The sequence below is a fragment of the Methanoregula sp. PtaB.Bin085 genome (genome assembly GCF_002067035.1).
Taxonomy (GTDB): domain Archaea; phylum Halobacteriota; class Methanomicrobia; order Methanomicrobiales; family Methanospirillaceae; genus Methanoregula.
In genome coordinates this window covers 1-55,838 of the sequence record NZ_MVQB01000057.1, presented here as the reverse complement: position 1 = coordinate 55,838, position 55,838 = coordinate 1, and the positions used below count along the sequence as shown (strand labels likewise).

Below are 55,838 nucleotides of genomic sequence, written 5' to 3'. Positions count from 1 at the left end.
AATCCGTTCACCTTGATGTCAAAGCCGAACTCTGCGCCGGCTGCGGTGTCTGCGTCAAGGCCTGCCCGTACGATGTGATCCGGCTTTCCGGCAAAGGGGCCGAAGTCATGACCGAGGCCTGAAGTGAGGGCGACTATGGCACAACCAATTACTGTTAACCTTATCTCAGGCAGGACCATCCAGCAGGGTGTTGCAATCGAGAGCGGTAAGGAAAAGCCGTCGTACCGTACCGCTTGCGGCATTATCGAGATGGACCCGTCCGACTTAAAGAGACTCGGCGCCTGGAAGAACACCAATGTGAAGGTCACCAGCGACTACGGCAGCGTCGTCGTCAAAGCTGTCGAAGCAACGCAGGGACCCCACCCGGGGGTTGCTTTCATCCCGATGGGCCCGTGGGCGAACTCCGTTGTCAGTGACAACACCTACTCTACCGGCATGCCGACCTTCAAGGGCACGCCCGTGAAGATTGAGATCGCTATCAACGAACCGGTCCTCCTTGGGGTGGAACTGGTCCAGAGACAGTGCGGGGTGAAAGTAGGATGACCAAGACCATTACCGACGTAATATGCCCGTTCTGCGGGACCCTCTGCGATGATATTGAAGTTACCGTCTCTGACGACGGAAAAAAACTCCTCGAGGTCGCGAATGCCTGTGTGATCGGGACCGAGAAGTTCCTCCACTCCCAGTCAACCGACCGGGTCACGAAACCCCGGATCCGCCAGGAAGACGGCAGCTGGAAGACCATCAGTTACGAGGAAGCAGCGGACTACACTGCCAAAGCCCTCGCCAAGGCAAAGAAGCCCCTGATGTACGGATGGTCCTCCACCAACTGCGAGGCCCAGAGCGTTGGAAACGAGATCGCCGAGATCGCGAAGGCCTGCTGCGACAATACCGCTGCGGTCTGCCACGGCACGACCCTTATTGCCGTGCAGGATATCGGTCTCCCGACCTGTACTCTTGGTGAGATCAAGAACCGTGCCGACCGGATCATCTTCTGGGGCTGCAACCCGGCCCACGCCCACCCCCGGCACATGTCACGGTACTCGATCTTCCCCCGCGGGTTCTTCACCGGCAAGGGACAGATGAGCCGCAAGATGATCGTTGTCGACCCCCGTTGCACAGACACCGCCAGGATGGCCGACGTCCACCTGCAGGTCGAGCAGGGCAGGGACTACGAGCTCCTGAACGCGCTTCGGGTTGCGTTCAAGGGAGAATGGCTTCCGGATGTTGTCGCCGGCATCCCGGCAGAGAAGATTCGCGAGGCAGCGGACCTGATGAAAAGCGGCCGTTTCGGGATCATCTTTTTCGGAATGGGTGTAACCCAGTCCCTCTCCAAGAACCACAACATTGACATAGCAATCGCCGTTACCAAAGACCTCAACGAGTACACGAAATTCTCGATCATGCCGATGCGGGGCCACTACAACGTCACCGGCTCCGGCGAAGTCTTTGCCTGGCAGTTCGGGTTCCCGTACTCCGTTGACCTTACCCGCGGCTTTGCCCGCTACAATCCCGGTGATTCGAGCTCGATCGACCTCCTCAAGCGGGGCGAGGTGGACATGATGTTCACCATCGGCAGCGATCCCGGCGCACACTTCCCGATCAGTGCCGTCAGGGCCATCGCGAAGGTCGACTCGGTCTGTATCGACCCGCATATAACCCCGACCTCCGGCGTATCCAAACTCCATGTCCCGGTTGCCTTCAACGGCGTCGAATGCGGCGGCAACTGCTACCGCATGGACAATGTCCCGATTGACTGCCGGAAGGTTGTCGAACCGCCCGAGGGAATGATGACGGACCTGGACTTCCTGACCATGGTCTGTACCAGGCTGAAGAAACTCAAGGGGGCAGCATAACATGGCAGAATTTATCATTAAGAACGGGCACGTCTTTGACCCGGTCCAGGGTATCAAGGGCGACAAGAAGGATATCTGCATCAAGGACGGGAAGATCGTCGACAAGGTCAGTGGATCCGCAAAAGTGATCGATGCCAAGGACAAAACGGTCATGGCAGGTGCGGTGGAGATCCACGCCCATGTTGCCGGCCCCAAGGTCAACCTCGGCCGCATCTACCGGCCCGAGGACAAGCTCTTCAGCTGCACGCCTACGAAGGGCATCGAACGTATGGGAGGGGGTGCCTCGATCCCGACCACGTTCAAGACCGGCTACGAATATGCCAAGATGGGATTTGCTGTTGCGATGGAGGCAGCCATGCCCCCGCTCTTCTCCCGCCACGTCCACGAGGAGATCCGCGACACCCCGATCATCGACGAGGGGGCATTCCCGGTCTTCGGCAACAACTGGTTCGTGCTCGAGTATCTCAAGAACCAGGAGATCGAGAACACTGCGGCCTACTGCGCCTGGCTCCTCAAGGTCACCAAAGGCTACGCGATCAAGGTCGTCAATCCCGGCGGCACAGAAGCCTGGGGCTGGGGACTGAACTGCCTCACCGTCAACGACCCCGTCCCGTACTTCGACATCACCCCGGCAGAGATCATCAAGGGCCTCATCGAAGCAAACGAGTATCTCGGCCTCCCGCACTCGATGCACATCCACCCGAACAACCTCGGGAACCCCGGGTGCTACGAGACAACCCTTGACACCCTCAAGATTGCCGCGGGCATCAAGCCGAAGAACAAGTTCGGCCGCGAGCAGGTCATGCACCTCACCCATACCCAGTTCCACTCGTACGGCGGTACCAACTGGGGCGACTTCGAGTCAAAGGCGAAGGAAGTCACGGACTTCGTCAACAAGAACAAGAATATCACCATCGATACCGGTAACGTCACCCTTGACGAGACCACCACGATGACGGCTGACGGCCCGTTCGAGCACCACCTCACCGGCCTCAACCACCTCAAGTGGGCCAACTGCGATGTCGAACTCGAGACCGCAGCCGGTGTCGTGCCGTACATCTACAGCCCGTCGATCTCGGTCTGCGCCATCCAGTGGGCAATCGGCCTCGAGATCGCGCTCATGATGAAGGACCCGATGCGCTGCTATGTCACCACCGACCACCCGAATGCCGGCCCGTTCACCCGGTACCCCCGCGTGTACAAGTGGCTGATGTCCGAGAAGGCACGCAAAGCGCAGATTGAGGCCTTCAAGCACAAGGACAAGGTTCTCTCCCAGACGGCCATCGGCACTCTCGACCGCGAGATCTCGCTCTACGAGCTTGCCCAGATGACCCGCGCCGGCCCGGCCAAGTCTCTCGGCCTTGCTGCCATGTGCGGTGGCCTGAAGCCCGGCATGGACGCCGATGTTGCAATCTACAACATCAACCCCGACAAGCCGATCGCCAACCCCGACGACATCGAGAAGGCGTTCAGCCGCTGTGCAGCGTTCTTCAAGAGCGGTGTGCAGGTCGTTTCCAACGGAGAGATCGTGAACAACGGCAACAAGCGCACCCTCTGGGTCAATGTCAAGGCAAAGGAGAACCCGCAGGTCATGCGTGACATCAACGAGAAGTTCGTCAAGTACTACAGCATGACGCAGGCCAACTACGAAGCGCTCGGGCACCACTTCGTGCCGAACCCGTATGCAATCGAGGTTGATGCAACCAACTGAGGTGGAAAAAATGGATACCGTTACCATTACCATGAAGAACGCGCCTGCACTGTACCTTGAGGCAGACACCATCTCACCCGATGCATTCGCCGGCAAGAGTGCTGCGCAGATCGCAGAACTCCCCGTTTTCGAGGGCAACAACCCCTCGACCCTTGGCAAGTACTTTGAAGTAACCGGCAATGCAGGTGCAACCGCAGCCGACACCCGGATCGTTGTCAAAGGCGATGTGAAGCGCGTCAAGTATATCGGTTTCAGGATGACTGCCGGTGAGATCGTCATCGAAGGATCCGCTGACCAGTATGTGGGCGGCTGGATGAAGGGCGGCAAAATCACCGTCAGGGGCAACGTCGATGCATTCGCTGCAACCGCCATGAAGGGCGGCGAGATGGTCATCGAGGGCAACGCCGGGAACTACCTCGGCGCCGCATACCGCGGTGACTGGAGGGGCATGTCCGGCGGGAAGATCCTGGTCAAGGGCAATGCCGGCTCGGATGTCGGTATGTACATGCTTGGCGGCGAGATCGTCATCAACGGCAACTGCGATGTCCATGTCATGACCCATGCCGAGGGCGGCAGGGTTATCATCAGGGGCAATGCTGCAAGCAAGCTCGGGGGCCAGATGGTCGAGGGCGATATCTATGTCTTCGGCAGCATCGATGTCATGATGCCCGGCTTCAAGCCCGTTGACGAGGTCGAACTCACCGTTGACGGCACCAAGGCAAAGTTCGCCCACTTTATCGGAGACACGGGCGAGCGCCACAAGAAGAAGAAGGGTGTCGTCGTATACGGCAACCTGTACAAGAAGATCTGAATTTTATCTTTTTTTCGTTTCTCCGGAATTCCTCATCCGTACATGTCATTTCCTCATTTATGGAATGATTCTGGTTTTGCCCGTTGCGGGAAACGGGATGGACCTGGGGACAAAAAAGACATTACACGTCAGGTCCGGGCTTTCCCCCTTCGTCCACAACCGGTCGTGCTTCCGGCACCTTCCTGATAATCTCTTCCCTGAATTTGTCGAAGTGGATATCGTCCAGCTGCTCGGAAAGGAGCCTGCCGCTCCACGCCCGGCGGTATACCCATTCAACGATCTTTTCGATAACATACAGCGCCTGGTCTTCTGTTTCGACCGTCAGAAGGTTCCGCCCGATCTTCGGATGCCTCCCGCGCCGGCCGCCGACCGTGATGAGGAAATGGCGGTGTTCGGGTTTGATGAGGTCATAGTGGCACGACTGGACACAGGTACCGCACTGGACACATTTCCCCTCATCAAGTACCGAAATGCCGTTCCGGATCTTTATCGCGTTCTCCTTGCAGTAATAGACGCAGTTCCCGCAACCGGTGCACATGCGCTCCTTCGTGCGGACCGGCTTTACCCTTCCGATGATCCCGATCTCGTTCAGCATGGGGCTCGTGCAGGAGTTCGGGCATCCTGCGATGGCGATCCGGATCTTGACCGGCATCTCTTTCCCGAAGAGCTTTGAATCGGCCTTCCTGGCAAGGCTGATCGTATCGATATTGGCGTACTTGCACCGGTTCATGCCCGGGCACGCGATAATATTGACGATCTCATCCTTCTCGGAACCGATCGGCGTCCCGTTCTTTTCCAGCTGTTTTGCCAGTTTCTTCAGATCCCCGGTTCGGACATGCGGGACCTCGAGCGTCTGGCGGGTGGTCCCGTGAACTTCCCCGCACCCGTACCGCTTTGCCAGTGTTGCAATCCCCCGGATCTGGTCGACCGTGAAGATGCCGGCAGGCGCCCGGAGCCGGACCGTGCAGAAGTCGGTATCCCGCTCGGTGATGACGCCGCCTTTCATGTGAATCCCGATATCGCGCTGCATTGATCAGGAGTGGGGTCCGGGGAGTAATCAATGCTGGGATTCTGCCTATCCGGTTGCAGGAAAAACACGGGGCCCCGGCCGGGCACATGGGGATTTGGAGGCGGCGTGGACCGGGATGACCATCAGCGGCGGACAGGATGATGGGAAGGATCATTCAATAAATTTATCAGCACGGCCACGGAACAGTCAATGAGATGTGCTATGGCGGATCTGCTCACTGATCTTCTGATCTACATTGGTATCGGGATCATCATGTTCACCATCGGGATGATCGCCGGCTACCAGCTCCTCATCATGTACTATACGAAACGGTTCATGGTGATCGCAAAGGAGTGCTCCGATTCCGACTCCGCGATACCGATTGTCGACGAACTCGCGAGGGAGACGTGAGGGACAGCCATGGTTGACGTTGTCAGTTACACCCTGATTGCCATCACCTGCCTCTGCTTCGGACTTATCGTCAGTTTCCAGATTGCCCATATCCACTACTGCAGGAAGCTCACCACGCTCGTGCGGCGATCAATATCCACAAAAACCATCGCTCCGATCCTCGCGGAGTACGAAGCGATTAAACCAAAGAAATAACCTCTTTTCCAATACGATTTTTTCCGGATTCCGGAAATTCCGGCAGCTCCATGCCCGTGCATCGTTCCTGCGGACGGGTATCGATACCGCCGTCATGAGGCAGACCCTCTAATACGTTGATGACGAATAATAGGACAATGCGCTGTACGATGCTTGCCAGCGGAAGCAAGGGCAACTGCGTGGTGATCGAGGGCCGGGCCGGCTCCATCCTCATCGATGCCGGCCTGAGCGCAAAGGAGTGCCTCCTCCGGATGGAACGGGCCGGCATCGATGCCGGAAACATCGAAGCCCTGCTCGTCACCCACGAGCATACCGACCACATCCGGGGCGTTGACGTCCTTGCCCGGAAACTGGATCTCCCCGTATATGCTACCGAAGGGACCCTTGCGGATTTCCTGCACCATCGCAGGATCTCGGCAAAGCCCCTCGTCCACCATACCTGCCGCTACCACGAAACGTTTGCCATCGGCGACTTTTCCATCGAACCGTTCGGCACCTCCCATGATGCAACGGAGCCCTGCGGATTCATCATCACCGAAGGGGACATCCGCGCAGGATACTGCACCGATACGGGTATCGTGACGCCAGGTATCCACGGGCTGCTCCGGCATTGCGACGGGATCATCCTTGAGAGCAACCACTGCCCCGACATGCTGGCAAACGGCCCGTACCCCGAGTCGCTCAAGCGCAGGATCCGCTCGAAACACGGGCACCTCTCGAACCCCGCGGCAGCAGCATGCCTCCGCGACTTCGGGAAGGACGTGCCGCAGGTGATCCTCGCTCATCTCTCCGAGGTCAACAACACGCCTGATAAGGCGATGGGAAGCGCCCGCGACGGGCTCGGGCTCTTCTATGAGATGCAGCGGGTCATCGTGGCAACGCAGGACGGGGGCAGCAGCGGCCGGCCGCAGAGGATGGAACTCTGAACAACCGGCTTTGGAACATTGTGTACGAAATTCATGAATTTCGAGGGCTCCCCTCATCTCAGGGCCGCTCCAGGGATCGGGTGGTTCACCAGAACCGGCAGGATGAGAAGAACCATCAGGTTCTTCGAGCCGGCGGAACAGAATTTTATCAGGCCTGTGGGGGTTTCAGCCCTTTCGTTATTCTTTTCCTGTTGTGCTTCATGGGGAGACATATGATCGAAAAGATGCAAAATACACAAATCTTAATCCTCATTCTCACGTAACATCTCAAGAGAACCATGCTCTTCATGGACTTTTCCCGGTGCTGCGAGAAGCTCGAGGCTACGCCGGGCCGGCTCGACATGATCGACATCATCAGCAAAGAGCTCCCGGGCCTGACCGACGATGAACTGCCGGTCTTCGTCCGCTTCATCATGGGGCGGATCTTTGCCGACTGGAGCTCCCGGAAACTCGGGATCGGGCCGAATCTGCTGTACGAGGCCACCGCCGCGGTTGCCGGCATCTCCCGGGACAAGGTCATCGATACGATCAACAGGACCGGCGATGTCGGACAGGCAGTTGAGGATCTCCTGTCCGTCAAGTCCCAGACCACGTTCTTCCACGAGGAACTCGACCTCGTCCACGTGTACAACTCCCTGATCGCTATCGCCGAGATGGAGGGGAAGAAATCCCAGCGGGAGAAGCTGCTCGCCGTCCGGCGGCTGCTCGGGAACGCCCACCCGCTGGAGGGCCGCTACCTTGCCCGGATCATGCTGGAGGAACTCCGGATCGGGGTGGGGGAGGGGAGCGTCCGCGAGGCGGTTGCGAAGGCGTTTTCCGTGGATCCGGCGCTCGTGGAGCATGCGATGCAGGCCCTCAATGACATGGGGGAGGTTGCACGGCTCGCAAAGGCCGGGCCGGAACACCTCCGGAATGTCCGTATCACCCTCTTCCACCCGGTGCGGATGATGCTCGCCCAGCAGGGTACCATAGCGGACATGATCAAAGAACACGGGGAGATCGCTGCCGAGTTCAAGTACGACGGATCCCGGTTCCAGTTCCACAAGAAAGGGAACTGGGCCCGGATGTACTCCCGCCGGCTCGAGGACGTGACAGGAGCCCTGCCGGACGTGATCCAGCAGCTGATGTCTGCGACCGATCACGATGTTATCATCGACGGCGAGGTGATCGCGGTAAAGGACGGGAAACCAATGCCCTTCCAGTCCGTGCTCCGCCGGTTCCGGCGCCGGCACGACATTGCCGGCGCGCAGGAGGCAATCGAGATGGTGCCCAATGTCTTCGATATCCTGTACCTTGACGGGGAGACCCTCATCGACCTTCCGTTCTCCGAGCGGCGCAGGAGGCTCGAATCTGTCGTGAAGCAGTACCTCGCCCCGCAGACGGTCAGTGCCGATCCCGCGGTCATCACGAAGACCTACGACGATGCCCTTGCTGCCGGCCACGAGGGGATCATGATCAAGGTCCGGTCCTCGCCCTACACTCCCGGCCAGCGCGGAAAGAACTGGATCAAGATCAAGCCGGAGGTGGACACGCTCGACCTTGCGGTGATCGGCGCCGAGTGGGGCGAGGGGAAGCGGGCACATCTCTTCGGCTCGTTCCTTGTCGCCTGCCAGGATGCCGGAGGAAAGCTCGTGCCGCTGAGCCGCGTGGCGACCGGGTTCTCTGACGAGCAGCTTGCCGAGGTGTACGAGCTGCTCAAAGACAGCGTGGTGAAGCAGGCCGGCAAGGAAGTGACCTTCGAGCCGTCGCTCGTCTTCGAGGTCGGGTATGCGGAACTGCAGGCAAGCCAGAACTACGAGGCCGGGTTCGCGCTCCGCTTCCCGCGGTTCATCCGCATCCGGGACGACAAGGATATTCCCGACATCGAAACCCTCGACAGCCTCCGGGAGCGCTACAAGCGGCAGGCCACGTCCGCACAGGCGTACCGGGGTTGACGTGTCCGGGCCTTCGCGTGAAAATTGTGATGAGAACCGCAGGTGCACAAAGGTCTCCCGAAAGAGAGGGGAGACCGGAAACTGAACGTTAATTATCCCTTTCGGGAACAACACGGGTGATGAGAAAACCCGAACTGTCAGCGATATTTCATATCCTCATCTCCGGTCGTCCCCCGCGACAAAGGGACCCCTGCCCGTGGCGCGGGTCCCGACTCGCGGGCGGAGCGGGGGCACAGGGTCAATCTCCTGACACTTCGGGCATAACTGCGCCGTCAAATCCACATACACAGAGAAATATGGTAATTTCCTGCCTCAATGGGATTCAACATTGGTGAATGAGAACAGCGTCCTCTGGGTCCGGAGCTCAGGAATAAGTGTGCTGTGGGGGACCCAGCGGTCTGATCCGATAACAGCCACGGCGCGGGCAACCGCAGTATCCAGTGACGGAACCAGGACCGGCGGGTTTGCCATTGCCTTCCGGGCAGCCTCCCGGACCACCCACACGCCGAGCGGCGCCCAGTAGTCCGACGAAACGCTGCGGACGACCAGCACCCGTGCACAGTGCCGGATGGATTTGAGGTACTCGCAGACCGCGAGACGGGCGGAGTAATAGGCACCGGTGATCGGGGAGTACCCGCTCTTGTTCATCCCTTCCCGGTCCTGCACGATCATCTCCTCGTCGCCCGCCCAGAGCGTGCGTTTCCCCCAGATCTCGATCATCTCGTACTTCCAGTCTCCCGGCAGGAGGATAACCGCGATCCGGTTGCCGTAGATCTCGCCCGAGAAGACGAGAATCTCCTCGACCGGGGGGTACCGGGCGATCTCTTTCTTCAGCCCGGTCGAGAGGGTGTCATCAATGGCCGTGATTGCCCATCGGGTAGGGACGAACGCCTGCCGCTTCCCGAGCAGCCCCGCCGTCATCAGCTTCGTGATCTGGTACACGTCGATCCCGTCATGGCTGAGCGCGATCGCGGCATCGGTTGCACCGATATCCGTATCGGACGTGATCCGGTCCACGGCCCTGCCTACGCTCGCGCTCCCGATGAGGTCCATCCTCTTCACGGTGCCGGTGAACCCGATCGGAGCAACGGTGCCGTCGAAATCCAGCGCGAAGGCGACCGGCCGCTCGAAGGAGACGTCCACGTCGAGAGGCCGTGCCGAGAGGGCAATCTCCTGCAGGCTGCCGGCAACCGTATGCAGCCCGGCGCTCCCCCGGATCGTCCGGGCGCGGATACTCACGATATCGTCCATGCCGAGGTTATTGCGGATCCAGTCGGGGGGGTTGTCCGTATCGTTGATGAGGAGCGGTCCGCCCCGGACATCAGGATACCCGTAACTTCCGATGAAGACCGAGGGTGAGGTGCCCTGGTAGCTTGTCGCGGGTTTCATGGCAGCCTGCGCATGGAACCGGCTCATGATGGGGCAGCGGGGAAGCCCGCACAGGCCCTTTCCCTTGCATTCGGCGCACCGCATCATGGCAACGCCTCCCGCAGGTCAAGGACAACCGCAGCCCTCCCGGATAACCGGCTGATGACCTCCCGGATGAAGTTGTCCCAGAAAACCGCGGTATGCGGAACCGACGCTGCGATTTCAGCACCAATATCATCGTCACGTTCCGGCCGCGTATCAAGGATCACGGATCCCGGCGCAAACGCAGACGGGAGGATGGTGTCAGCATCATTGTCGGTGATGCCAAGGACCGGGATGCCGCGGTGCAGGCAGATATGACCGCAGACCGCGGTCGTATCATCGCCGACGGCAACGACACCGCAGCAGTCCCCGGAGAGCCTCGGGTAGAGACTGTGGCCGCAGTGGTCGATGACAACGATACGGCCGTGCCGGGCTGCCCGCCTGCCGGCCCGGGCTGCAGCCGACCGGATCTGCCCGCTCTTGCACCACGCGGTACCAATTTCGATCGTGCCGGCCCGCCCGAGTTTCTCCAGGCCATGGGGTTTGGGCACAAGGCCGCTGACCAGTCCGATGACCCCGTCATCGCTTTGGAGCTCAACCGTTTCCGCGGTCGCGTGACCGATGACGATACCATTGACATAGACCGGCTCGCCCGGGATGCAGCCGCGGATCTTCCGGGTACGACCCGGAGGGAAATCCGTGGTCCATGCTTCCGTGACGGTATACCCGGCCCGTGCGGCACAATCCGCAGCAAGCAGACGGTCGCCACCGTTCCAGCAGTATACCCGCCCGTCAGAACATTCGATATGCACCAGCCCGCCGCTCCCCAGCCGCGATGCCACGATCTCGCCAAAAACCCGGCCGGAGTGCGGGGTTTTGCCGCGGTTTGCAAGAAAGACCGGCCCTTCCGTGTCCATAATGACGCGGCTCGGCGGGCGGCCGTCGAATTCCACCGGCAGGCCGGACTCCTCCGCTGCTGTCCGTGCCATGACACCGGCAACAATGACACGGGAGGGTGCAAAAAGCCCCATCAGCCGTGCTGCATCCCCGCTGTCAAACAGCGCAGGACCGTGAGCCACCATGACAGCGGGGCTGCGGGAGGGATTATTCCGGCGGGTAATGGTCATGGTGCGTACGGGGGGGCAGGCAGTCAGCGGGATTTCCATGCGGAACACACGTGCCGGCCGGTGCCTTCACGATCCGGCTTTCAGACTCTGCCAGCGGAACCCGCCATCCGATGTCGAACCGTGCGCCGCACTCGGGGCAGATGAGGATGACGCGGTATACCTCCCGCGTTGACCTGACGGGGCTGATCTTCCCGGTGCCGGTCCGTTCAAACGATGTGTGGAATCCGAGATCATATCCGCAGTCCGGGCATGTGTGGAGCTCCTGTTCCACGGTCAGAGATCTGATTTCCTTTGGTTCGGGCACATTCTCCACCTGATCAGGCATTGGAAGTCGCACGGATATCAGCGTTTCCTGTGGTTCACGAGCCCGGTGATCAGTTCCATGGCGTTCTGCCGCCCGTTGACGGTCTCGTGGAACCTGCGGAACGGTTTCGGAGTGAGTGCCATGGTCTCATCAATCTTCTTTTCCAGGAGTTCCGGTGTTGCCGTTGTACCGTCAACCGCGATGCCGGCCCCCATGTCCATGATCTTCCTTGCATTGTTCTGCTGCTCGGGATGGCACGGGTCCATGATGATCAGGACAGGTTTCTCAAAGAGGAGCGCCTCGTGCAGGGTAGTGAGCCCTCCGTGGACGATCGCGATCCGTGCCTTTGCCAGATGCTCGTAGAGATTGGGCACATACCCGTGCGAGACGAAGTTGCCGGTAGAGGGCGGCAGTTCCGCACCGGTATAGAAGACCTCGAACTTCAGGTCCCTGCGCCGGTCAGCGATCGCCCGGAGCGACAAGTACATCGGGAGCTTGTAGGGCTCGCCCCCGAAACTGGTGAAGATGGTCTTCTGTTCGTACACGTACCGCGACGGATCGAAGACATAGAACGGGCCGCAGAAGACATATCTCTTTTCATCCCCTTCCGGCACAACGATATTGTACCCGCTGACCGTGTCTGGTGGCGGGTAGTCGGGAACAAGGATAAGGTCCGCAAGCCGGAGGTACCGCCGGATGAGGAAATTGAGGGCACGCCAGACAGGATTGGACGTGCCGTTCACGCCGTTGAAATGGTTCTGGTTGGTGATGAAGACCACCGGCACCCCGCTGAGGCGGCCGGCAAGCACTCCGCCGTACATGGTATCGCACACAATGTAGTCGTAGGAGTGTTTCCTGATCAGGCGCCGGACATTCAGCGCGGATCGTACCATGTCAAGCGCGATCCATTTCGACTGCCAGAGCGTCTTTTTGAGACTGAAGAACCCGCCCTCCCCTTCGAGGCAGACTTCGCGCGGGATACAGTACAGGTGCGAGCACCCGTGCTGGTTCATGAAATCGTAGGATTTGCCGTACCCGGCAAAATGGACCTCATGGCCGTGCTGCATCATGAAATGCCCGAGGTGGAGGGATCGCGAGGCGTGGCCGAGCCCTTCACCGCAGACAACAAAAAGGATTTTCATGGCTGTCCTGCCGGCATGCTCCTGTCTCCCTCCCGTCCCGGGAACCCGTTACCCTTCCGCGCCGGGTAACCGGCCGGTGTATTCGTCAGGAGCTGGCGGGACGATGATCCAGGCCACGATATAGATCAGGAGGAACATCCCCCAGGAGAATACAACGAGGATCACGAGCAGGAGCCGGAGGAGGGTCGGATCGATATCGAGGTACTCGCCAAGGCCGCCGCAGATGCCACCCAGCATCTTCTCGTTTTTCGAGCGGAACAACCGTTTCATGTACAGAAAATGGTATCCCGGAACTAATGAATCCGCCCCTGGAGCCACGCGGGCGGCAGAAAAACCGGATGCCGGCAGCGGCGGAGACCTGTGCTGCTTGTTCCGGGAGGCTTATCGCCCGGTACATACATAGTACCATAAGGAGTCTTTCATGGGAGGAGATGGAGAGCACCTGAAAACGGCAACCTTCGGCGCCGGCTGTTTCTGGGGGGTCGAGGCTGCGTTCCGGAAGGTACCTGGCGTGAGGGATACCGCCGTGGGATACATGGGGGGAACGACACGGAACCCGGCCTACGAACAGGTCTGCACGGGCACGACCGGGCATGCAGAGGTGGTGCAGGTAACGTATGACCCGTTGCAGGTGACCTACGACAAGCTCCTGTCCGTCTTCTGGTCGGTCCACGATCCGACCCAGCTCAACCGGCAGGGGCCCGATATCGGAACGAATTACCGTTCGGTCATCTTTTACCATGATCCGGAACAGGGCCGGCTGGCGCGGAAGTCAAAGGAAGACCTTCAGCTCTCCGGCCGGTTCGGGTTTGGCAGGATCGTGACCGCGATCCAGCCGGCAACGGAGTTCTGGCGGGCCGAGGAATACCACCAGCGGTATTTCGAGAAGCATGGCGGCCATGCTTCCTGCGGGATCTGATTGCAGGGGCGGTGCATTCCGGAAAATTTTTTTTATTTCGTTACAAACAAAAGAAGGAGAGAATGGATTTCCCGTATTTCCTTCAGATCGTTGCCGTCCTTCTTGAAGTAGCAGTCACCATCATTGGTATTGTCCTCGCAACCCGGCAGCAGAAGCCTTATGGGTGGTGTATCGCCATCACGTTCGGTCTCTATGTGCTCTTCGATATCGGCCGCCTCATCTCCCTGCCCATCTCTGACGCTGCCCATTCCCTCATCTTCCTCGTTGCCTGCGGGTCCATGCTGTTCGGCGTGTGGCTGATGTACCGGGAACCGGCAGTCCGTTCGTACCGGTAACCGGTCATTATTTTTCACGCTATTCCGATGAGCCATATCATCGGGTATCGTAAAACATACAGGCAATCCGGCCCGGGCGGATATGAGGGGACGATCCTGCCCGGAGGATTCCTCCCTCCGGTATCAGAAAAGCCCGTGCGGTTCAGCCGTGGAGCGGAATGGAGGGAAGGATATAAGGGAGATCCCTGTACCATTAGGTAAGGAGGAAGGTTGCGGGAGCCTTCGGGAGGGGATCAGGGATGATGCAGGTCTACCGGACAAAAAAAGATACCGAGCCGGCTGTCACCGAATGCGTGGAGACTCCCTGCGACGGCTGCTGGATCAGGCTCTCCTACCCGTCCGATGCCGAACTGACAACGGTGGCAGAGAGGCAGAACCTCCCGCTGGAATTTTTAAAAGCTGCTCTCGATGAGGAGGAACGCCCGCGCATTGATGCCGAAGACGGGAAGGTCCTTGTCGTGCTCGATGTCCCGATGGTCACCGAGTTCGAGGGGATCCGGACCCTGACAACCCTCCCGCTCGGGATCATCATCGCTGATAACCTCATCGTCACGGTGTGCAACCGGCAGACGCCCATCCTTGACGATTTTGTCGCGGGGAAAGTCAGGCATTTCCATACCGCCAAGAAAACCCGGTTCCTCTTCCAGATCTTCTACCGTAACGCATCTTCCTATCTCCAGCACCTGCGCCAGATCGAGAAATCCATCTCCCGAATCGAGGTTGAACTGCACCGCTCGATGAAGAACGAGGAACTCTTCCAGATGATGGAACTGGAAAAGAGCCTGATCTACTTCTCGACCTCGCTCAAGTCCAATGAGGGCGTGCTGGAGCGGATCCTGCGCACCAAGCCGCTGAAGATGTACGACGATGATGCCGAGTTTCTGGAAGACGTCATCATCGAGAACAAGCAGGCCATGGAGATGTCGCAGATCTACCTGCATATCCTGAATGGCATGACGCAGGCGTTTGCCACCATCGTCTCCAACAATTTAAACGTCGTGATGAAGTTTCTGGCCTCCATCACGATCATCATCGCGATCCCGACGATGATCGCGAGCTTCTACGGGATGAACGTCGCGGATATTCCCATTTCGCAGTCACCGCTCGCTTTCGAGACCATCTTCCTCTTTTCTGTCATGGTATCGGTGATCCTCGGCCTGTTCATGTGGCGGAAGCAGCTGTTCTGAATCCTGAAGATCAGGGAGAACAGGGATTGCCGGGGACACCGGAGGATCGTCTCCGGCACGGGAGGCTGTTTTCGGAGAACGCAGGCGTTTCACGGGAAACTGCCGGAAAAGATGATGGGCCCGCTGAGATTCGAACTCAGGACCTCCGCCATGTCAAGGCGACGTCATAGCCAACTAGACCACGAGCCCGCGTGATGCTCTATAACATCTGTTCTGGTATTATTAAAAATTAGTGCACTTGTTTCCTGCGCCCGGCATCCTGCTGAACGGATAGCACGGTCCGGGAAAAACCTGAGAATGATTCAGGATTGTCCCTATTCGCTCCCGTTCTTCCGCCCGTTCCGGATCTGTTCGCGGTCTTCCTGGTTCTGCATGCGGTTTCCGGCAATGTCGCTGCGGGTCGCATTGTTCTCCTGCCGGAGTTCGATGTTCTCCTGGTTGTTTTCGTGAATGACCGACCGGTTCTCCCGACTCAGGTTCCGCACTTCGTGAATGCTGTCGTGCGTTGTATCGATCTCCTGCCGGTTTACGCGGAGAATGTCCCGGTCGCCGGCAATCTGTTCCAGACCAGCTGTTTTATTCCCGGGGTTCTCTTTGATGTTGAGGCGTATGTTCCTGATATCCTCGCGGAGCCCGACGTTCTCCCGCAGGAGGGCGAGCTCATCCTCCTGTGCGGAGCGGACGGTCTGCCGGTTGCCGAGGATGTTCTCAAAGAGGCCGGTGTTCTCCCACCAGTTCCTGTGGATCTCCTGCTGGTTTGCCTGAAGATCCTGCGAGAGGTTCCGGTTCTCCGCCTGCCGTTCGCGGATATCGTGCCGGAGGCCGAAAAATCCCATGAACGATCCTATCGGATCGGGAGCCGGCGAATTTGCCGGGGTTACCTCAGTCGTCTGTGCTGCACCTGCATATGCAGGGTCTTGTGCAAGGACCGGTACTGCGAGTGCAAGGATGAACAGTGCAGCAAGGGCCGTCATTGCGATCGGTGGTGTCTTCATGTTTTTTCTCCTGTAATCCGGATGTGCCGGTCCCGTTCCGGGGCCGCATCATCCTGTTGCCCTGCGGGGCATAAATATTGGAAAAATGCCTGTCCACTGACGATGAAAAGCCGGCGGCGAAGCGTGGAACCCGCGGGTTCAATGGATCCGGACTAAGGGAAAAAGAACGCTGACAAAACCGGCATGGCCCCGGTCCCTGATTCGATTGCTATCCACCCGGGCCGGATTTTTTTGCCGGGGTTTTTACCCGCACCCGGCAGGAAAAATAAATTCGACCCCCCTGACACCATTACGTGGTAATGCACGCCATTTTTACATCATAAAAATCTGCTTATTCCGGCAATTTTTCCATGGGTCCCCTGGGGGGTTGAATTTATTTTTCATCCAGGTTCCGTGCCGGTCGTGCCACGAAATGTCCGGTTTTTCAGGAGAGAAAATTCACATCGGGGACACTCCCGGGAAATGAACGGGAAATTATATTCGACCCCCAGCATTCCCCAAAGATGGATGGACTGCCAGCCATGGGCCGGAGGCGGGAATACTGTTCCTGAGCACGAAGCAGGTACAGGCCGAAAAAAGGGAGGAAATCAGAACTTCACGAACCGCGCCGGGTTTCCCGACAGGTCCGCGATCTTTACCGTGCCGTGTTCAATGAAGAACACCTCGAAGACCGGGTTCTCCGGGGTCTGGTAGATCCCCCGGATCATGGCGAAGGTGTCCAGGATCCGCTTTTTTATCTTCGCATCCCTGCTGAACTTCACATCGCCGCTCACCCGCATGAACACATACTCCGGCGAGGTTGCAGCGAACTCGACCGAGGGGTTTGCCGTGAGCTGTTTGAATACGTCCTTGGTGTTTGCTGTGCAGAAGTACAGCTTCCCGCCATCGGCAAACAGGAACTGGAACGGCCGGACGCGGGGCTTCCCGTTCTCAACAGTCGCAAGACATCCGACCGGGTTCTTTGTATAGAAATCGATTACTTCCTTCATGGTTTGTCTCTGCCAGTTGTGCTGGTTGCATAATGGTTAAACATCTAACTATTTAACCGTTCGGAGCGGGCAGCCGGGTCGGCAATCAGGAAAAGAGGATGAAAGAATTATTCTTCGGCAGGGAAGCGGTTGCTGATTTCCCGGAGCATCGTCTCAAGGGATTCAGCTTCTTCCGGGGAGAGCCGGCCGTACACGATCTTGTTCAGCTTGGCGGAGATTGAGAGGAATACCGGCCGGAGGCTCTCTCCCCTGTCCGTCAGGGTGATATACGTGACGCGGTTGTCCTCAGCGCTCCTGTCTTTCTGCACGTAGCCGTATTCCACAAGCTTCTCGATCAGTACCGTGACGTTGGGCTTCGTGCGGTGGATCTTCCGTGCCAGTTCGTTCATCGTGCAGCGCTCTTCCCGGAAGAGGACGTTCAGGATGTCGCCGTGCGACGGGACAATGCCCCTGATCCCGTGGTCTTCCAGTTCGCTTACGATGAGCCGGTTCGCCTTCTCCCGGATCCGGCTGATGAGTGCGATCGCGTTGCCTGTGCTCATGCCGGTAATTAATTAAGCATTGAACTATTATCAACGTGCCGGCCGGGGCATGCTGCGAAAAATGTGCTGATAAGAACAGGTCCGGGTACTGTCAAAACAAGGGCCGGTAAATTTTTTCAATCAGTATTTGATTGATCCGGATCGGTTTTTCGATCGCGATCGTGATCGCGATGATTTTTTTTCAATCAAAGCCTGACGAAAATTTTTCAATCAATGTCTGATGAAAAAATTTTCATCAAAGCCTGCCTGTAAAAAGTTAAATACATGTACAAAAATCGTTCACGCCGGAGAGAGGGCCGGGAGGGCCGTTTTCAATCAAAGCCTGCTTAAGATTTTTCAATCAAACCTTGATTGAAAATGAAAAATCAAAGTCTGATGAAAATTTTTCAATCAGAGTCTGATAGATCCGGATCGGTTTTTCGATCGCGATCGTGATCGCGATTACAATTGCAAAATCGCTGATCGATTTGAAAATGAAAACCGGGGATTGGTTTGGATCTCAAAACCTCTGATCGATTTTCGTACGAAAATCGGGATCCGGTTTTGTGTTCTATCTGTGAAAGCTTGTCCGGAACCGGTTTTCAATCGCGAATCGATTTTTTTCTGAAAAACGGGATCCGGTTTTGATCCGGAAATCGGGGATCGATTTCAAGCTGAAAATCGATCAGCGGTTTTTCCGGAACGGTTTTTGATCGCAATCGTGATCGCGGTTGAACTTTTTCGCTCTGCAGAAAACCTCAATCCGGAAAAAGGTATCAATCGTTGCAAGGCATCCGGCCGGGTTCTTCATGATGCAGGAATCGGCATGACAACCGTTCTTCCACCACAACCCTGCCGGGACGCATTTCTGATCCCCGCCGGTGCCTGTTACGATCACTCGTTGAATTTTTTGTACAGCCGGTTCGCGGCAACCTGGAAGATCAGGATAAAGATGCACAGCATCGCCATATCGATCAGCGGGTTGAAGTGCGTGTGGCCATGGTAGGATGCCTGGATGAGGTCGTTACCGTAGGTGAGCGGCGAGAGCCAGACCACGGCCTGGCCAACCGCAGGGACAGACTCGACCGGGATGAAGACGCCGGAGATGAAGATCAGGGGGAGCCGGACCATGTTCAGCATGGACATGATATCGCCGGGGCTCTCGGTCGGGTAGGCTGCAAACAGCGTCCCCATCGTGGCAAAGCAGAACGCCGTAAGGAGGATGCCAAAAACAAGGGGGAAGACGGAAATGATCGGCGTCCGGAAGATAACCAGGCCTGCGGCAAGCGGCACGAGCGCGATACCGATGCTGTACAGGAACCCGCTCAGGCTTTCGCCGAGCACCACCGCGTGCAGGGAGACCGGGGCGGAGACAAGGCGGTCGAAGGTCCTGACGCGCCGCTCGATCGGGATGGAGACCGGCTCGATAGACGATGCAGAGAAGAGGATCGTGATGGCGACAAGCCCCGGGATCATGACGGCCGGTTCGGCGGGCCTCCCGACCGCGAAGGCAAGGAACATGAAGAGGGGGAACATGGCGCCGGACACGATGATGTTCGGCTTGAGGTAATAGATCCTGATATCCTTCTTTGCAATCGCCCATGCCGCGAACAGTTCGGCGTAGAGCTGCCCGTGCTTCCCGGCCGGTTCAGTCAACGGTGGTCACCCCCCTTGTCCGGATACCAAGCCCGGTCAGCCGGATGAAGACATCCTCGAGGCTCGGCCCGAACGTGGAGAGGGAAAGAATCCTGGCGTTCTCCGCCTTCGCATACGCCGTCACCGCATCGATCACGAGCGACGGGTCCTCAGTGAAGAGCCGGAACTTGTCCCCCTCCTTTCTGACCTCGCTCACCCCGGGCAGCTGCCGCAGATCGTCCATCCGGCGGGGGGATGCGGAATCGAAGGCTACCTCGACGGACTGGACGCTCTGGATCGTCTTTTTCAGCCGCTCGGGCGAGTCGATGGCGGCGATGCGCCCGCGGTTGATGATCGCCACGCGGTCGCAGGCAAGGTTTGCCTCCTCGATGTTGTGAGTGGTCAGGAACACCGTGACACCCTGCGCATTGAGATCACGAATTACGTCCCGGATGATGAGGTTGCTCTGGACGTCCAGCCCCGAGGTCGGTTCATCGAGGAAGAGGAGCCGGGGGTTGTTGACCAGGCCCATGGCGAGGGTGAGCCGGCGCTTCATCCCCTTGGAAAAGCCGCGGACCCGGTCGTCGCGCCGCTCAAGGAGCCCGAAGAGGTCGAGGAGTTCTGCTGCCCGCTTCTCACGCATCTGTTTCCCGACCGCGTAGAGCTCGGCAGTGAACATCAGGTTCTGCCAGGCCGTGAGGTCGTCGTAGACATTCGAGGTCTCGTGGACGATCCCCATCTCTTTCCTGCTGGCGATGGTGTCCCGGATGATATCTTTCCCGAAGATGGATGCTGTTCCGCCGGTCGGGGTGCTGATGCCGGTCAGGATGCGGATGGTCGTGGTCTTCCCGGCACCGTTGGGGCCCAGAAACCCGAAGGTCTCGCCCCCGGATACGGAGAAACTGACGTCGTCCAGCGCGGTCAGGTTCCCGAACCGCTTGGTGAGGTGCGAGACCTCGATTGCCTGCATACGATTATCCTATACATGGCTGGAGGTCTTAAACAATCTGCCGTGTTGCAGAATCTGAAATAGAATTTTTTTTCGGAAGTTCTGTTCCGAACAAGCAGAAAAAAAACTCTCCGATCGATTTTTTCGGAACGATTTTTAATCGCGATTATGATCGCGATTCTGATTAGGAGATCGCAGATCGGTTTGAGAACAAAATGCAGGTACGATCTCATGGTGGTATGAGTCCACCCTCCCTTCGGGTGTCGGCGCGACACCTCGTCGGGACCTCGCTGGGCAGATTACCGGTTCGGAGAATTGGTACGGTAATTGCTCCCCCGCCGGGGGCGCCCCGCGGTGGCGGCGGGGTCATCGCACAACAAGGAATGTGACCTGACTGATATCGGGGATATTTTCATTGAAAAACACAGTCCTGTTTCATCTTGTAATAGAACCATGCCATACTTATCGACATAATGAGGAGGAAATACCATACCAGGCGGACGCCAAGGGGATACCGCTGGACTACCGGTACATTGAGCACCAGCATGAAGAAGACTAAAATAAACAGGGAGAATATCGCTCCGATCGCAATGATGAGCCCCTTGATCACACGGGGACTGTCCCGTTTCAGGTCGGATACCATCTCCGGGTCAAGAACAAAGCCGGGTTTTCCATACAGTCCCCACTCGCACAAGACAAAAGATGACAGGACGATTACTACACCAATGCAGGATAAAAAAAGCGTATCAAAACTCAGGCTGGTTGCTTTTCCTGCCGAAAAAGGATGCTGGATGTTTGTCATGAATCCGAGAAATATCGTGCCGGAGATCATTCCAATCTTTCCGATAAGAAAAAGCACAGGGTGAACAGGATCTGTCCCGATCGCAGCAGTCATGATTCCTGAACAGGAATTATTGTTGTCATGAATGATAATGCACCCGCACGATTCCGGTAATCCCGGCAGGATTCCTCCGCAGTATAGGGATTCTTAATGAGGGAGAGAAAAAGGGTATTCTCAGATCTTCTCAGACGAAATCTTCGCGAACGTCGCCGTCTCGATCCCGGGCATCGCCCGGATCTCATCCATAACTGCAGCGGGCACTTCGCTGTCCACGTTCAGCACCATGATGGCCGTCTCGCCGGGCCGGATCCGGCCGACCTGCATGCCGGCGATGTTGATATTGTTCTTGCCAAGGATGGTCGAGGCGCGGCCGATGACACCGGGCTTGTCCAGGTGCCGGGAGACGATGACGTACCCCTCTGGGATCATGTCCATGGTGTAGCCGCCGACCGCAACGATCCGGCTGCGGCCCTTGAAGAACACCGTGCCGCTGACCGATTCCTCGCCCTTGTCGGTCCTGATCTTTATCGTGATGAGGTTCTTGAAGCCGCTCGCTTCCTGCGTCACGGTCTCGCTCACGGTGATGCCGCGCTCCTTTGCGATGAACTCGGCGTTGACGATGTTGACCGGCTGCTGGAGGATCGGGTCGAGCAGGCCCTTGAGGGCGAGGCGGGTCACGAACTTCATGGAGCCCGCGTAGGCCGAAAGCTCCCCGCCATAGATGCACTCAACGGACGCAAGGCGGCCGCCTGCGGTCTGGATGGCAAAGCGTCCCATCTTCTCGGCAAGCTGGGTATAGGGTGCGAGCATCTCCGCCTGGTCGGGCGGGACCATCGGGGCGTTCACCACGTACTTCGCAGCCCCGCCCTTCAGGACCTCGATGCACTGCCTGGCAACGGAGACCGCAACGTTCAGCTGGGCCTCGACTGTGCTTGCCCCGAGATGCGGGGTGACGATGATGTTGTCGAGGGTCAGCAGCGGGGAGTCGGTCGGGGGCTCGGTCTCGAAGACGTCGAGCGCTGCGCCGGCAACCTTGCCGCTCTTTACTGCCTCGTACAGCGCTTTCTCGTCAATGATACCCCCGCGGGCGCAGTTGATGATCCGGACGCCGTCTTTCATGGTCGCGATGGACTTCTCGTTGATGATGTGCCGGGTCTCGGGGATGAGCGGGGTGTGGACGGTGATGACGTCCGCTGCCTTGAAAAGATCCGCCATCGACATCATCTCAACGCCAAGCTGGGCCGCCCGCTCCTTCGTGATGAACGGGTCGTAGGCGATGACCTTCATGTCCATGGCAATGGCACGCTTGGCAAGCTCCCGGCCGATCCGGCCAAATCCCACGATGCCGAGCACCTTCTCGTTCATCTCGTTGCCCATGAACTTGGAGCGCTTCCACTCCTTCTTCTTCAGGCTCGCGTTCGCCTGCGGGATGTTGCGGGCTAAGGAGAGCATCATCGCCATCGTGTGCTCGGTTGCCGCAAGGGTGTTTCCTTCCGGTGCATTGGCAACGATGATACCCTTCCGTGTTGCCGCTTCCACATCGATATTATCGACACCAACACCGGCACGCCCGATGAACTTCAGCTTCTTCCCGGCTTCAATCACTTTTGCATTGACATCGGTGCCGCTCCGCACCAGCAGGGCATCGTAGTCCCCCAGTATTCTGCAGAGCTCGTCTTCCTTCAGGTCGGTCTTTACATCGACATCGACGACCGGCCGCAGGATGGCGAGGCCCTCTTCCGCCAGCGGGTCGCTGACGAGCACTTTCGCTTTTGCCATAAAAACCCATATACTATACGCGCCGGACTTAATGAGGATTATTCTTTTATAGGGGGCGCCCCCTGGCATGGAATAACGGTTCCTTCCGGCGGTGCACCAGCGCGGGGCAGTGACGGAAAATCATAATCATTAACAAGGGTGGAGGCAAGATCATAGTGGTGCGAGCATGAAAGATGTGCCCAATATACTCTGGCTCGAGGAGATACGGAAGGAGGATATCATTTCTGTCGGCGGCAAGGGGGCATCCCTTGGGGAGATGGCGTCCATCGGTTTGCCGGTACCGACAGCCTTCGTAGTCACCGCCCAGGCGTTCCGCAGGTTCCTTGTCGAGACCGGCCTTGAGAAGAAACTTTTTGCAGCCTACAATAACCTCGATGTCGAGAATAACGAGGCACTCGAAAAGGCAGCCGAGACGGCAAAAGCCCTCGTGCTCAAGGCAAAGATGCCCGCGAAGATCCGCGACGAGATCAAGGCGGCATACAGGAAGATGGAGAACGGCAGCATGATCGTCGCGGTCCGGTCGAGTGCAACAGCCGAGGACCTGCCGGACGCAAGTTTTGCCGGCCAGCAGGAGACCTACCTGAACATCAGGGGAGAGGCTGCACTCCTCGAGGCAGTACAGAAGTGCTGGGCATCCCTATATGGTGCACGGGCCATCTATTACCGGGCCAAACAGGGGTTCGATGACCACACGGTCAACATTGCGGTCGTTGTCCAGCAGCTTGTCCACTCAGAGAAAGCAGGCGTCATGTTCACCTCCCACCCCATCACGGGCGAACCTCTCACCATCATCGAGGGCTCGTGGGGCCTTGGCGAAGCTGTCGTGTCCGGATCGGTCTCCCCGGACAAGTACGTCTTCGACCAGCGTTCCGAGAAAGTGGTGGACACCCTCGTCTCGAACAAAAAGGTCGAGATCGTGGCAGACGGGGACAAGGGCACGAAACTCGCAGATGTTCCCGCGGACCGGCAAAACAAGCAGGTCCTCTCGAACGAAGAGGTGGCGAAGCTTGCGATGTACGGCAAGATCGCGGAGAACCATTACGGTATCCCGCAGGATGTTGAGTGGAGCATTGTTGCCGGGACGTTCTATATCCTCCAGTCCCGGCCGATTACCACTATCGGGGCAAAGAAAGAGGCAAAGGGTATGGCAGAGGGGCACGCAGCAAGCGCAAAGATTCTTGTACAGGGACAGGGTGCGGCGCCGGGTGTTGCATCCGGCCGGGTCGTCATTATCCGGGACGTGAAGGACACAGGTAAGGTCAAGGAAGGAGACATCCTCGTCACCCGCATGACCAACCCGGACATGGTGCCGGCCATGCGGAAGGTGGCCGCCATCGTGACCGACGAGGGCGGGATGACCTGCCACGCCGCAATCGTGAGCCGGGAGCTGGGCACCCCGGCCGTTGTGGGCACACGGACGGCAACGAACGTGCTGAAGAACGATCAGCTCGTGACAGTCGATGGTGAGAAGGGGCACATTTACGAAGGAGCGGTCTCAGCACCGGCACCCGATGCGAAAGTCGCCGCTGTCCACCAGGCAGCAATCGCTCACGTTCCGATCATCACGGCAACCAGCGTCAAGGTGAATGTCTCTATCCCCGAGGCGGCCGCACGGGCAGCGGCAACCGGCGCCGACGGTGTCGGGCTCCTCCGGATCGAGCACCTGATCCTCGGGCTCAACAAGACCCCCGGCTGGTTCATCGCCAACAACAGGGAGGAGGAGTTCGTCAGGGAACTCCACGACGGCATCAAGATCGTGCTCGATGCCTTCCCGGGCAAACCGGTCTGGGTGCGGACGCTCGATGCCCCGACCGACGAGTTCCGGAACATGCAGGGAGGCGAGAACGAACCGCACGAGCACAACCCGATGCTCGGCTGGAGGGGAATCCGCCGGGACCTTCAGAGCCCCGACCAGTTCCGTCTGCAGGTCGAGTCTTTCAAGCAGCTCTGGAAGGAGGGCTACGACAACCTCGGCATCATGTTCCCGATGGTCTCCCACCCCGACCAGTTCATCGCGGCAAAGGCGATGATGGCTGCCTGCGGTGTTGACGTTGACCACGTTACCCTCGGCATCATGATCGAGATCCCCAGCAGTGCCATCATGATCGAGGACTTCATCAAGGCCGGCATCAGGTTCGCCTCGTTCGGCACCAACGACCTCATCCAGTACACGCTCGCCATCGACCGCAACAACGAGAACGTTGCGGATATGTACAATCCCCAGCACCCGGCCGTACTCTCTCTTATCCACAACGCGATCCAGGTGTGCAGGGCATACAATGTCGAGTGCTCGATCTGCGGGCAGGCCGGCTCCGACCCGAAGATGGCAACGTGGCTCGTTGAGCATGGCATCACCAGCCTCTCGGCCAACATCGACGCCATAGCAAAGATACGCGAAGCAGTTGCACGCACGGAGAAACGCATTATCCTGGAAGCTGCGAGAACCCGCGATGCTGAATAAGGGTATTTCCGAAGAAGAACTCTTCACCTTTTTGGCCGATAGGAAGAGCGAGGATCTCGATCACGACTTCATCCTCAGCTCCATGTGCACCGTCCCCCACTCCGTGGCGGTCCGGGCGCACTGCATGTTCATGGAGACGAACCTTGGCGATCCCGGGCTCTTCCCCGGCACGATGGCGCTCGAGAAGCTCCTTATCAACCGGTTCGGCAGTCTCTTCCACTGCCCGGACGCCGGGGGATATGCCACGAGCGGGGGCACAGAGTCCAATATCCAGGCGCTGCGCCTCGCAAAGGCGCTCCGGCACGATATCCGGAAGCCGAACGTTATCGTCCCGGAATCCGCCCACTTCTCCTTCAGGAAAGCCTGCGATATTCTCGGTCTTGAGATGCGCAAGGCACCCCTGACCCGGGACTACCGGATGGATGCCGGTGCGGCGGGGGAACTGGTGGACAGGAACACGATCGCGCTCGTCGGCGTTGCCGGGACGACCGAATACGGGATGGTCGATCCCATTGCGGATCTCGCCAAGATCGCACGCCAGCATGACCTCTTCTTCCACGTGGACGCGGCGTTCGGCGGGATGGTGATCCCGTTCCTGAAAAAGCCGATCCCGTTCGACTTCTCGGTGAAGGGTGTCACCTCCATCGCCGTCGACCCGCACAAGATGGGCATGAGCACCATCCCGTGCGGCTGCCTCCTCACCCGCGAACCGGATGTTCTGAATTCTCTCAACATCGACACCCCGTACCTCACCGTGAAGCAGGAGTACACCCTTGCCGGCACCCGTCCGGGAGCGCCGGTTGCAGGAGCGCTCGCCGTCATGGACTACCTTGGGTTTGCGGGGATGAAGGCCGTTGTAACCGGCTGCATGAAGAACACGCAGCGTCTGATCGCCGGGATGGAGACCTTCGGGATCCCGCGGGCCGCAACCCCGGATGTGAATGTCGCGACGTTTACCTGTGACAAGGCCCGCGTTCCCGGCCCGTGGAAGGTCTCGTGGACCTGCCGGAAGCACCTCCGTATCGTCTGCATGCCCCACGTAACGCTCGGCCGGATCGAGGCGTTCCTGAAAGACATTGGTGAATCCCATGCTTGATATTCTGGTAAAATCCCTGGAAACCTGCCCGATGGTGAAGCGGGGGGAGTACAACTACTTCATCCACCCCATCACCGACGGCGTACCGGTTGTCGATCCCGCCCTGCTGCGCGATGTCTGCAGCGGCATGGTGAAGATGCTCGACCTCAACAACGTCGACAAGATCGTGGTCGTAGAGGCAATGGGCCTGCACATCGGTGCCGTCCTCTCGACCATGACGGACATCCCGATGACGGTCATGCGCAAGCGGGTCTACAACCTGCCGCACGAGGTCGCTGTCCACCAGACCACCGGCTACTCGAAGGGCGAACTCTACCTCAACGGCGTGTATAAGGGCGACCGCGTGGTCATCATCGACGATGTGGTGAGCACGGGCGGGACGATGAAGGCACTCCTGAAGGCGCTGGAGATCGCAGGCGCCGAGGTCGTTGACGTCTGCATAGCAATCCAGCGGGGCAGGCCGGATATCGGCCGGCCGTACAAGGCCCTCGTGCAGATCGAGGTGGACGACAGGGTGCATGTTGTCAAACGATATCTCTGACCTGGTCCGTCAATTGCGGGAGCGGAGGGCAAAGAATGTCGCCCTCCAGTTCCCGGAGGGGCTGAAACGCCGGGCCTCTGCGTACGCGGCAGCTCTCCGGGGGGAAGGATTCGATGTTGTCGTCAGCGGCGATCCCTGCTACGGTGCCTGCGACCTTGCACTCAACGCTCTCGGCAATGCCGACGTCCTCGTCCATGTCGGGCACGCGCCGGTCGGCCCGCAGGAGAACGTCATCTTTGTACCTCACGAGGTTGGCTTCGATGTGGCGGTGCTGGAGAAGGCCCTGCCGCTGCTGAAGGGAACGACGACCGGCCTGGTCACCACAGTCCAGCACGCCCACCTCGTCCCCGCGATGGAAGCATTCCTCAAAGACCGCGGGATTGATGTGCGGGTTTCGGAAGGGCGTGGCAGGACACCGCTCCGCGGGCAGGTGCTCGGCTGCTGCTTTTCCGCAGCAAAGGATATCGGGGCTGACGAGATTCTCTTCGCCGGTACCGGGCTCTTCCACCCGATCGGGATCGCCCTTGCCATGAAGGTGCGGGTTGTTGCGCTCGATCCCCTCACCGGTATCGCACAGGAAGTGAACGCCGACAGCCTCCTGCGGAAACGCTTTGCCGTCATCGAGAAAGCGAGGGGAGCAAAGGATTTCGGTATCATCGTCAGCACCAAGAGCGGCCAGAACCGCATGGACCTTGCCCGGAGACTTTCCGCCCTCTCGCCGTATGCCGTGATCGTGACCCTGAAGGAAGTGAGCCCCGATGAACTCCTGAACCTCGGGTTCGGGTGTTACGTGAACACCGCCTGCCCCCGGCTCGCGTACGACGACCAGGTACGGTTCCCCGTGCCGGTCCTCTCCCCGCAGGAGTTCGAGATCCTCTGCGGCACCCGCAGCTGGGACGAGTACGCAATCGACGAGATCCCATGAAACTGAAACAACTCGAGATGACCCTCCAGCGCCTCCGCGGCTTTTCCCGGCCCCGGGCATCCCTCGAGCAGTACCAGACGCCGGCACCGCTTGCCGCCCGGCTCCTCTACCACGCGCTGATGAAGGGTGATATCAAAGGGAAGCAGGTTGCGGACCTCGGGTGCGGGACCGGTGTCCTTGCCATCGGGGCAGCGCTTCTTGGTGCCGAATCGGTCACCGGGATGGATATCGATGAAAAAGCTCTGGCCGTTGCACGGGAGAACGCGGATCTGCTTGACGCAGAGGTTGCGTTCATCACCGCCGATGTCCGTGAAGGGGGGTGCCGGGAACGGATCGGGACCTGCGACACCGTTGTCATGAACCCGCCGTTCGGGGCGCAGAAAGCCCATGCCGACCGGCCGTTCATTGACTGCGCCCTTGCCGTCGCGGAGGTAACGTACAGCATCTTTAATGCCGGATCCATCCCATTTGTAGAAGCCTATACTGCACGGAAGGCTGAAATCGACGAGAAGATCGGCGGCTCTTTCCCGATACAGCGCACCTTCGCCTTCCATACAAAGGATGTACAGGAGATCGAGGTCGAGATACTACGGCTGAAACGGATTGCGTGACCGGACAGCAGGGCGTAAAGGGTACCATCACCGGCCTTGCCGCTGCCCATTTCGTCACCGACATCTACATGCCGGTCCTTCCGGCAATCCTCCCGTTCCTGATCGCCCAGAACGGCTACTCCTACCTCGCAGCCGGCCTCCTCGTCACTGCGTACAACGTCACCTCCTCCTTCACCCAGCCGGTCATCGGGTGGCTCTCGGATTCACGGGGACTCACGGTCAGCGTTACGGCAAGCCTGCTCATCAGCGCCGTCTTCGTCGCCCTGATGGGAATTGCGCATGACTATTACCTCATGATGGCGTTCGCCATCCTCGCCGCGCTCGGCCACGCCTGCTTCCACCCGACGGCTCTCAGCCTCACGAGCCGGCTCTGTACCAGCGGGAACCGGGGAACCATCACTTCGTACTTCGTTGTCGGAGGTAACCTCGGGTATGCCGTGGGACCGGTGCTGGCCGGTGGGCTCGTCTGGTGGTTCGGCCTCCCCGGGCTCCTCTTCCTCATCTTCCCGGCGGTCGCGATGTACTTCGCCCTGAAGATCCTCCTGCCCGGCGGGATCGCCGCGGCGCAGGCCATGCATGCGGCAAAGGAGGAATTCACAGGGGAGGCTCCCCCGAAATGGCCGTTTGCCGTGCTGATGGCTGCCTCGGTGCTCCGGGCATGGGCGGTCTTTGCCGCCCTCACCTACGTGCCGATGTACCTCGTGGCGCAGGGATACGAGCTCGTGACCGCCACGATGATCATGACCCTGATGCTCCTCTGCGGGGTTGCCGGGCAGGTCATGGGAGGGCGCATCTCCGACCGGTTCGGGCGCAAGGAATTCATGGTCGTGACCCTCGCAATCGCGATACCGTTCTTCTTCCTCTTCCTGGCACTGTCGGGAATCGCCGCCATCATCACCCTGCTCTGCTTCGGGTTCTGCCTCTGGGCAACGTTCTCCGTTGCCGTGGCAATAGGCCACGAGCTCCTCCCGCAGAATGTCGGGTTCGCCTCCGGCATGATGCTCGGCCTTGCCATCGGGTTCGGCGGGCTCGGCGTTGCAGTCAGCGGCATCATCGCCGACCATTACTCGCTTGCAGCTGCGCTGGCCACCATTCCGGTCCCGGTTGCCGCAGCCATGCTGCTGATGGCGCTGCTGCCGTACCCGTGGAAGTCGCTGCGCCGTCACATTGGCGGCTGAATGGCGGTGTGTCTCAATATCTTTTTAGGATCGGATTCCCAAACCAAGAGTCTGAGGTATACGTATGGATAAAACCGGACTTTCCATGATTATCATCGGGCTCATCCTCTGTGCCGCCGGGGGGTACGCTATCTGGATATTCCAGCCGGAGGTCATTGCCGCCGTGAAGGGTCTTATCGGTATCGCGGTCGTTCTGTTCGGCCTGATGCTCGTGTTCTTCGGGGCGCTTATCTTCAGCGACTGAAACATTTCCTGCCGATCTCATTTTTCTGCAGGAATGGACATGAACGTCCGTCCACACCCGGACGATGAAAATTCCATACACTCAGGATATTCTCAGGGACTCCCCCCGTCAGGGCCCCCCGCGGGGCACGGCGGAGTAATCTCCTGTTCAGGAAAACCAGAACTGAACGCCGCCACAGGAGCGCCCCCCCTCATAATTCTGTATTCACGAAAAAAGAACTGGTACGGGATATTCCCGTTCAATTATACTTTCACGACCAGGCACTGCGATCCCGCGGTTTCCAGCACCGGTTCGTCCTTGTCTTCGAAGAAGTCGTCGAACGCCTTCCGTACGCCGGGCGTTGTTGTATAGTCATGAGAGAGGATGATGCCACCTTTGCTCATGCGGGAGTAGAAGAACTCGAGGCACTTCTTCGTGCTCTCGTAGCAGTCAACGTCGAGGTTGACCATGGAGAATTTCTTGTCTTCGACAGGACCGGACGTGTCCGGGAAGATGCCCTTGTAGAAGGTGACGTTTTCCTGGTGCCTGAGATAATCCCGGACCTTGTCGTACGATGCAGCGAACTTACCCTCGTAGAACGGCCAGACCGCATCAATGTCGTCGACCTGCGGGAGGCCCTCGAAAGTGTCGAAGAGGTGGAGGTGCCTGTCCCCCTTGACCGAACAGATGATCTTGGCCGACCCGCCCATGTAGACCCCGACCTCAGCGATGTCGCCCGGCACTTTCTGCGTGCGCTTGACGGCCATATAGATGTGGTAGGCCTCGATGTCCTCGATCAGGAGCTCGGTCTCTGACCGGATCTTCTTTAATTCTCGGGCAAACGCCTTGCGCTCGTCGCTCCCGTAATGGGAGAGCCTGCCCCGGTGCGCGAGGTCGTTGCCGTAAAAAGGATCAAAGAAAAAGAACCTGCGGCACTTGTGGACGTACCGGCTCGGGACAACCGAATCGAAAAGGTAGATCAGGTTCTTCTTCGGTGAGAGATTCATGTCCTAAATAATATGCAGTCCTGTAATTTATAAATACCGGGCGACGGTCCGCAGGATCGGTCTGCACACCTGCAGGGATCAGAACAGTCTCCGGCCGGTGGCAAGGTACCCGATCGCGATGGCTGCAAGGAGGAGGAGCAGGGAGGTCCAGAGCGCGACAAGGATCGACAGCCCTGCCACGTACGCGATGAGCACCGATGCCAGCCCCGGGACCTTCCCTTTCTTATAAGCGCCCCGGATCGAGATGGCGAGCAGGATGAGCGGCAGGACGATAAACAACTGCCGGAGCAGGGGATCGGGGAAAATACCCGTAGCGGTCGTTCCGACGAGATTGATGAGCACCTCTTCGGGATCTATACCGATGGCCGTCCAGAGCCCCGAGAGGAAACCGAGGCCGATGGTGAACTGCCAGATATAGGTCCTGCTGCGCTTTGCCATGATCGGTGGAGACAGATACGTGTCCTGCAGGGAACAGGATGTCCTGATAAGATCGGGACGATGATGAAAAAAGAGGTTGCGGTTATATCGCACCCGGAGGATTATTTCCCGCCAAAGAGCCTGCGGAAGAATTCCCCGATACCTTCGAAGAATCCCTGCTGGCGGACAACCGTCCCGGCTGGTGTCCCGCCGGCCTGCGAGATACCGCCGCAGCCACAGCCAACCTTCTCGTTGCCGCTGTCGTCCCTGTAGACGATCCGCGTGCAGGGCTCACCGGTCGCACAGGTGCCGGCACACTCGTTGTTCGATGTCAGGACGCAGGAATCCCGGCACTCGCATTTCGAACAGACGATCTTACCGGCATTGTCGGTTGTCCTTTCCACCATCGTGCAGGCCCGGCCGTCCGCACAGTTCCCCGTGCACGAGCCGGACGTCGCATCGCAGGCACAGGTTTCGGTTATTGCTCCACCTTTGCAGGTACAGTCGGCAAAAGTAACCTTGCCGCTGGCAGGATCCCGGTAGATGGTGTTCAGCTGGCAGTTCTCCCCGGAGACAGGACAGGAACCTGTGCATACGTTTTTGTCAAAATCGTACGTACAGGTATTCCACGGACACCCGCAGACGGGGGTTTCTTTCCCGGTCTGTTTATCAGTCTCCTTGCCGGTGATCACACAGGTTTTACCAATCTGGCAGACGCCGGTGCATTCTCCTTTCTGGCTGTCATATCCGCAGGGTGTTGCCTGCTGTCCCGTGCACCGGCAGGCGGCATACACTACCTTGCCGGTCTCATCCTTCCTGGATGCTGCCAGGCTGCATGTGTATCCCTGGCTGCAGGTACCGGTGCAGGCGTTCTTCTGGTAATCGTACGTACAGGAAGGGGTGGTAACTTCCCCGAAACAATACTGCGGCTGTTTGTTCTGATCGTAGCCGCAGGAGATCAGTTTACCGCCGCAGTACGAGAGCCCTTTCTCTGCACCTGTCGCGTTCGTCATGCAGCCACATCCCTGCGGGCAGACCGGCGTGGTCGTGGGGATCTTGTAGCAGTAGAGCGGGATGCGCTGGTTTGCAGTCGTTGCAGAGGTCCTGTACCCGCACGGGCTCTGGCCGGTGTCGCACCGGTCCGTGAGGCCCTTCAGCTTCGCGTCCTCATCTGATATGCAGGCACAGCCTTCGGGGCAGACCGGGGTGGTCCCCTGCTTCACGCAGTATTGCGGCACCGAGTATGCAGCAATACCGTTCGCTGCGGGAACAACCTCCTTCCCGCAGACCTCTTCCGAACACCGGGTGAACGTCCCGTAGCGCTCCTTGGCCTTTGCCTCGCTCAGGCAGGTGCAGCCCTCAGGGCAGGAGGGGGTCGTTGTCGTGGGGATCTTGTAACAATACAGCGGGATTCGCCGTGCCGCTGTGGTTGCCGATGAGGAATCGAGCGTATACCCGCACGGGTTCTGGCCGGTGTCACAGCGTTCCGTAAGGCCTTTGAGCTTCGCGTCCTCGTCGGAGATACAGGCGCAGCCGTCCGGGCAGGCTGGGGTCGTTCCCTGTTTCACGCAGTACTTCGGGATCTGGCCCGATGCGAGGGCATTGGTGGGCGCACTCATCTCGTACCCACAGACATCCGCGGAACACCGGGTGAATGTACCGTACCGCTCTTTTGCCTGCCCATCGGTCAGGCAGGCGCAGCCTTCCGGACAGACCGGCGCCGTTTCCTGCTGTTTCATGCAGTATTTCGGCACCTGAACTACCGCTGCAAGCGTTGCCGTGCTCTGCTCGTACCCGCAGACATCGCTGGTGCACCGGGTCCAGCTGCCGCCCTTTGCCTTGGCGGTAGCTTCGCTGATGCAGCTGCAGCCCTCCGGGCAGACCGGGGTCGTTCCTCCCGGCTTTATACAGAATTTCCGGGTCTGGTCCTGTTCATACCCGCAGACCGTGTCCGAACACCGGGTGTATGTCCCGTACCGGTCCTTTGCAACCGCTTCGCTTACGCAGTAACAGCCCTCGGGGCAGACCGGGGTTGTTCCTCCCGGCTTTATACAGTATTTCGGAGCCTGGTTCTGCTCGTAGCCGCAGACATCATTGGAGCACCGGGTATACGTCCCGTACCGGTCTTTTGCAACAGCCTCGCTGACACAATAACAGCCATCGGGACAGACCGGCGTCGTTGATCCCTGCTTTACGCAGTACCTGGGGATCTGGTATGCCGCGACCATGTTTGCCGGGCTATCGTACCCGCAGACGTTCTCCGTGCATCGGGTATAGGTCCCGTACCGCTCCTTTGCCTGCGTATCACTTAGGCAGGTGCATCCCGCGGGACACGCGGGTGCCGGAGTTGTCGTTGTCGGGGGCGTTCCCTGCCGGAAACAGTAGGCTTTCAGGCTTGTCGATCCCGTGTTCACGGTATAGCAGGGGGTCTCCGAACACCGGGAATAGGTGCCGAATTTCTCCTTTGCCTCGGCCTCCATCATGCAGGAGCAGCCCGCGGGGCACGTTCCCGGCGGTGTTGTCGTTGCAACGACCAGGGTCTGGAGGGTCCGGGGGACGAGAACGAGCTGGGGAGTCTTATAGCAATACATCGTCTTCTGGAAGATGTCATACCCGCAGGCGGAGAGCTGCCCGCCGCAGGCTGCGTATCCTTTCTCCTGTGCTGCAGACGGCTGCAGGCAGCTGCATCCTGACGGACAATCTGCTGTAGTGGCAGCGGATGCCGTGGCTGCAGAGGCAGCGGCACAGCAGAAGATTATCATGGAGAGGGCTGCCAGCGAGATCCACCGACAGTGTCCACTCATCTGGTTTTCTGACATGATATACCACGTCCGGGAATTTGCCGGTTACATGCCATTCTGCAAGAGCTATAATAAAAGTATTTATCCGTTCCGGAGGTGGTGCACCGTATTCAGGGAAGGAACGCCCCGGGCTCCGGCGGGGGTGCATCAACGTCCAGTTCGTCAAGGAACGGCATCAGCCCGGTAACGACCGGCATGTCATCGCCGTCAGGCCCTGACAGCGTTATCCCGCTGGAGACAATCTCGACCATCAGGGGGAAATCCTGCAGGGTCTGTTCGAAAGACGGATCGTTCTCCCGGGTGAACCGGAGGAAATCCGGGACACTGATATACGGCCGCTCAAAGATCGGAACGCTGCCATATTCACCGATGACCGACTCAAGGGACCGGTTCCGGGCAAGATCTTCTTCAAAGAACAGGTAGACCGTGACGCCGTACCTGCGGGAGATCTCGTCAAGCCGGCGAATGTCCACCATGGCATGCGGCTCCACGCCCAGCACCTGGAGTTTCTCTGCCGGTGCGGTCCCGGGGAGCGCCGACCATGCCTTCTTCCGCTTCATGCACACTGGTTGGTTCCCGTCTTTCGTAAATCTATGGATAGGGGACTGTGGACCGGGGAATAATGGATGAAAAAAGGATCAGGTGGTGATCACTCCCTGCCGAATTTATTCAGGAGGGTAAACCCGACACCGAAGAAGAGGAATGCGGCAACTACCCAGATCGACCATGTGATCGTATGGTTCTGGTAATAGTCCATCCCCATAAAAAAGAGCGAGAACATGGCCATGACGGCAATGCCGTACCACCACTTTTTCCCGCCCCTGCCGTTCATGGTATCCTCTGTCGCGCTCATGAGAGGTACTCGATGGTCCCGGAATAAAAAATGAGTGGGGTTGCGGGATCAGAGGCCGGGCTGCTTCGTTGGTACAAACGCGTTCTGGATCAGGTCCTGGCGGAACGCAGATGGCACAGTTCCGGTCTTTGCATAGGTATACAGCGCAGTGACAAAGATCCCCTGCATGGCAGAGGCCACAACGGACAGGACGATGACAAGCCCGATGAAAAGCACAAGCGCGATGCCAAAGATCGTGAGGTTTCCCAAAAGCAGCGTTGCCAGGGTGGCGACAAGACCGATAATGCCGATAATGACGAAGACGAGCATGATGGACCCGGATCCGATGATGGTCTCGCCCCACGTCTTTTTGATGAGGGTTGTTGATTCCCTGATCGCGTCAAAGACGCCCTTGTCCTCGAGGACCAGGACCGGGACGACAAAGAACGTGACGAGCCCCCAGGCTCCGCCGACAAGGGATGCTGCGATCTTCCCGATGGCTCCACCCTTTTCCCTCAGGAGCTGGAGAAGGATGCCGACGGTTGCCGATACGAGCGCCCAACCGAGGATGGAGGTGAAGTGGTTCAGGGCATTTTTCAGGCCTTCGCCCACGGACATCTCGCTGCCATGCAACCGGGCATTCACGCAGCTGACAAGCGCCGTGTTGAAGAAGATGACGACAAAATAGCTCACGAGGTAAAACGCGAACAGGGCAGCATAGAAGACGATGTCCCCGAAGATGCCCCCGATGATCAGCGGGATGATGAAGGTTGCAAGTACGATGATCGAGATGATACCGGAAAGCAGGGGGAATACCAGCAGTTTCTTGTCCTGCATGAGAATGCCCCAGCTTGTCCTGAAAAGCTCGATGCTCCTGCCAATACTTTCGAACATGCTCATCACGTTGACAATGATCCGAGATGAATGTTCTGAAACCACGCGGATTCGCAACGAACGGGTGAAACGACCGGAAGATACGGAGATGAGAGAAGGGGGAGATTGTAAGGGGGCAGGCAGCCGGAGATTTTTACTGGTTCCGCGTTCCACTCCGCAGAACCAGCACCCCCGCGATGAGGGCCAGGAACGCAATGGGCGCGGAAAAACCCGGGGCTCTTTCAGGGGCGGCCGTGGTCGCAACAGGGGGCGTCAGGGCCGGAAGTGCTGTTGTTGCAACAGCAGTCACACTGCCGGCGGCGGGCTGGCTGATTGCAAGGTCACTGCCGGGAACTGTATTCCCTCCGTTGTCCAGTTCCTTTACTGTCAGGACGTTGACTGATCCCGAAGTACCCGAAGGGACGGTCCCTTCTACGGTCACGACAAGCCCGACATCGCGTGTCGTGGGATACGAGAGGATCTCCCCGTTGACAAATGCGGCGGATCCGGTCGCGGTCTGGCGGGCCGCGTCCCTGCCATCCAGGGTTACCTGGATATTCCACATTGCATTGCTCAGGTTCGTCTGCATCTGGAGCGAGTGGCCCCGCGCGAATGTCGTTGACCCGGAAGGGATGACTGCATAGGTTGCAACAACCTTCTGCAGTCCCCCGGGCACAAGGGGGGCATCGGGGGTGAATGCGACATTCGAGAGCACGAGAGATGCAGCGCCCGGCGAAACGAAAAGGACGAGGATTGCGAGTGCGGCAAGGCTGGTAATGTACCTGCAGAACATGGTATCACAGGAACCATGTGAACCGGTGAACGGATAGATATATCGTTGGACAAAAGAGTTTTCCGTCGCCTGTTGCGAAGAGTATGAGATACCGGATTACCGGCTGAGGACGCTCTCGATGAACGCGCCGGCCTGCACGATTGCCTCCTGTCCTTCCGGCACCTGCTCGGCAAAGAGCTGCCATGCGTGGTACATCCCTTCCCAGATCTCGGCCTGGACCGGCACCCCTGCCCAGCGGGCCTTGTCCACGAACGCACCGATATCAGATACCAGAAGTTCGTGGGTGCCTGCCTGCACGTAGAGTCGGGGAAGGCCCGCGAGCCGGGCATGGACCGGCGAGGCCAGCGGGTCCCTGACATCGCGGCCGGCCAGGTAGACCGTGCGGATTGCGTGGAGCTGTTCGGGTGTCAGCCAGTCCCGGCCCCGGTTCTTCTCCATCGACTCCCCGGGAAAGAGCATGTCGGTCACGGGAGACATGCAGACCGCGGCAAGAGGCAGGGGGATGCCGTAGTCGCGGGCCGAGATGAGGAGGGAGAGAACGAGGTTGCCTCCTGCGGATATGCCAACCGGGACGATATGGTGCGGGCCGTACCCCCTCGAAAGGAGGAAGCGGTACGCGGACACCGCGTCCTCGACCGCCACCGGGAATGTATGTTCGGGAGCGAGCCGGTAGTCGACCGAGAAGACACGGGCACGGGAGGCGCGGGCAAGCCGGATGCAGAGCCCGAGGTGGCTGTCCGTAGATCCGGTTGTGAAACATCCCCCGTGGAAGAACAGGACGACCCGCTCGGTCAGGCTCTCCGGCAGGGAGACCCAGATACCCCTGAGCCCGTTTGCGATCGAAACCCCCTCGATATGGTGATCGGAACCCATGACGGTCTGCTCCTGCATCCCGGCATAGAATGCGGACAGGTCCTGCCGGATGGCGGCCAGGGGCTGCTTCGGGTCCGGCACATGGGACTTCAGGGTGGCGAGGAAGTCTTCCGGGGATTCACGGATCATTATGTTGGGTTGGGTGAGCTTGGATAATAAATGGTGAGGATACGAAGGGTTGGCCTTTTCTGCAAAAGACCGGTCGACACGCATAAAGGCAGGAGCAGCAGACGCTTCCTGCAATGACTGCCGCATTGGAGAACACCGGCGACCTGACCATGAGAAAAGTCAGCCGGCGCCTCCTCCCGTTCCTCTTTGTCCTCTATGGTGTCGCGTTCCTCGACCGGGTGAATTTCGGGTATGCTGCGCTCGAAATGAACGCCGCACTCTCGATCCCGGCGGAGATGTTCGGGTTCCTCTCGGGAATCTTCTTTATCGGATACCTTCTCTTTGAGATCCCGAGCAACATGATCCTTCAGAAAGTCGGCGCACGCATATGGATTGCACGGATCATGGTCTGCTGGGGGATTGTCGTTATTGTCACGGCTGCTGCAACCGATGCTCTCCAGCTCGCCGCGCTCCGGTTCATCCTCGGGGTTGCTGAGGCCGGGTTCTTCCCGGGCATCATCCTGTATATCACGTACTGGTTCCGCGAGAAGGAGCTTGCCCGTACCATTGCCCTGTTCATGGCAGCCCTTACGATCTCGAACATCACCGGGGCCCCGGTCTCGACGTGGATCATCGACAATGTCACCTGGGCAGGCATTGCCGGCTGGCGCTGGCTCTTCATCATCGAGGGAATTCCGGCGATCATCCTTGGGATCATTACGTTCTTTTACCTCACGGACAGGCCGGAGGACGCCCGGTGGCTCGAACCGGAGGAGCGGCGGTGGCTGGCCGGGGAACTTGCTGCCGAGCGGGATCGTCGGGAGAAGAACGGCGCACACGCCGGTATCCTGAAGGCAGTACTGGACCGGAATGTCTGGCATCTCGGCGGCATCTACTGCGGCCTCACGATAGGGCTGTACGGGACCGGGTTCTGGATGCCCCAGATCATCCGCTCCCTGAACCCGGCGTTCTCCAATACGGAGATCGGCATCGCCATGATGGTCCCGTTCATCGTGGCGCTTGCGTGCATGCTTGGGTGGAGCGCCCGGTCCGACCGCACGGGCGAACGGCGCTGGCACCTTGCCATCCCGCCGGCAACTGCCGGCCTCGCGCTCGCAGCCGCCGGCATGACCGGCGATCCGGTCATCGTCTTTATCCTGCTGGTCATTGCAACGGCGGGGATCTACAGCAGTTTCGGGCCCTTCTGGACATGGCCTCCCGTCTTTTTCACCGGGGCCGCCGCTGCTGTCGCGATTGCGCTCATCAACTCGGTCGGCAATATCGGGGGGTTCATCGGGCCCACGCTGGTTGGCATCCTTGTCAGGTTCACCGGAGGTCTCGCCGCAGGGTTTGTCGTGCTGGGCGCAGGCCTTGTACTGTGCGGCATCCTTGCAGCACTGCTCAAACAGCCTGATCACCGGCCAGGCTGAGCGTAACCGGAACATTTCCAGGCCCCGGGGAGGGAGAACGTTCCTTTTCCGGCAGTAATTTTTCAGGGCAGGAATCTCTTGCGATTTCGGTATTTTTTAATAGTGTTCAAGAGATATAATCAGCCAGTGCCCGACAGTATCCCATGGGGTGACTGACCGGGACGTGTATCTGTTACCAGAGGGAAGGATATGAGATTTTCACACATCAGTCTTGTAGCAGTCGTGCTCGTTGTGACTGCCGTTGCACTTTCAGGATGTACCGGAAGCAGTCCGGCAGCCCCTTCAACAGGTGGCGCACAATCCACGGCTGCGCCGGCATCCGGCTCATCCGGAAGCCAGGCATCCGCTCCCAGCGGCGCCGACCTGTTCGGCAACCTGAACTATAACTGGGTCGAGTATAAAATGTCCACCGGTTCCGGGGACCAGTCAATGACCATTTACTACAAGTATAACAAGCAGACCGGCAAGTGCTCGATGCGCTTCGAAGGCGCCGGTGCATCCCAGATGCCCGCGAGCATGCAGGAGATGGACTGCTCCGGTACTGGCAGCAGCACCGCATCTGCAGATCCCAACCAGGTAAAATCCGATGCCAAGATCGACTGCGCACTGCTCGAGGAGTCCGTCACCGTCCCCGCAGGCACGTTCTCTGCAACCAGGTGCACGGTGACCACGAAAGACGGGATGAAATCAACATCGTGGATTGCAAAGGGCAAGTTCCTGGTCAAGACCGAGGTCAACACCGACCAGGGGGCCATGAACATGGTCCTGAACGCGTACGGATAATCCGTCCTTTTTCTTTTTCTTTTTCAGGTTACCCAAGAGAATGCCAGATCTCCGTGACCGTCGGTTCGGCAAGCATTCCCTGGGCAAGCGTGCTGGTGAATGCCCGTACGAAGGGTGATGCCGCATATCTCTGATACGCTGCTTCGTCCCTCCAGATCATGTACAGGAAAAAGATACCCGGTTTCTCCACGGATTCCGAGAAGTGGTACAGGATGCATCCCTTCTCTGCCCGGGAGGTCGTTGTCAGGTCATGGACGAGTACACGCATTTTGCCTGAAGAATCCGGCCGGATCGCAAAGCGGGAGGTTATGACATAATCTGAACGGGACAGCATGAGGGTCACGGATTGTCACCTTACAGGGAGGTCATCAGCAGGGTCTGCTGGAAACCGTCGGAGAACGTGCCGACGATATTGATATTCGCTGCATTGGCATTCCGGAAGTACTGGATGGTATATGACCTGCCGGCAGCCGGGGAGGGGATGGTCCGGTGGACGGAGGTTCCGTCGTAGTTCGTGATCCTGACCGAGAGCGAGGCAAGGGATCCGGCATCCTTTCCCCCGCCGATATGGACAACAACGCTTTCCGGCATCTTTTCGGCACTGATATTCACCACCCTGCGGGCGGGTGTCACGGGGACTGTCGTATCCGGGATCTCCAGAACCGTGACTGTTCCGGTCTGCTGGGGGATAACAGGGGTGGCCGGCGAGGATTGGATACAACCGCACATCAGCACAACCAGGACCAGGAAACAGCCCGCAGGCAGGATCAATCGCATATGCGTGATGTGGGGGTGTCGGGATATTAAATGTTGGGAGATCCAAAGGAAATCCGCGTCATTCCGGCGGTATGCCGCGACCTGTAGGTATGGGTTGGTCTGAACTGTACCGGAACAGGATCAGGTCCCGTTCTCGACCCGGAACTCCCGCTGCTTGACGGCCGTGACATCCTCAAGCGTTTCCATGGCACCGGTAAGGTTGCCGTTGGAGTCTCTCACGAGCGTGGCTGTGCATCGCAGCCACCTCCCGGAGGGACCGATGGCGGGGAAAAATTCTGTCAGTTCGCGGGCTTGTTCAGCGGTATTCGGCTGATCACCCGCAAAACCCGGCTGCCCCACGCCCGGCACGGCAGCTTCGTCGAGGATGATGTCTGCAAGGCAGGGCTGCGGCGAAGGATAAAACGCTTTCCAGTGGTTGCCTGTGCCCACCATCTCCGCCTCCCGGAGTTTTGTCATGATCTCCATTGCCCGGTTCCAGTAGACGATCTTATGGTTCCGGTCAATGAAAAACTGGGGTGTCGGGGAGATCTGGAGGACGTTGAAGAGGAAACGCTCATTCTCCATGAGCGCAACCTCCGCTTGCCGTTGTGCGGTGATGTTCTCGAACATGACCGTAATGCCGGGACTCCCCCCGTCAAAAACCGACGGGACAAAGCGTGCATCAAGATAGACCGGGCTCCCGTTCTTCACCAGCCGGATCTCCTTCTTCCAGGGCGGGCCTCCCTTGAGAAGGGCAAAGAGGTCGGTTTCCTCCCGGCCGGTCAGGATCGGGATCGGAAGCCGGCTGAGCTGGCTGTTCTGGACCTGCTCCCGGGTACCCCCGATGAACGCGATGAACGAGTCGCTGGCCTGGACAATCCGCAGGGTGCTGTTCAGCATCACGATCATCTCGCGGGTGAGATGGAGGATGTCGTGGACCGGGACACGCCGGGACAGGTAGTAGAGCTTGGCATTGCCTATCTGCCGGACATCCAGCTGGCCGGTTGCCGTGAGCACATCAAGATACTTGGCTGCCGAGTTCCGGCTCATGCCGATAGCTGCCGAGATCTCCTTGATGTTCATCCCGAGGGGCTGCCCGCGGAGCGCTTCCTTGATCCTCGTTTCCTCGTCCGTTGCCGGTCCTCCTGTACTAACCGCCGGTCTGACCCGCTTATTGCCAGGGCGCCGTCTGCTGGTAGTATTCATCATGATCGGTAAAAAACAACACGATTTCCATTGATCCCGCTGCGGCCTGTTGCCGAGGGGATACAGATAGTAAACGTTTTTAATTGGCAACAACCATATAATTTGTGCATAGTGTGTAAGCACTAGTGCACAGCACTTGGGTAATACACACCAGCCGAACACCCGGATGAATTACCCTCAACCGCCACACCTTGGGGCCCGGTCTCGGATACACTGTGGTCGATACACACCTCTTACACCTATCACCACCAGCGAGACTCCCCCTCCTTTCTTTCCCTTTTCGTACCGGCAGTGTATGCTACCGTTAGATTACGGGAAGAGTTCCGGGATAACTCTCTAACCGCACGGGGAAAAATGGGGAATCTCAGAGCACAACCGTCATGACGATCGCGATGAGCGCGAGAATCGTGCCGAGAATACCGGTGATCCCGATCCTGCCGGTAGTTTTCCGGAACAGGAACGTGCCCACGATACCGAGCAGGAGAGCACCGAAGGCCATCAGGAGGGGCAGGAGCACCAGCGATACGATCCCAAGGATCAGGCTGATAATTCCCAGGATGTTCCAGTGGCGTTTCGGTGCTGCCACTGCCGGAGCCGTTGCGGCAGCTGGCTGCTGGAAGGATCCCACAGGCGTCGGGGCCGGTTGGGCAGCCGGCGGGTACGAGGGTTGTGCTGCCAGCTGTGTGGCCGTCGGGGAGAGCGGCTGAGGAGCCGGTTGTGCAGCCTGCGATTTACGGAGGGGTTTTCCGCAGTTTTTACAGAACTGGTTGGTATCGGGGTTCCGGGCCCCGCATTCACCGCAGAACATGATCCACACCCCCGGTTGCCGGAATAATCGTGCGGCTGCTCATAGTGTACTCTCCCCGACACCCTGGCCGCTTGCTAGGCGCTGCCTGCACGTCTGCCGGCTCATCTCGCCAATGAACATCCTGCTGATCTTCTCGTTCCCCATGGCATCGCAGGCAGCGGGATTATTGTTTTTAATTGCAACCTCCCACAGGCAGTCGATCTTCAGGTACGCCTGCATGTCATCGGTTGCCGGCACCTGGTCGCAGATGGCAGGATCGTTCTTTTTCGAGGCGATGAGACAGTAGCACTTGGTTCTCGGTGCACCGCGCTCGATCCCTTCGCATTGCGCCGTGTCGCCGGCCTGGACGGCAACAAACTGGATGCAGTGATCGAGATCCTTTGACGATTCACCGGATGACATCAAGAGTTCATACCCGGAGAAGACCGGGCTGTTGCAGGCCGTTGCAAATGGGCGGGTCAGCCCGTTAATCTCCCAGTTCAGTTCGGCGATGATCCGGTCGACAATCCCGGCATTTTTCATATCCGACGGGGGCCGCATGCCGGATTCGATTGTGCCGGTTGCCAGGACTGCCAGGACCAGCAGGAGAAGGAGAAGAGGGGGCAGGATTTTCATATTCTGGTATGAGGAAGCGCCCTCTTAAAAAACGTTATGCTTCTTTTCTGCCCTGCACACGGTATCGCGCCCACACAATCCCGTCTCCCACAACCTCCGCACTCTGCAGCAGGAGGGGCACCTGCAGATCCATAATACCGGCCTTCAGCGGGTCGGACATGGTTGGATCGGCTTTCCCGCCGGCGATAACCGGATGGATCAGCACGCTCACCTCGGTGACAACGCCGGCGTGCAGGAGCACGCTGTTGAGCGTCCCTCCGCTGTCCACCCGAAGGACTTTTACCCCGTACTGCCGGTTCAGTGCTTCCAGCGCAGCCCTCATATCGATGCGGTCATCCCCGGCAACGATCGTTCCTATCCGCCGCTCCTTCAGGTAACCGAGGTAGTCTGCGGGAGTTGCAGCCGAACAGCATGCAAGGACATCCCGCATGTACGGCCATTTCCGGATCGCATCCCAGCAGCGGACCCTGCCCCGGCTGTCGGCGATAACCAGCAGCGGGCGGGGATCCTCTTTTGTACCGGGGGGAGGCGTGAACAACTCCTCGTGCTCCGGGGGCACCTCGAGTGCCGGGTTCTCGCGGACAGCGGCTAGGACCGTTTCGCTGCCAAAGAGGATGGCATCCGGATTCCATTGTGCGGCCAGACCGTAATAGAGGCCGAGATCTGCCGGGAAGTTCGTGATTCTGCCGTCGACGCTCATGGCGGTATGGAGGATAACATCCGGAAGCATGGTAATCCTCATCCGTGTCGGCATACCGGGAGATAAAGGCGGGGCTTGCGGGGCGAAACTGGATCGGACGATGCTGCATGCAAATGTTCATAGGCCCCTGTAAAAAAACTGAATCCTGACCATGTCTCTCACGAAGACACTGGAGCATCTTGCCGAGACGGCTGGGTATTACGTCGGATATTGTATCGGTTTTGCGATCATTTTCGCGATCGGGCTCATGATCCTCTGGGTCACGATGGAGCCATACCACTAATCCCCGGGATCCCTGATAATGACCCGGAACATTCCAAAGCCTTTTTATTTTTCGTTTTTTAAGGATAGGATATGAATCTCCCCGCGGTTGCTCCAGCACGGCGGAACATCCTGATTCTCCTGCCGCTCATTACTGTTATCTGTGTCGGTCTTTTCGGGCGGCTCGCTACGGGATCCTTTGCCGACCTCTTCGATTTCCAGATATACTACACTGCGGTGGAGAACGTTCTCGGAGGCCGGATGCCCTGGGCAGGTGGTGTCGAGTTCTACTACCCGCCGCTCGCTTTTGTGCCGCTCCTGATCGCATATGCAGCCTCTCTCTTCGGGGGCGGGCCGTTTGTGTATGTCCTGGTCCTGTGGGTGGAGATGATCTGCTGTTCTGTCATCACCACGTTCTGCGTCTATCTCACAGGCCTGAAGATCTACCCGGAGAAAACAGCATTTCTGGCAGCAGTACTGAACGCGACGGCACTCTCCGTTGCATATTACTCGCTGTGCCGGTTCGATGCGTTCCCGGCGTGCCTTGCCATGCTGGCAATCACCGCAGCCCTGTATGATGACAGGACAACCGGGTATATTGCATCGCTTCTCGGCCTTTTCACCAAGATCTGGCCGATCGTGGTCTTCCCGTTCCTCTGGATATATAATGCCCGGAAAACGTCGGTTATTGAAGAAGGAAAGCAGCGGGCGTTTGCGTTTCTCGCCGGAGGGGGGCTTCTCTTTGGCCTCATGATACTGGCTGGTTATGACAAATTCCTCGGGTATGCCGGCCGGGTGTACTGCAACACGGTCCCGTATGCCGTCCACCAGTATCTCCTGGTGGCGGGAATCGTCGTCCCGTTCGATACCATCGCCATACTCTTCCGGCTCTTAACCGTGGTTATTGTTCTAGGCGCACTGTACCTGATGTACCGCCAGCCGGGAAACATCGTCCTGATGCTCAAACTGGTACTCGCCGTCATCATCGCGATAATCCTGTTCTCCCAGTACCGTTCGCCCCAGTATATTGTATGGTTCACGCCGCTTGCCGCCCTGCTCGTTGCCGGCGACCTCAAAGGAATCCTTGTCTTCGTCGCAATCCAGGTCATGGGATACATCGAATACCCGTTCGGCTATAACCTGTTCTGGGTCAACGACAGGTATGTTTCAGGCTGGGGCATGGTCTTCTTCACCGTATTCTTCCTGATGATCGGGCTGCTCCTCTGGCGGGCGTTTCTTGTACCTGACGTGAAGGAGAAGGAGACTGTACGCAAAGAGAAAGGGCGTCGTACTTCGGCGAAGAAGTGAGATTTCATCCGGATACCGGTTTTTGTTTCGCAGCAGTCCATGAAGGGAACGGCGGCATTCTCCTGCAATCAGGGACAACCGGGGTTCAGGGCGTCTGACCGGTTCCCGGAAAAAATGATGCTCTTCAGCTGATATGAGAGGAAAGGAATGACGGGATTGATTGTATCCTGCGGCTCACCATATGCCCCTTGGGATGACGTGCAGGCATACCCGCCGGGGAAATTCCCGGCCGGGTGGAGATGGTCATATTCATGCGCCCGCGGTTATCTGCCTGCATCGCAAGTTCCCCTTCCATGTACTGGATCCCTCCGGAGGTATCTGCTTTATCCCGGTATTCGAGAGAATACCGTGCAATGGTGATGACTGAATCGCCAACCTTGTTCCTTTCCAGGATAGAACATTCAGAACGAACAAGAGAATACCCGTATTTCTCCAGTATTTCACAGAGATGCTGCTGTTCTCCCTCCAGTCCCGTTGGTGCGAAGACGCTTCCGATGAGAAGAAGCTCGGAGAATACCTGCTGGAGATCCGGATTTTTATTCATGGCAATCACGATATCCTTTTCCATTGACTGGCCGGTATACATCACATGTTCTGGAATGGAGTCCTCCCCCTATGCCGGACTCACCATCCTTCTGGATTGACCTTACTCCGGCAAAGATAAGATTCATCTCCCGTCCGTACATGCACCGCTGATTCCCATATATATCACGTAGTTTCAAGTTAATCGCTGCGATTAATTTTCATGAACATAATGAATGTTATCTCCCTATCCTGACTTTTATATATGAACTCTTTCACGGTTGGCTATTTTCCTTCACATTTCAGCCTCTTCCGGATCACGGACTGGATCTGGCGCAGGATGCAGGGACTGTACGAGATCCTGATATTCAGCGCACTTCTGCTTTCATCCGAATGTATTGCAATGGCCTACATATCCTGCATCATCCAGCAGCTGCCATGGGACCCAATCCTTGCAGCGGTCCCCTTCTTCGTTGCCTTCTCGGTGTATAACCTCAACCGGAAGACCGATGAGGCTGAGGACGCGATCAATTCCGAGAAACGTTTCGCGTTCACCAGGGGATTCGGGCCGTACCTGTATTCCGGCGCCCTGCTCGCTCTTGCATTCGCACTGGTCCTCTCAGCGTTGTCCGGCATACCCGCCCTTCTTGCTACCGGTGCACCCTTCATCCTGGGCACTCTGTACAGTTTCCGGCTGCTCCCGAAAGGTTTTGGTTACCAGCGCCTCAAGGAAATTCCTGTAGTAAAAAACATTATTGTCGGCATGGCGTGGGGGATCTTTCTTTCCCTGTTCCCGGTTTTCATCCGGAACGGGACACCGGGCCCGGCAACCCTGATAACATTCCTTCTCTTCTTTATGTGGGGATTCATGGCCTCGCTCATCCCGGACATCCGGGACCGTGACGGTGATGCCGGGGCCAATATCAGGACTATCCCGGTTATCTTCGGAAAAGCGCAGACAAAACGGATCCTTACCGGCGTACTGCTTCTCATCGGGATTCCGGTTACCGCATTCAGTCTCTTCGTACTTCCGGTACATGCGACCCTGATCGTTGCCGCGGCAAATCTTTATTCGCACGGTTGCGTCATCCTCCTTGACCGGGAGGAGATTATTCACGTTATTGCCGATTGCATTTCCGACGGCCAGTATATTTTTTTTGCAGCGGCCGTTGTTTGTCTCACCTCCCTTCACCTTGCGTATTAAATAATAAATATTATTTTATATTTAGTTGCAAAACAAATATTTTTCAATATTCTTCCGGAGTACGGGAATAAAAAAATCCGGCCAACATATATATTGCCATTGTCAGATCGTAGTACAATGGAGCCGCTGGAAGTATATAATGCAAATTTCAAGCTTATCCAGTCAATTTATTCGTCACGATTGAAGATACAGATACTCCTCTCCGTAGCCAATAAACCGAAAAACCTCTCGGAACTCAGAGATATCACCGGCAGCACATCACAGGCAATCATCCCGAAGATTCGTTCGCTTGAGCGTCTCTTTCTGATCGAACAGATTGATCATGGATATACCATCACGCCGACTGGCAGGATCCTTGCCACAAAAATCGGGGACTTCGTCATGACAATCGGCGAGATTATGCAGCATCGGGAGTTCTGGGCAACCCACGATATCGAGGGTATCCCGCAGCCGTTTCTTTTCCAGATCGGCAGCCTCATCAGCTCGGATGTGAAGTACGACACAACCGACAACATGTTCCATGTCTATACTCATTTCGTCACCATTCTGAAAGAGGCAGCGTACATCCATGGAATCTCGTCTGTCATGAGCCCGCAGGTTGCAGATGTTCTTGCAGATCGGATCGTTGCCGGTGTTCCGGTCGAGCTGATTGTGAACCGCAGTGTCGCAGAAGGCCTGATGCAGGAGCCGTTTTTATCCAGGATACAGAAGCTCAGACCGTACCAGAATTTCAAGATCTGGATGGTTGATGAACCGCTCCATCTCGGCATCACGGTGACTGACAAACACCTCTCTCTCGGGCTCAATAACAAGGCCAATGCAGTGTACGACAGTTCTGCGGATATGTACAGCAATGATCCACAGGCCCGGGACTGGGCAGAGAACCTGTTCCGTTATTATCAGAGTCGTGCGAAACGGATGAACCTGGAATAAGTACCGCTTTTCCATCGCATCACGGGAATGGAAAATCCTCCACCCGCTTCAATGAACGGGCAGATTCAAAGAATGCCGGAGACCGTTTTGTCGGATGAACTTCGGGGACTCTGGTATTTACGGTATGTATATCCCCCCCTGAACGGAGACCAGAAGAATCCTGGAACACTTATTCCCGGGGCGTTCGACACAGGGTCCCCGGGTTCTTTTCCATGGTGCAGCACCGTTTCATGGCGCGGAGGACCGCATCGACTGCCCGCTTGCCTGACCATACCCAAGCCGGCAGCCTTTGCTGGGGGAATTCAGGGTAAGGAAAGGAATGCAGCAGGCGCTGCTGCAGCCAGATAACAGATCTGATCGCAGGTGCCTGTTCCGGTATTTCTGCAAATACAGGATGCTCTGCCGGCAGGATACCTCGGGGCTGTCCAGTGAATATTCCCCTGAGGCAGACGGTTCCCGGAGTTGTTACGGACGAAAAAGAGATGATATCCTGCGCCAACGGTCATACACCTATATGAACCCGCCGGCAGTCCGGTACATCACCGCAAACGGCATCACCATCGCGTACCAGCAGTCAGGTTCCGACGGTCCTCCCCTCATCCTTATCAACGGGTTCGCTTCCACGATGGATACCTGGAATCCCCCGTTCCTTGAACCGCTTGCCCAGAGGTTCCGCATCATCGTCTTCGATAACCGGGGCACCGGGTATACGTCGGCGGGAGAGATACCGTTCTCCCTGCCCCTGTTCGCGCAGGATACCCTTGCCCTGATGGACGCTCTTGGGATTTCCCGCGCTCATATCCTCGGGTTGTCGATGGGTGCTTCCATCGCGCAGGAGCTGGTCCTCGCCCATCCCGGCCGGGTGGACCGGCTCGTCCTTATCTCCGGCACGTGCGGGGGAGAACACATGGTTATGATGCAGCCGGAGATCTGGGCGCGGCTGTCCGACAAGAGCGGGACCGGAGTTGACGTGGCCGACCGGATGTTCTCCGTGCTCTTCCCGAAGAACTGGCTTGCATCCCACGACCCGTGGCAGCATTGCCCTGATGTCCGCGAGACGACACCTGAGCACATGGCCGCACAGCAGGCTGAGGCATTGTTCCGGTGGCCGGGTTCGTTCGACAGGTTGCCGGCAATCCGGTGTCCGGTGCTGGTCGTTACCGGGGCAGAGGACGTTGTTATCCCGCCACAGAATTCCCGGATCCTTGCAGATCGTATCACCGGTTCACGGCTCGTGGAATTCCCGGGTGCCGGGCACGGGCTCCAGTACCAGTGCCCGCGAGAATTGGCCGGGGCAGTTCTGGCGTTCCTGACGGCAGTCCGGGAATAACTTGAGCCGTCCGGGTTTTTTCACGTTCAGACGGTGATGCTGAATCCGCAGGTCCTCCCCCGTCACTGGTTCAGGGCAGAACCGGCAGGTTCAGTCCACAACTCCGGGTATTTTCCGGGCTTATATGCCAGCGGTGCAGATACTCATACCGGTGAACCCTGTGAGAAATACCCTGCTTCTACTGGCATGCTTCTGCCTCCTGGTTTCCTGCGCCTGCGCAGCCACGGCAGTTACCGTTACCGCGGTCGGAGACCGGTCCTATTACCTGGGCGAAAAAGTAATTTTCAGGGGACAGAATACCGATTCGGATACCACATACCTCTTCATTACCGGCCCCAACATTGCTGCGGGCGGCGGAAAACTCACCTCGCCCCGGCAGGCCGTTGTCAGCGGGAACCCGGATACCTTCACGGTCGTGAAAACACAACCGGACAAAACCTGGGAATTTCCCTTCTACACGGCCAACCTCCCCTTCGATGCAGGGTCATACACCCTGTATGCCGTGAGCAGTCCCGTTGCGTTGAACCAGTTTGGCAATACAACAGCCTCCGGGACCGTCAGCATCATCCTGAAAAAACCGTTCATCTCTGCAGTCATCTCTCCGGCGACTGTTGTGAAAGGGAAGGGATTTGCGGTCACCGGGTTTGCAGAAGGCGACCCGCCGGAAGTCCAGGTCTGGATTATCGGCGGCAACACCGCCCTGGCGGCGAAAACCCCGGTCAACCCGGATGCTTCATTCACCTTTACCGGCACTGAAGCCGTGTCAGGCAATCTTCCGGCAGGACAGTACTGGCTCTTCGTGCAGCATTCGATGCAGAACAACCGGTTCGATATCGATATGAGCGGGGAGTGGGTCCGCAACCTGAAACTGAACAACGGAACAAACGTCTTTAAGATCAGCGGCCCGGGAAGCCTTCAGGGCAGCGACGCAGCAGACGCGCTCGTTGCCGCATTCAGCGATCCTGACATTCAGAACGAAGAAACCTATACTGTCATTCCGTTCCAGGTTGCTGATGCAGGAAGCCCGATCACCCCATCAACACCGGCGACAACCAGCCCGGTCCAGAGTCCGGCACAGTCTGCCCCGCTCCAGTATGCCGCACCCATCGGGGCGGGCGTCCTGCTGCTGGCAGGGCTCGTGCTCTGGAAGCGGCAATAATTTTCTTTTTTTTCCGACAGTCACGGATCCCTGCCGGTATCCGTAAAAAGATACTGTGGCAGGGAAGGAATCATTCACCTCTAAAAAAATTTTTCATTGGTAATCGGGATTGCCGGTCAGGTCTTCAGCCATCGTCCAGAGCCGCGCCTGCACCTTCCGGTTGCGGGAGAGGGGCGACGACGCTGTCTCCTTTTTATTTTCGAAATACCGGCCGGTCACCCCGGCTACGTCAGGAGACCGGGCAAGCCAGACCGGTATTTCTGCCGCTTTCTCCGGCGTTATGGCAGGATACCCGGGGAACGCAGAGCGAAGGAGTTTCGTATCCACAACACCCGGATGCAGGCAGTTAGCCGTTATACCGGTTCCTTCCAGGTTCCGTGCCAGCGTGTACGTGAAGGTCACATCGGCTAATTTCGAGAGCGCATATGCACGCCACGGATCGTACTGCCGCTGGCCGGGCAGGTTTTCCCAGTCTATCCGGTCCACGTCAAAATGGGCGCCCGACGCAACAGTCACTATTCGGGATCCTTTCCGGAGCAGCGGGCGCAGCAGGCGGGTGAGGAGGAACGGCCCGAGGTAGTTCACGGCAAAGGTCATCTCGATGCCATTCTCAGTTACATGACGGGTACCCTGGTACGTTCCGGCATTGTTGATGATGACATCGAGATGGCTGTACCGCGACCGGATATCGGCTGCCATCCTGCGGATTTCAGTCTGCCGCGTGTAGTCGGCTATGACGAGGTCCGGACGGCCGGACCCTGTTTTCCCTGCCAGCTCCTGCCGAACCTCGTTTCCTTTCTTTTCATCTCTCCCGTGGAGAATAATTGTGGACCCTCCGGCAGCAAGCGCAGTTGCTGTCGCTTTCCCGATACCGTCCGTTGAGCCGGTGACAAGGATGAGCGGATCTGCCATGCTGCCTTTTTCAGGGTGGGACGTGATGAAAATTTCGGTTCCTGCCGGCAGGAATTCGAATTTTTCCCATTTCATGGCAAGAACAACTGAAGCGAATGCTGCCAGAACCCGGGTAATGTCGTGACAGGAGAGAACATGCCGGATTTGTCACGCAAGCCATGGACCTGCCGTTATCCGTGTAAACGATACTATGACAATTTTTCAGGAAAGAACTGTTGCAGAGCGTCCGCTCTGACGTGTAACAATATAAGAACAGTGACCGTGTAAGAAGGAAGGTGATTGCAGCTTGGTATGCTTCCCGGGGACTCGCGTACCTCAGTACAACATACTACGTGTGTCAGCTTAACTGCTGGGTTCGGAATGAGACCAGGTGTTTCCCGACAGCTATGGCCGCAATCACCACGATGTTGCTTTTAGATGCTTTGAGTTCTGAACGGAGGGCGGACACATTTTACCGACGAAGTCGAAGAATCGCAGGCGATTCTTCTCCACGTCGATGTGCTGACGCACATCTCCGTAAGCCAAGGTCCGGATTTGAACCGGAGTGTAGTTGATCTGCAGTCAACCGCGTGGCCGCTCCGCCACCTTGGCAGGTCGTGTGATGGCCTGATACCCTACCATGTAGGATATCATTCCATTTAAGGTTTGCACTCAGAATTTCGTCTGGGTTTAATGTGGTGAGCACTAGTGTTTGGACGTTAGTACTTCCGGACTGAACACGTCGTTGCCTTCGTGCGTACATCCGAAGCCTATCAATCGGGTCTTTTACCCGTGTCCTCAGCGGAGTCTCTTTTTAGGCCGGGTTTCAAGCTTAGATGCTTTCAGCTTTTATCCCTTGGCGCGTGGCTGCTCGGCACTGCCCTGTCGGACAACCGATCGACTAGAGGCGCCGAATGAAAGTTCCTCTCGTACTATTTCATTCTTACCCTCAGACTCCTAACACTCCTGATAGATAGTAACCGACCTGTCTCACGACGGTCTAAACCCAGCTCACGATCCCCTTTAATAGGCGAACAACCTCACCCTTGGCTGCTGCTGCACAGCCAGGATGGAAAGAACCGACATCGAGGTAGCAAGCCGCCGGGTCGATATGTGCTCTTGCCGGCGACGACTCTGTTATCCCCGGGGTAGCTTTTCTGTAGTCAATAAGCCTCACCAAAAGGCTGTATTGGTTCGTTAGACCCGAGTTTCCTCTCGCGATCATTTGCTTTGCATGATCGCGTCAGGCCAACTTATGCTCTTGACACTCTTCTGTGAGTTTCTGACTCACATGAGTTGACCTTGGGGCACCCTTGATATTTTTTCGAGGGTGTGGCGCCCCACCCAAACTGCCTACCTACCGGTGTCCTCGTAAGAGTTAGACGTACAACAAAACTAGGATGGTGTCTCATCGGTGGCTCCCCGCTGCCCGAAAGCAGCGGATATAACGCCTCCCATCTACGCTGCGCAAGAATTATCGTACATCAGCGACAGGCTGCAGTAAAGCTCCACGGGGTCTTCACTTCCCATCAGGAGTCCCTAGTCTCTGCACTAGGACAAAAAGTTCAACGGATATGTGTTAGGGACAGTAGCGCACTCATTAATCCATTCATGCAAGTCGCCAATTAAGCGACAAGGTACTACGCTACCTTAAGAGGGTCATAGTTACCCCCGCCGTTTACGAGTCCTTCGTCCGGTTGAACCCGGTATTCAGATACTCGCACTGGGCAGGAATCAGTGACTATACTAGTCCTTTCGGAGTTGCAGTCACCTATGTTGTTATTAGACAGTTAGTGCGCCCCGGTCACTGCGACCTGCCTGATCTCCAGGCAGGCACCCCTTATCCCAAAGTTACGGGGCCAATTTGCCGAGTTCCCTTAACTACATTTAAATCCGACACGCCTTCACCTCTTCAGCGAGGGGCACCTGTGTCGGTTCTCGGTACGGACATGTGATTCCCTTTTCATGGACTCCGGGAATTTGCCTGGTTACCCCATCACGCTTTCACCCGCTTCTCACCATTACGGTACTCCACGGGGTTATACGCTTGGACGGGACGACGGTCCCGCCGGGCATACCCCAAAGTGTCAGGGTCTTGCGACTAAAAACCACATGGTACAGGAATATTAACCTGTTTCCCTGTCGGTACGTTCGAGTTACGACGCACCTTAGGACCGACTAACCCTCGACTGACGAACATTGTCGAGGAAACCTAGCCCCTGCGGCGGTTGGGATTCTCACCCAACTATGCTTCTACTAGTGCCAGAATTCTCATCACTACGCGGTCCACTGGAACTTACGCCCCAGCTTCTACCCACGCAGAGCGCCTCCCTACCAGATCATCTTTCGATGCTCCGTGGTCTCTGTAGTAGGCTTTAGCCCCGTCCATTTTCACCGCCCTAAATCTTGACTGGTAAGCTGTTACGCACTTTTTAAAGGATAGCTGCTTCTGAGCTCACCTTCCAGTTGTCTTTGACCTAGGACCAATTTCAGTGTTTACACTTAGCCTACATTGAGGGACATTAACCACGGTCTGGGTTGTTTCCCTTACGCATTACAAGCTTACCCCGCAATGCGGACTTCCGACCATCTAGGGTGTTGGGGAGTTTGGAGTTTGACAGGGGGGTGAGAAGTTTCCCTCCCAGCTCCCCCAATCAGTGCTCTACCTCACCAACGACCTCCGGTCAGGTCATGCTGCGACATGTTTAGGGAGGAACCAGCTGATGCCAGGTTCGATTAATCTTTCACTCCTATACGCAGGTCACACCAATGATTTGCATATCAATACGGCTTGCGGTCCTCCACGCAACTTTCGTCACGCTTCAACCTGCCCACGCATAGATCACCCGGCTTCGGGTCTTATCCTGCTGACTCCGCGCACTTTTAATACGCCGTCCCACACATTGCTGCTACGGACTTGTTGGTTTCCCTTTGGCTTCCCTTGTGGGTTAACCTTCGCCAACAGAATAAACTCTCTGGCCCGTTCTTCAAAACGTACGTTACGACCCTGGCAGGCATGCCCGTACTACCGCCTCGCGACGGGTTCCTTCGCATGCAAGATCCTTTCGGGCCGCAACTCGCGATCTCCTACCAATTTCAGGCGCTTTTAACCACCTTTTCAGGGTTACTTTTCAGCTTTCGCTCACGCTACTACTACGCTATCGGTTTCAAGGTGTATTTAGCTTTGGAGGTTGATGACCCCCTAATTCACGCGAGAATTCCAACCCGCGTTACTCGAGACACCACCTGGGCCTGTCTGCTTGTGCGTACGGGACTATCACCCTCTGTAGTGTGCCGTTCCAGGCAACTTCCGCTTCACATCCAGGTCCGTACGGTGGGCTGTGACACCACATCTCCCTTGCGGGATTCAGTTTGAGCTCTGTCGTGTTCGCTCGCCGTTACTAACGACATCTCGGTTGATTTCTTCTCCTGCCCCTACTGAGATGTTTCAATTCGGGGCGTTCCCGATCCTCACGGATCATAACCGAAGTTATAGGATGTCCTATTAGGGTATCTCCGGATCAAAGATTCCTTGCGTCTACCCGGAGCTTATCGCAGCTTGGCACGCCCTTCATCGGCACTTGAACCGAGCCATCCAATGGTAGGATTATACTAATGCTCCATTAAACCCATTTAACGTCCTGAGTGCAAACCTTTACACGGCCTCTGCAAGTCATTGGTTTGACTCTCAGCCCTTCCCTCGTGATTCACATCCCGAGGTGCATCTAAAACGGCCCACCGGGATTCGAACCCGGTCGATCGCCCCGTATGGCGATGAACCTTTCTCTTGTTGACACCGGCAACTTTACAGTTTGTTTAGCAACCGCTTTCCCGAAAATTTCGTTAGGAGGTGATCCAGCCGCAGATTCCCCTACGGCTACCTTGTTACGACTTAACCCCCCTTGCAAAACCTAGATTCGACCGCCGCGGATACGACGGCCTCATCAAGACCTCACTCGGGTGGTTTGACGGGCGGTGTGTGCAAGGAGCAGGGACATATTCACCGTGCCATTTTGAGACACGATTACTACGGATTCCAGCTTCATGTGGGCGAGTTGCAGCCCACAATCCGAACTAAGGATGGGTTTAGGAGATTGCCTTCACCTTTCGGTGTCGATACCCATTGTCCCACCCATTGTAGCCCGCGTGTAGCCCAGATAATTCGGGGCATGCTGACCTACCGTTGCCCATTCCTTCCTCCTCTTTA

56 protein-coding genes, 2 tRNA genes and 3 rRNA genes (1 of these 61 running past the window's edge) are annotated in these 55,838 nt (G+C 57.7%); 27 read left to right on the top strand and 34 right to left on the bottom strand.

Annotation, left to right across the window (positions count from 1 at the left end):
* The 5 genes in view from A4E33_RS11970 to A4E33_RS11950 are tightly spaced (at most 13 nt apart) and all read left to right on the top strand, a layout consistent with a single transcriptional unit that may run on beyond the window.
* Positions 1-122, top strand: partial view of a 4Fe-4S binding protein gene (locus A4E33_RS11970; protein ID WP_292348429.1) — the 3' portion only. The gene continues 139 nt to the left of window position 1, outside the view; only the last 122 of its 261 coding nucleotides appear in the window; its start codon lies beyond the left edge, outside the window; it ends in the stop codon at positions 120-122.
* A 13-nt stretch (positions 123-135) separates the two neighbouring features.
* The gene (locus A4E33_RS11965; RefSeq protein ID WP_292348427.1) at positions 136-543 is read left to right on the top strand and encodes a molybdopterin dinucleotide binding domain-containing protein; all 408 of its coding nucleotides are present in this window, start codon (positions 136-138) and stop codon (positions 541-543) included.
* Positions 540-1,856, top strand: a complete 1,317-nt coding sequence (locus A4E33_RS11960; RefSeq protein ID WP_292348426.1) for a formylmethanofuran dehydrogenase subunit B — start codon at positions 540-542, stop codon at positions 1,854-1,856. Before A4E33_RS11965 ends, A4E33_RS11960 begins: the two co-directional genes overlap by 4 nt.
* A 1-nt stretch (position 1,857) precedes the next feature.
* Positions 1,858-3,567 (top strand): formylmethanofuran dehydrogenase subunit A, encoded by a 1,710-nt coding sequence (locus tag A4E33_RS11955; protein ID WP_292348425.1) that lies wholly within the window; start codon positions 1,858-1,860, stop codon positions 3,565-3,567.
* A 10-nt stretch (positions 3,568-3,577) separates the two neighbouring features.
* Positions 3,578-4,378 carry a formylmethanofuran dehydrogenase subunit C gene (locus tag A4E33_RS11950; RefSeq protein ID WP_292348423.1) on the top strand — a complete coding sequence of 267 codons (801 nt, stop codon included), beginning with the start codon at positions 3,578-3,580 and terminating at the stop codon, positions 4,376-4,378.
* A 121-nt stretch (positions 4,379-4,499) separates the two neighbouring features.
* On the opposite strand, the gene A4E33_RS11945 is transcribed toward A4E33_RS11950, so the two are convergent.
* A complete protein-coding gene (locus A4E33_RS11945) occupies positions 4,500-5,408 on the bottom strand; it encodes a 4Fe-4S binding protein (protein ID WP_292348422.1) in 909 nt (302 codons plus the stop codon).
* A gap of 201 nt (positions 5,409-5,609) precedes the next feature.
* On the opposite strand from A4E33_RS11945, the gene A4E33_RS11940 reads away from it, so the two are divergent.
* From A4E33_RS11940 to A4E33_RS11925, 4 genes are all read left to right on the top strand, one after another.
* A complete protein-coding gene (locus A4E33_RS11940; protein ID WP_292348421.1) occupies positions 5,610-5,798 on the top strand; it encodes a hypothetical protein in 189 nt (62 codons plus the stop codon).
* A gap of 9 nt (positions 5,799-5,807) precedes the next feature.
* Positions 5,808-5,993, top strand: coding sequence for a hypothetical protein (locus A4E33_RS11935; RefSeq protein ID WP_292348420.1), 186 nt, complete (start codon positions 5,808-5,810; stop codon positions 5,991-5,993).
* Between the two features lie 137 nt (positions 5,994-6,130).
* Positions 6,131-6,919: an MBL fold metallo-hydrolase gene (locus A4E33_RS11930; protein ID WP_292348418.1), complete on the top strand. Its 789-nt coding sequence runs from the start codon at positions 6,131-6,133 to the stop codon at positions 6,917-6,919.
* A gap of 278 nt (positions 6,920-7,197) precedes the next feature.
* Entirely contained in the window at positions 7,198-8,853 is a 1,656-nt protein-coding gene (locus tag A4E33_RS11925; RefSeq protein WP_292348417.1) for an ATP-dependent DNA ligase, read from the top strand.
* A 312-nt stretch (positions 8,854-9,165) separates the two neighbouring features.
* Here A4E33_RS11925 and A4E33_RS11920 read toward each other — a convergent pair whose 3' ends face one another.
* From A4E33_RS11920 to A4E33_RS11900, 5 genes are read right to left on the bottom strand one after another with little or no spacing between them, the layout of a single operon-like run.
* Positions 9,166-10,326: a hypothetical protein gene (locus A4E33_RS11920; protein ID WP_292348461.1), complete on the bottom strand. Its 1,161-nt coding sequence runs from the start codon at positions 10,324-10,326 to the stop codon at positions 9,166-9,168.
* Positions 10,326-11,390: a DUF2117 domain-containing protein gene (locus A4E33_RS11915; protein ID WP_292348416.1), complete on the bottom strand. Its 1,065-nt coding sequence runs from the start codon at positions 11,388-11,390 to the stop codon at positions 10,326-10,328. The genes A4E33_RS11920 and A4E33_RS11915 overlap by 1 nt, the downstream gene beginning before the upstream one ends.
* Positions 11,368-11,715: a hypothetical protein gene (locus A4E33_RS11910; RefSeq protein WP_292348415.1), complete on the bottom strand. Its 348-nt coding sequence runs from the start codon at positions 11,713-11,715 to the stop codon at positions 11,368-11,370. Before A4E33_RS11910 ends, A4E33_RS11915 begins: the two co-directional genes overlap by 23 nt.
* A gap of 17 nt (positions 11,716-11,732) precedes the next feature.
* Positions 11,733-12,836, bottom strand: a complete 1,104-nt coding sequence (locus A4E33_RS11905) for a glycosyltransferase family protein (protein ID WP_292348413.1) — start codon at positions 12,834-12,836, stop codon at positions 11,733-11,735.
* Between the two features lie 48 nt (positions 12,837-12,884).
* Complete coding sequence (locus A4E33_RS11900; RefSeq protein WP_292348411.1) at positions 12,885-13,106, bottom strand: PspC domain-containing protein; 222 nt, start codon at positions 13,104-13,106, stop codon at positions 12,885-12,887.
* A gap of 151 nt (positions 13,107-13,257) precedes the next feature.
* Between A4E33_RS11900 and msrA the strand changes: the two genes are divergently transcribed.
* The 3 genes from msrA to A4E33_RS11885 all read left to right on the top strand — a co-directional run bounded on the left by msrA (position 13,258) and on the right by A4E33_RS11885 (position 15,277).
* A complete protein-coding gene (gene msrA, locus A4E33_RS11895; protein WP_292348410.1) occupies positions 13,258-13,755 on the top strand; it encodes a peptide-methionine (S)-S-oxide reductase MsrA in 498 nt (165 codons plus the stop codon).
* A 62-nt stretch (positions 13,756-13,817) separates the two neighbouring features.
* Positions 13,818-14,090 carry a hypothetical protein gene (locus A4E33_RS11890; protein ID WP_292348408.1) on the top strand — a complete coding sequence of 91 codons (273 nt, stop codon included), beginning with the start codon at positions 13,818-13,820 and terminating at the stop codon, positions 14,088-14,090.
* Positions 14,091-14,329: 239 nt separating this feature from the next.
* On the top strand, positions 14,330-15,277 hold the full coding sequence (locus tag A4E33_RS11885) for a magnesium transporter CorA family protein (protein ID WP_292348407.1): 948 nt from the start codon (positions 14,330-14,332) through the stop codon (positions 15,275-15,277).
* 115 nt (positions 15,278-15,392) lie between these two features.
* Here A4E33_RS11885 and A4E33_RS11880 read toward each other — a convergent pair.
* The 8 genes from A4E33_RS11880 to serA form a co-directional block, all read right to left on the bottom strand.
* Positions 15,393-15,466: transfer RNA gene (locus tag A4E33_RS11880), tRNA-Val, on the bottom strand.
* Between the two features lie 125 nt (positions 15,467-15,591).
* Entirely contained in the window at positions 15,592-16,272 is a 681-nt protein-coding gene (locus A4E33_RS11875) for a hypothetical protein (protein ID WP_292348406.1), read from the bottom strand.
* Between the two features lie 587 nt (positions 16,273-16,859).
* Positions 16,860-17,261: a pyridoxamine 5'-phosphate oxidase family protein gene (locus A4E33_RS11870; protein WP_292348405.1), complete on the bottom strand. Its 402-nt coding sequence runs from the start codon at positions 17,259-17,261 to the stop codon at positions 16,860-16,862.
* A gap of 107 nt (positions 17,262-17,368) precedes the next feature.
* The gene (locus tag A4E33_RS11865) at positions 17,369-17,803 is read right to left on the bottom strand and encodes a MarR family winged helix-turn-helix transcriptional regulator (protein ID WP_292348404.1); all 435 of its coding nucleotides are present in this window, start codon (positions 17,801-17,803) and stop codon (positions 17,369-17,371) included.
* Positions 17,804-18,676: 873 nt separating this feature from the next.
* A complete protein-coding gene (locus A4E33_RS11860; protein ID WP_292348403.1) occupies positions 18,677-19,438 on the bottom strand; it encodes an ABC transporter permease in 762 nt (253 codons plus the stop codon).
* Positions 19,431-20,387 carry an ATP-binding cassette domain-containing protein gene (locus tag A4E33_RS11855; RefSeq protein WP_292348402.1) on the bottom strand — a complete coding sequence of 319 codons (957 nt, stop codon included), beginning with the start codon at positions 20,385-20,387 and terminating at the stop codon, positions 19,431-19,433. The genes A4E33_RS11860 and A4E33_RS11855 overlap by 8 nt, the downstream gene beginning before the upstream one ends.
* Before the next feature lie 391 nt (positions 20,388-20,778).
* Entirely contained in the window at positions 20,779-21,168 is a 390-nt protein-coding gene (locus A4E33_RS11850) for a hypothetical protein (protein ID WP_292348401.1), read from the bottom strand.
* Between the two features lie 213 nt (positions 21,169-21,381).
* The gene (serA, locus tag A4E33_RS11845; protein WP_292348400.1) at positions 21,382-22,986 is read right to left on the bottom strand and encodes a phosphoglycerate dehydrogenase; all 1,605 of its coding nucleotides are present in this window, start codon (positions 22,984-22,986) and stop codon (positions 21,382-21,384) included.
* A 166-nt stretch (positions 22,987-23,152) separates the two neighbouring features.
* Between serA and ppsA the strand changes: the two genes are divergently transcribed.
* The 7 genes from ppsA (at position 23,153) to A4E33_RS11810 (ending at position 30,042) form a co-directional block, all read left to right on the top strand.
* Positions 23,153-25,447: a phosphoenolpyruvate synthase gene (gene ppsA, locus A4E33_RS11840; RefSeq protein WP_292348399.1), complete on the top strand. Its 2,295-nt coding sequence runs from the start codon at positions 23,153-23,155 to the stop codon at positions 25,445-25,447.
* A complete protein-coding gene (gene mfnA / locus A4E33_RS11835; protein ID WP_292348397.1) occupies positions 25,437-26,543 on the top strand; it encodes a tyrosine decarboxylase MfnA in 1,107 nt (368 codons plus the stop codon). Before ppsA ends, mfnA begins: the two co-directional genes overlap by 11 nt.
* Positions 26,536-27,084 carry a hypoxanthine/guanine phosphoribosyltransferase gene (gene hpt, locus A4E33_RS11830; protein WP_292348395.1) on the top strand — a complete coding sequence of 183 codons (549 nt, stop codon included), beginning with the start codon at positions 26,536-26,538 and terminating at the stop codon, positions 27,082-27,084. The genes mfnA and hpt overlap by 8 nt, the downstream gene beginning before the upstream one ends.
* Complete coding sequence (gene dph2 / locus A4E33_RS11825) at positions 27,062-28,009, top strand: diphthamide biosynthesis enzyme Dph2 (RefSeq protein ID WP_292348394.1); 948 nt, start codon at positions 27,062-27,064, stop codon at positions 28,007-28,009. The genes hpt and dph2 overlap by 23 nt, the downstream gene beginning before the upstream one ends.
* On the top strand, positions 28,006-28,620 hold the full coding sequence (locus A4E33_RS11820) for an METTL5 family protein (protein WP_292348393.1): 615 nt from the start codon (positions 28,006-28,008) through the stop codon (positions 28,618-28,620). Before dph2 ends, A4E33_RS11820 begins: the two co-directional genes overlap by 4 nt.
* On the top strand, positions 28,617-29,798 hold the full coding sequence (locus tag A4E33_RS11815; RefSeq protein ID WP_292348391.1) for an MFS transporter: 1,182 nt from the start codon (positions 28,617-28,619) through the stop codon (positions 29,796-29,798). The genes A4E33_RS11820 and A4E33_RS11815 overlap by 4 nt, the downstream gene beginning before the upstream one ends.
* A 64-nt stretch (positions 29,799-29,862) precedes the next feature.
* Positions 29,863-30,042, top strand: coding sequence for a hypothetical protein (locus A4E33_RS11810; RefSeq protein ID WP_292348390.1), 180 nt, complete (start codon positions 29,863-29,865; stop codon positions 30,040-30,042).
* Between the two features lie 242 nt (positions 30,043-30,284).
* On the opposite strand, the gene A4E33_RS11805 is transcribed toward A4E33_RS11810, so the two are convergent.
* The 8 genes from A4E33_RS11805 to A4E33_RS11770 all read right to left on the bottom strand — a co-directional run bounded on the left by A4E33_RS11805 (position 30,285) and on the right by A4E33_RS11770 (position 37,746).
* Entirely contained in the window at positions 30,285-31,028 is a 744-nt protein-coding gene (locus A4E33_RS11805; protein ID WP_292348389.1) for a TylF/MycF/NovP-related O-methyltransferase, read from the bottom strand.
* Between the two features lie 78 nt (positions 31,029-31,106).
* On the bottom strand, positions 31,107-31,466 hold the full coding sequence (locus A4E33_RS11800) for a hypothetical protein (protein ID WP_292348387.1): 360 nt from the start codon (positions 31,464-31,466) through the stop codon (positions 31,107-31,109).
* 101 nt (positions 31,467-31,567) lie between these two features.
* A complete protein-coding gene (locus A4E33_RS11795) occupies positions 31,568-34,249 on the bottom strand; it encodes a hypothetical protein (RefSeq protein WP_292348386.1) in 2,682 nt (893 codons plus the stop codon).
* Between the two features lie 107 nt (positions 34,250-34,356).
* Positions 34,357-34,806: a hypothetical protein gene (locus A4E33_RS11790; protein WP_292348385.1), complete on the bottom strand. Its 450-nt coding sequence runs from the start codon at positions 34,804-34,806 to the stop codon at positions 34,357-34,359.
* Between the two features lie 89 nt (positions 34,807-34,895).
* Positions 34,896-35,099, bottom strand: a complete 204-nt coding sequence (locus A4E33_RS11785; RefSeq protein ID WP_292348384.1) for a hypothetical protein — start codon at positions 35,097-35,099, stop codon at positions 34,896-34,898.
* A gap of 48 nt (positions 35,100-35,147) precedes the next feature.
* The gene (locus A4E33_RS11780) at positions 35,148-35,972 is read right to left on the bottom strand and encodes a DUF6159 family protein (RefSeq protein ID WP_292348383.1); all 825 of its coding nucleotides are present in this window, start codon (positions 35,970-35,972) and stop codon (positions 35,148-35,150) included.
* Between the two features lie 133 nt (positions 35,973-36,105).
* Positions 36,106-36,744 (bottom strand): hypothetical protein, encoded by a 639-nt coding sequence (locus tag A4E33_RS11775; RefSeq protein ID WP_292348382.1) that lies wholly within the window; start codon positions 36,742-36,744, stop codon positions 36,106-36,108.
* 96 nt (positions 36,745-36,840) lie between these two features.
* Positions 36,841-37,746, bottom strand: coding sequence for an alpha/beta hydrolase (locus A4E33_RS11770; RefSeq protein WP_292348381.1), 906 nt, complete (start codon positions 37,744-37,746; stop codon positions 36,841-36,843).
* 113 nt (positions 37,747-37,859) lie between these two features.
* On the opposite strand from A4E33_RS11770, the gene A4E33_RS11765 reads away from it, so the two are divergent.
* Positions 37,860-39,155, top strand: a complete 1,296-nt coding sequence (locus tag A4E33_RS11765; RefSeq protein ID WP_292348380.1) for an MFS transporter — start codon at positions 37,860-37,862, stop codon at positions 39,153-39,155.
* A 189-nt stretch (positions 39,156-39,344) separates the two neighbouring features.
* Positions 39,345-39,938, top strand: a complete 594-nt coding sequence (locus A4E33_RS11760) for a hypothetical protein (RefSeq protein ID WP_292348379.1) — start codon at positions 39,345-39,347, stop codon at positions 39,936-39,938.
* A gap of 28 nt (positions 39,939-39,966) precedes the next feature.
* Here the strand turns inward: A4E33_RS11760 and A4E33_RS11755 are convergent, their stop codons facing one another.
* From A4E33_RS11755 to A4E33_RS11730, 6 genes are all read right to left on the bottom strand, one after another.
* Positions 39,967-40,272 (bottom strand): putative quinol monooxygenase, encoded by a 306-nt coding sequence (locus A4E33_RS11755; protein WP_292348460.1) that lies wholly within the window; start codon positions 40,270-40,272, stop codon positions 39,967-39,969.
* A gap of 20 nt (positions 40,273-40,292) precedes the next feature.
* Positions 40,293-40,715, bottom strand: coding sequence for a hypothetical protein (locus A4E33_RS11750; protein WP_292348377.1), 423 nt, complete (start codon positions 40,713-40,715; stop codon positions 40,293-40,295).
* Between the two features lie 120 nt (positions 40,716-40,835).
* Positions 40,836-41,903, bottom strand: coding sequence for a PAS domain-containing protein (locus A4E33_RS11745; RefSeq protein ID WP_292348375.1), 1,068 nt, complete (start codon positions 41,901-41,903; stop codon positions 40,836-40,838).
* A 361-nt stretch (positions 41,904-42,264) separates the two neighbouring features.
* Positions 42,265-42,708 carry a zinc ribbon domain-containing protein gene (locus tag A4E33_RS11740; protein ID WP_292348373.1) on the bottom strand — a complete coding sequence of 148 codons (444 nt, stop codon included), beginning with the start codon at positions 42,706-42,708 and terminating at the stop codon, positions 42,265-42,267.
* 39 nt (positions 42,709-42,747) lie between these two features.
* Positions 42,748-43,323, bottom strand: a complete 576-nt coding sequence (locus A4E33_RS11735) for a hypothetical protein (protein WP_292348372.1) — start codon at positions 43,321-43,323, stop codon at positions 42,748-42,750.
* A gap of 34 nt (positions 43,324-43,357) precedes the next feature.
* Positions 43,358-44,053, bottom strand: a complete 696-nt coding sequence (locus tag A4E33_RS11730) for a RibD family protein (protein WP_292348370.1) — start codon at positions 44,051-44,053, stop codon at positions 43,358-43,360.
* A 121-nt stretch (positions 44,054-44,174) separates the two neighbouring features.
* Here A4E33_RS11730 and A4E33_RS11725 point away from each other — a divergent pair, with 121 nt between their 5' ends.
* Together A4E33_RS11725 and A4E33_RS11720 are read left to right on the top strand one after the other, a co-directional pair.
* On the top strand, positions 44,175-44,306 hold the full coding sequence (locus A4E33_RS11725) for a hypothetical protein (RefSeq protein ID WP_292348368.1): 132 nt from the start codon (positions 44,175-44,177) through the stop codon (positions 44,304-44,306).
* 71 nt (positions 44,307-44,377) lie between these two features.
* Complete coding sequence (locus tag A4E33_RS11720) at positions 44,378-45,592, top strand: hypothetical protein (RefSeq protein WP_292348366.1); 1,215 nt, start codon at positions 44,378-44,380, stop codon at positions 45,590-45,592.
* Between the two features lie 124 nt (positions 45,593-45,716).
* Here the strand turns inward: A4E33_RS11720 and A4E33_RS11715 are convergent, their stop codons facing one another.
* On the bottom strand, positions 45,717-46,160 hold the full coding sequence (locus A4E33_RS11715) for a hypothetical protein (RefSeq protein WP_292348364.1): 444 nt from the start codon (positions 46,158-46,160) through the stop codon (positions 45,717-45,719).
* 219 nt (positions 46,161-46,379) lie between these two features.
* Here A4E33_RS11715 and A4E33_RS11710 point away from each other — a divergent pair, with 219 nt between their 5' ends.
* The 4 genes from A4E33_RS11710 to A4E33_RS11695 all read left to right on the top strand — a co-directional run bounded on the left by A4E33_RS11710 (position 46,380) and on the right by A4E33_RS11695 (position 50,740).
* Complete coding sequence (locus A4E33_RS11710; RefSeq protein ID WP_292348362.1) at positions 46,380-47,318, top strand: UbiA family prenyltransferase; 939 nt, start codon at positions 46,380-46,382, stop codon at positions 47,316-47,318.
* Positions 47,319-47,435: 117 nt separating this feature from the next.
* Entirely contained in the window at positions 47,436-48,251 is an 816-nt protein-coding gene (locus tag A4E33_RS11705) for a winged helix-turn-helix domain-containing protein (RefSeq protein ID WP_292348360.1), read from the top strand.
* Between the two features lie 514 nt (positions 48,252-48,765).
* Positions 48,766-49,581 carry an alpha/beta fold hydrolase gene (locus A4E33_RS11700; RefSeq protein WP_292348358.1) on the top strand — a complete coding sequence of 272 codons (816 nt, stop codon included), beginning with the start codon at positions 48,766-48,768 and terminating at the stop codon, positions 49,579-49,581.
* A 160-nt stretch (positions 49,582-49,741) separates the two neighbouring features.
* A complete protein-coding gene (locus A4E33_RS11695) occupies positions 49,742-50,740 on the top strand; it encodes a hypothetical protein (RefSeq protein WP_292348356.1) in 999 nt (332 codons plus the stop codon).
* 93 nt (positions 50,741-50,833) lie between these two features.
* Here A4E33_RS11695 and A4E33_RS11690 read toward each other — a convergent pair whose 3' ends face one another.
* From A4E33_RS11690 to A4E33_RS11670, 5 genes are all read right to left on the bottom strand, one after another.
* On the bottom strand, positions 50,834-51,652 hold the full coding sequence (locus A4E33_RS11690; RefSeq protein ID WP_292348354.1) for an SDR family NAD(P)-dependent oxidoreductase: 819 nt from the start codon (positions 51,650-51,652) through the stop codon (positions 50,834-50,836).
* A 276-nt stretch (positions 51,653-51,928) separates the two neighbouring features.
* Positions 51,929-52,050, bottom strand: a 5S ribosomal RNA gene (rrf, locus tag A4E33_RS11685).
* A 121-nt stretch (positions 52,051-52,171) separates the two neighbouring features.
* Positions 52,172-52,243: transfer RNA gene (locus A4E33_RS11680), tRNA-Cys, on the bottom strand.
* Positions 52,244-52,331: 88 nt separating this feature from the next.
* Positions 52,332-55,252 (bottom strand): 23S ribosomal RNA (locus A4E33_RS11675).
* A 224-nt stretch (positions 55,253-55,476) separates the two neighbouring features.
* Positions 55,477-55,838, bottom strand: a 16S ribosomal RNA gene (locus tag A4E33_RS11670); the annotation flags it as partial.

What these genes read in the sequence shown, in the direction of transcription:
- A4E33_RS11945 (WP_292348422.1), bottom strand. Translation starts at nt 5,408, where the DNA reads ATGCAGCGCGATATCGGGATTCACATGAAAGGCGGCGTCATCACCGAG.
- A4E33_RS11915 (WP_292348416.1), bottom strand. Translation starts at nt 11,390, where the DNA reads ATGACCATTACCCGCCGGAATAATCCCTCCCGCAGCCCCGCTGTCATG.
- A4E33_RS11710 (WP_292348362.1), top strand. Translation starts at nt 46,380, where the DNA reads ATGAACTCTTTCACGGTTGGCTATTTTCCTTCACATTTCAGCCTCTTC.
- A4E33_RS11905 (WP_292348413.1), bottom strand. Translation starts at nt 12,836, where the DNA reads ATGAAAATCCTTTTTGTTGTCTGCGGTGAAGGGCTCGGCCACGCCTCG.
- A4E33_RS11690 (WP_292348354.1), bottom strand. Translation starts at nt 51,652, where the DNA reads ATGGCAGATCCGCTCATCCTTGTCACCGGCTCAACGGACGGTATCGGG.
- A4E33_RS11870 (WP_292348405.1), bottom strand. Translation starts at nt 17,261, where the DNA reads ATGAAGGAAGTAATCGATTTCTATACAAAGAACCCGGTCGGATGTCTT.
- A4E33_RS11930 (WP_292348418.1), top strand. Translation starts at nt 6,131, where the DNA reads ATGCGCTGTACGATGCTTGCCAGCGGAAGCAAGGGCAACTGCGTGGTG.
- mfnA (WP_292348397.1), top strand. Translation starts at nt 25,437, where the DNA reads ATGCTGAATAAGGGTATTTCCGAAGAAGAACTCTTCACCTTTTTGGCC.
- A4E33_RS11765 (WP_292348380.1), top strand. Translation starts at nt 37,860, where the DNA reads ATGACTGCCGCATTGGAGAACACCGGCGACCTGACCATGAGAAAAGTC.
- A4E33_RS11705 (WP_292348360.1), top strand. Translation starts at nt 47,436, where the DNA reads ATGGAGCCGCTGGAAGTATATAATGCAAATTTCAAGCTTATCCAGTCA.
- A4E33_RS11885 (WP_292348407.1), top strand. Translation starts at nt 14,330, where the DNA reads ATGATGCAGGTCTACCGGACAAAAAAAGATACCGAGCCGGCTGTCACC.
- A4E33_RS11770 (WP_292348381.1), bottom strand. Translation starts at nt 37,746, where the DNA reads ATGATCCGTGAATCCCCGGAAGACTTCCTCGCCACCCTGAAGTCCCAT.
- A4E33_RS11780 (WP_292348383.1), bottom strand. Translation starts at nt 35,972, where the DNA reads ATGTTCGAAAGTATTGGCAGGAGCATCGAGCTTTTCAGGACAAGCTGG.
- A4E33_RS11940 (WP_292348421.1), top strand. Translation starts at nt 5,610, where the DNA reads ATGGCGGATCTGCTCACTGATCTTCTGATCTACATTGGTATCGGGATC.
- A4E33_RS11740 (WP_292348373.1), bottom strand. Translation starts at nt 42,708, where the DNA reads ATGTTCTGCGGTGAATGCGGGGCCCGGAACCCCGATACCAACCAGTTC.
- A4E33_RS11800 (WP_292348387.1), bottom strand. Translation starts at nt 31,466, where the DNA reads ATGGCAAAGCGCAGCAGGACCTATATCTGGCAGTTCACCATCGGCCTC.
- A4E33_RS11750 (WP_292348377.1), bottom strand. Translation starts at nt 40,715, where the DNA reads ATGCGATTGATCCTGCCTGCGGGCTGTTTCCTGGTCCTGGTTGTGCTG.
- A4E33_RS11760 (WP_292348379.1), top strand. Translation starts at nt 39,345, where the DNA reads ATGAGATTTTCACACATCAGTCTTGTAGCAGTCGTGCTCGTTGTGACT.
- A4E33_RS11755 (WP_292348460.1), bottom strand. Translation starts at nt 40,272, where the DNA reads ATGCTGTCCCGTTCAGATTATGTCATAACCTCCCGCTTTGCGATCCGG.
- A4E33_RS11725 (WP_292348368.1), top strand. Translation starts at nt 44,175, where the DNA reads ATGTCTCTCACGAAGACACTGGAGCATCTTGCCGAGACGGCTGGGTAT.
- A4E33_RS11960 (WP_292348426.1), top strand. Translation starts at nt 540, where the DNA reads ATGACCAAGACCATTACCGACGTAATATGCCCGTTCTGCGGGACCCTC.
- A4E33_RS11795 (WP_292348386.1), bottom strand. Translation starts at nt 34,249, where the DNA reads ATGAGTGGACACTGTCGGTGGATCTCGCTGGCAGCCCTCTCCATGATA.
- A4E33_RS11950 (WP_292348423.1), top strand. Translation starts at nt 3,578, where the DNA reads ATGGATACCGTTACCATTACCATGAAGAACGCGCCTGCACTGTACCTT.
- A4E33_RS11820 (WP_292348393.1), top strand. Translation starts at nt 28,006, where the DNA reads ATGAAACTGAAACAACTCGAGATGACCCTCCAGCGCCTCCGCGGCTTT.
- A4E33_RS11805 (WP_292348389.1), bottom strand. Translation starts at nt 31,028, where the DNA reads ATGAATCTCTCACCGAAGAAGAACCTGATCTACCTTTTCGATTCGGTT.
- A4E33_RS11730 (WP_292348370.1), bottom strand. Translation starts at nt 44,053, where the DNA reads ATGCTTCCGGATGTTATCCTCCATACCGCCATGAGCGTCGACGGCAGA.
- A4E33_RS11875 (WP_292348406.1), bottom strand. Translation starts at nt 16,272, where the DNA reads ATGAAGACACCACCGATCGCAATGACGGCCCTTGCTGCACTGTTCATC.
- A4E33_RS11890 (WP_292348408.1), top strand. Translation starts at nt 13,818, where the DNA reads ATGGATTTCCCGTATTTCCTTCAGATCGTTGCCGTCCTTCTTGAAGTA.
- A4E33_RS11720 (WP_292348366.1), top strand. Translation starts at nt 44,378, where the DNA reads ATGAATCTCCCCGCGGTTGCTCCAGCACGGCGGAACATCCTGATTCTC.
- A4E33_RS11910 (WP_292348415.1), bottom strand. Translation starts at nt 11,715, where the DNA reads ATGCCTGATCAGGTGGAGAATGTGCCCGAACCAAAGGAAATCAGATCT.
- ppsA (WP_292348399.1), top strand. Translation starts at nt 23,153, where the DNA reads ATGAAAGATGTGCCCAATATACTCTGGCTCGAGGAGATACGGAAGGAG.
- A4E33_RS11855 (WP_292348402.1), bottom strand. Translation starts at nt 20,387, where the DNA reads ATGCAGGCAATCGAGGTCTCGCACCTCACCAAGCGGTTCGGGAACCTG.
- A4E33_RS11715 (WP_292348364.1), bottom strand. Translation starts at nt 46,160, where the DNA reads ATGGAAAAGGATATCGTGATTGCCATGAATAAAAATCCGGATCTCCAG.
- msrA (WP_292348410.1), top strand. Translation starts at nt 13,258, where the DNA reads ATGGGAGGAGATGGAGAGCACCTGAAAACGGCAACCTTCGGCGCCGGC.
- serA (WP_292348400.1), bottom strand. Translation starts at nt 22,986, where the DNA reads ATGGCAAAAGCGAAAGTGCTCGTCAGCGACCCGCTGGCGGAAGAGGGC.
- A4E33_RS11745 (WP_292348375.1), bottom strand. Translation starts at nt 41,903, where the DNA reads ATGATGAATACTACCAGCAGACGGCGCCCTGGCAATAAGCGGGTCAGA.
- A4E33_RS11790 (WP_292348385.1), bottom strand. Translation starts at nt 34,806, where the DNA reads ATGAAGCGGAAGAAGGCATGGTCGGCGCTCCCCGGGACCGCACCGGCA.
- A4E33_RS11810 (WP_292348390.1), top strand. Translation starts at nt 29,863, where the DNA reads ATGGATAAAACCGGACTTTCCATGATTATCATCGGGCTCATCCTCTGT.
- A4E33_RS11775 (WP_292348382.1), bottom strand. Translation starts at nt 36,744, where the DNA reads ATGTTCTGCAGGTACATTACCAGCCTTGCCGCACTCGCAATCCTCGTC.
- A4E33_RS11920 (WP_292348461.1), bottom strand. Translation starts at nt 10,326, where the DNA reads ATGCGGTGCGCCGAATGCAAGGGAAAGGGCCTGTGCGGGCTTCCCCGC.
- A4E33_RS11785 (WP_292348384.1), bottom strand. Translation starts at nt 35,099, where the DNA reads ATGAGCGCGACAGAGGATACCATGAACGGCAGGGGCGGGAAAAAGTGG.
- A4E33_RS11965 (WP_292348427.1), top strand. Translation starts at nt 136, where the DNA reads ATGGCACAACCAATTACTGTTAACCTTATCTCAGGCAGGACCATCCAG.
- A4E33_RS11700 (WP_292348358.1), top strand. Translation starts at nt 48,766, where the DNA reads ATGAACCCGCCGGCAGTCCGGTACATCACCGCAAACGGCATCACCATC.
- A4E33_RS11735 (WP_292348372.1), bottom strand. Translation starts at nt 43,323, where the DNA reads ATGAAAATCCTGCCCCCTCTTCTCCTTCTCCTGCTGGTCCTGGCAGTC.
- hpt (WP_292348395.1), top strand. Translation starts at nt 26,536, where the DNA reads ATGCTTGATATTCTGGTAAAATCCCTGGAAACCTGCCCGATGGTGAAG.
- A4E33_RS11865 (WP_292348404.1), bottom strand. Translation starts at nt 17,803, where the DNA reads ATGAGCACAGGCAACGCGATCGCACTCATCAGCCGGATCCGGGAGAAG.
- A4E33_RS11900 (WP_292348411.1), bottom strand. Translation starts at nt 13,106, where the DNA reads ATGAAACGGTTGTTCCGCTCGAAAAACGAGAAGATGCTGGGTGGCATC.
- A4E33_RS11935 (WP_292348420.1), top strand. Translation starts at nt 5,808, where the DNA reads ATGGTTGACGTTGTCAGTTACACCCTGATTGCCATCACCTGCCTCTGC.
- A4E33_RS11850 (WP_292348401.1), bottom strand. Translation starts at nt 21,168, where the DNA reads ATGACAAACATCCAGCATCCTTTTTCGGCAGGAAAAGCAACCAGCCTG.
- A4E33_RS11955 (WP_292348425.1), top strand. Translation starts at nt 1,858, where the DNA reads ATGGCAGAATTTATCATTAAGAACGGGCACGTCTTTGACCCGGTCCAG.
- A4E33_RS11925 (WP_292348417.1), top strand. Translation starts at nt 7,198, where the DNA reads ATGCTCTTCATGGACTTTTCCCGGTGCTGCGAGAAGCTCGAGGCTACG.
- dph2 (WP_292348394.1), top strand. Translation starts at nt 27,062, where the DNA reads ATGTTGTCAAACGATATCTCTGACCTGGTCCGTCAATTGCGGGAGCGG.